The following is a 54,702-nucleotide window of genomic DNA, read 5'->3' on the forward strand; positions in this document are numbered from 1 at the left end:
GAGTTACCTCGCCGGCCTCCACCTACGCGGCGCGATGATCTGGATCAAGGACCTCACCCGGAGTGCCACTTGATCACAACCAAATACGCACCCTAGGAGAGCGCCGCGAAGCCCGTGCAGAGCAGGCGGATGCTCCGGGTGAACTTCTCGTCCTGGCTCAGTCGTGGGATCAACTCGCCCATGACCAGCGGGAACTGCTCGCACAGTTCGGCGTAGAGCTCGGCCGTGACGGTCGGCGGGGCGGCTGGCTGGTTCTGCTCCTGGAGCACGAAGCCGGTGATGTGGCTGAGCAGGGTGTCGGCGGCGATGCCGCAGTGGGGGGCGGGCAGGCCGGCGTCGAGGAGGGTGCGCAGCAGGCGTTCCATCAGGGAGAGACCGCCGGTGCTGAGTACGCCGGGGCTCTCGGCGAGGAGCTGGGCGCCGCCGGGGTGCTGCTTGATTTCGAGGCGCAGGGTGGCGGCCTGGGCCTCGACGCGGTCCTGCCAGGTGGCGGTGGGCGGGAGGGCGGCCAGGGCTTCGGTGCCCGTGTCGTAGGCCCGGCGGCAGACCCGGTCGGCCATCAGGGCGAGCAGCTCGTCCTTGCCGCGTACGTGGTAGTAGAGGCTGCCGGCGTGGGCGTTGAGGCGGTCGGCGACCTGGCGCATGGACAGGTTCTGGTAGCCGACCTCGGCGAAGACGGCCATGCCCGCATCGACGATGCGCTCCTTGGTGAGCTTCATGGGTCCATCGTACAAGATTTTCTAACACTGTTCGAAAGCTGTGCTAGCTTTGCGTCATCAGGTTTCGAACGGCGTTGGAATTGCCGGAGTCCGGGGGGAGTGGCAGTCATGGGGGCGATCGTCTTCAACGTGACCACGGCCGCGCTGATGGTCATGATGATCAACTGCGGGCTCGGCGTGGTCGGCCGCGACACCCTGCGCGGGCGGTCGATCCCGTGGGCGGCGGTCGCCCTGACCACGGTCGCCGTCGGCGGCGTCCTGCTCCAGCTGGTCTGGTCCGGCGCCATGGACGCGCTGGACGCGGACCCCGCCAGGTCCGGCTGGTGGCGTGAGTTCACCTCGGTGTTCATGCAGAACGGCGGCCTCTTCGGCGGCCTGTGGAACCTCGTCACCCTGGCCGTCGTCGCCGCGCTCGCCCAGTGGTACTGGGGTGGCCCGCTCACCCTCGGCTTCTTCCTCGCCGGGATCCTGCTGCCCGGCCGGATCGACACCCTGTTCGGCTTCGGTGACGGCCCCAGCACCGACCCCCGCAACTTCGCCGGCAGCTCCGGCGCCACCTACTTCCTCGGCGCCACCCTCGCCCTCGCCTTCCTCGCCCGCACCCGCCTCCCCAAGGAGCTCGCGCTGGCGGTCGGCGTCCCGGCGCTGGGCCTCGCGATGTGGTTCGCCCAGGAGAACGGCCACGGGCTGGTGTCCGTCTACGGGTTCGCCCTCGGCGGGGCGGTCTGGGCGGTCCGCCGCCAGGTGGCGCAGCGTCGGGTGGCGTGACGGTGGCGTGGGCCCGGGGCAGCGGTTCGCCGTCACGGGGGGACCGGGAGGCGCTCAACCGACCTGCCGTGCCGCCATGCTGAGGATCCCCTTGATGACGGCCGCCGGGTCGTCGGTCGGCAGGGAGTGCCCCGCGCCGGGCACGATCTCGACCCGGGCGGCCGGGACGAGCCGGTGCAGCCGCTCGGAGACGGTCCGGGCGTCGTTCATGGCGCTGCGCTCGCCGAGCAGGAAGAGCGCGGGGGCGCTCAGGCGGCCCAGTTCCTCGTCGGTGAGGGTGGTGGCCAGCGGCAGGCGGCGGCGGAACCCCATCGAGGCGCGCATCAGCGTCATCAGCTCGGTCTCCAGGATGGCGCTGTTGCCGACCGCCCTGGCCAGTCGGGGCCGGAGCGCGCGCGGGGCCAGGGCGGCGAGGCCGCCGAGGATGAGCCAGGTGTAGAAGCGCCGGCCGACGTCGGCGAGGCCCGCCGTGTCGACCAGGGTGAGGTCGGTGGTCCGCCCGGGGTGGCGGATCTGGTGGTGGAGGGCGATCCAGCCGCCGTAGGAGCAGCCGACGACGTGGGCGGCCGGGATGTCGAGGGCGGCGAGCAGTTCCTCCAGCCAGTCGGCGGCGTCGTGGCCGTCCTTGATCGGGGCGGTCTGCACGCTGGCGCCCGGTTCGCCGACGGTGTCCACGGCGATGACTGGGTGCTGCCGGGAGAGCTGGGCGAAGTAGCCGTGCCACATCAGGGCGTTGCCGCCGGAGCCGGGGAGCAGCACGATCGGCTGCCCGTGCGCGGGGCCGGTGCGGTGGACGCGGGTGGTGCCGAAGCCGGTCGGGACGTCGACGGGCGTCCGCTGTCCGGGCCAGAGCTGGGTCAGCGCGCGCTCGTAGGCGGCGCGGAAGCGGTCTTCGGCCTTGCCGTTCTTGAACTCGCTGATTCGCATGATACATGTGTATCACATGCATGATACGGGTGTACCAACAGTGGGAAGAGGAACATTGGAGGCCGCGTCATGACCGGGAAAGCAACCGGGAAGGCGACCGGGAAGGTCGACCACGAGGAACGCCGACGGCAGATCGCCGAGGCCCTGCTGCGCATCGCCGACACCGAGGGGCTGCAGTCGGCCAGCATGCGGGCGGTCGCGACCGAGGCCGGCGTCTCGCTGCGGCTCGTCCAGTACTACTTCACGACCAAGCAGGGCCTGCTGCTGGACGCCCTGGCCAGGCTCGGCACCCAGCTCCAGGCCCGGATGGAACGCTGGATCGGCGAGGCGCGCGCTCCCCGGGAGGTGGTGACGGCGATCCTGTCCTGCATCCTGCCGACGGACGCCGAGAGCCGCCGGATCACCAGGACGTACGCGGCGTACTACGCGCTGGTGCTCAGCGACCCCGAGGTGCTGGAGCAGCAGGCCGCGCAGCCGCCCGTCGTCCTGGAGGGCTTCCTTGTCAAGCAGCTCCGCGCCGCCCAGCAGGCCGGGGGGATCGCGCCGGAGCGGGACGTCGAGATGGCGGCCGCCGGACTGCTGGCGATGGTCAACGGGCTGGGATCGAGCGTCCTCGGCGGCCAGCGGGACGGAGAGCAGGCGCTGGCGATCCTCATCCACCACCTGGACGAACTCTTCCGGTCGTAACCGTTCCGGGTGTCCGTCACGTCCGCCCGCCGCGATCCGTCGGTGAAGCAACGGAGCACCACCGACGGCACGGAGGGACAGGCAGCGAGATGCTGACGGACATCATGTACGTGACGGTCCACGTCACCGACCAGGAGCGCGCCCTGGAGTTCCACACCGACCGGCTCGGCCTGGAGAAGCGCGTCGACCACCCGGGCCCCGACGGCCGCTTCCTGACCGTGGCCGTTCCGGGCGGCCCGCTGGAGATGTCACCCTGTCGGGGTTGCTCGGTTTCTGCGACGAGCTCGACAGGCGTCCCGGTCAGCCCGGCGGGCCGTGGATCGCCGGGGCGTCTCGGCCTGCTGGCGCCCCTCGCGGTGCGGGGGTTAGCACCCGTACGGGACGGGTGCTTTCCCCGTTCTTCGCAGCCGGCCGTCGAACCAGACTCGGGTCATGCCCACACAGCCCGTGACGATGACCAAGGCTCCCGAGGCCCCCGCTCCACAACCGGAGGGCGGCGGCAGCGATTTCGCCCGGTTGAGCCGCCGGATCGCCGCCGAAGGGCTGCTCGACCGGCGCCCCGGCTACTACGCCGTCCGTGCGGGTCTGGTGCTCGCCGCGTTCCTCGGCGGTTGGTGGGCCCTGTTCGCGCTGGGCGACACCTGGTGGCAGCTGGGTCTGGCGGCGGCGATGTCCGTCGTGTTCGCGCAGATCGGCCTGCTCTCACACGACCTGGCGCACCGCCAGGTGTTCAGCCGGCGTCTGCCGAGCGAGATCGGCGGCCGGATCGCCGCCAACCTGCTGATGGGCATGAGCTACGGCTGGTGGATGAACAAGCACACCCGCCACCACGCCAACCCGAACCACGAGGAGCGGGACCCGGACGTCTCTCCCGACCTCGTCGTGTGGTCCCAGCGGCAGGCCCGGCAGGCGAGCGGACTCGCCCGGTTCATCGGCCGCCGACAGGCGTACCTGTTCTTCCCGCTGCTCCTGCTGGAGGGCCTCAACCTCAGCTTCAACAGCTTCCGCGCGCTGCGCGGCCCGGTGGTGAAGCGGCCGTTGCTGGAGGGCGCGCTGCTGGTCGTGCACTTCGCGGCCTACTTCGGCCTGGTCTTCGCGGCTCTCCCGGTCGGCAAGGCGGTCGCCTTCCTCGCCGTGCACCAGGCACTGCTGGGCGTCTACCTCGGCTGCGTCTTCGCCCCGAACCACAAGGGCATGCTGATGGTGACCCCGGAGATGAGGCTCGACTTCCTGCGCCGCCAGGTGCTCACCTCGCGCAACGTCCGCGGCGGCCCGGTCCTCGACTCGGTGATGGGCGGCCTCAACTACCAGGTGGAGCACCACCTCTTCCCCAGCATGCCCACCCCCGCACTCGGGCGGGCGGCCCGGATCACCCGGGAGTTCTGCGCGGATGAGGGCATCCCGTACTACGAGACGGGCCTGCTCCGCTCGTACCGCGAGATCCTCGGCCACCTGCGCCGGACGGGCGAGCCGATCCGCTCCGGCGGCTGAGCGGGCGGTGCGGAGCAGGAAGTCGGCGGGGCCGACCTCCTGCTCCGTGGCATGGCTAGAGGATGTCGGCGACGGCCACCGTGGTCGAGTGGTCGTCGGCCTCGGCGAGGAGGGCACCGCCCGGGGCCCACAGGGCGGCGCCACCGCAGCCGGTCCACGGGCCCGACGGGCCGACGTGGTTGGCGAGGACGACGTGCAGGTTCGAGTCCTTGGCGATGCCCGGGTAGACGGTCGCCCGCTCGTGGATGCCGTTGCCGGTTCCGTAGAGGGAACTGGCCAGGTGCACCTGGCAGCCGTCGGCGGCACCTCGGGCGGTGAGGTCCGGGAAGTGGTTGTCGAAGCAGGTGGCGAGCGCGAAGCGGAGGCCGTTGAGTTCGAAGCGGCCGTCGCGGTCGCCTGCGGTGAAGATGCCCTGTTCGTTCTCGTAGAGGTGCTGCTTGAGGTAGGTGGTGATCAGTTCGCCGTCGCTGCCGTAGACGAATGTGCCGATGGCGGGCCGGGGCCCGTCGGTGGGGACGGCGCAGTTGACGACGGTGGCGATCCCGGTGGACCTGAGGGTGTCCAGGCGGGCGTCGTCCGGGGTCGTCCAGAGGTTGGGATCGGCGGCCATGGCTTCGAGCTCGTACCCGGTCAGGGCGAACTCGGGGAAGACGATCAGCTCGGCGCCCTGCTCGCGTGCCTGCCCGGCGAGGACGACGAGTTGCCGGACGTTGGCGGGTATGTCAGCGGGGGCGCAGGTCAGTTGGGCTGCGGCGATCTTCATGGCGGTCAGGATGGCACGTCACGCGTGGTGGTCGAATTCGCCGGCCTTGATGCCGTGGAGGAGGGCGGCGAGGGCGGTGGGGGTGGTGCGGAGGATGAGGTGGCCTTGGTCGGACTCGCGGAGCTCGATCGTCCCGTCCACGGTACGAATTTCCACACACTCGTTGTTCGCGGCGCTGTAGCTGGACTTCTGCCACTCGGTGTCGGACACGGGGCCTCCCTTTGGCCGGGAAGTTGACCGGTACGGCTCCTCGCGCGGGTGAGCGCGAGGAGCCGCGGGGTGTTAGGCGTGGTGGTCGAATTCGCCGGCCTTGATGCCGTGGAGGAGGGCGGCGAGGGCGGAGGGAGTGGTGCGGATGATGAGGTGGCGTTCGTCGGACTCGCGGAGCTCGATCGCTCCGTTGGCTGTACGGACCTCCACGCACTCGTTAGAAGCCCCGCTGTAGCTGGACTTCTGCCACATGGAGTCACGCATACTTGCCTCGCATTTCATCCCCGATGGATCGAATGAACTCCCGCGACTCGGGCTCGGAGAGCGCAGCGGAGTTCAGGTGCGCGAACACGTCTCGATGGCGGACCAGGCTTGGCTGGGCGTCAAAGTACATGCTGCCCATCGCAGTATCCATCTGGAGTGTGGCGAGTTCAGGCACGGGGCCTTCGATGAACATGATGTTCTCACCACCGCCGGGGAAGGTGTCGAGGTCGAAGGGCACTACACGGACCGAGATTCGACCAGCCAGTGAGTCATCGATGAGATGGTCGAGCTGATCGGCGAGAACCCGGGGTCCTCCGAACTGCATTCGCAGTGCCGCTTCGTGGATGAAGGACGCATACGGCACTCCGCCTTGCCGGACAGCCTCCTTCCGCCGCATACGGAATGACGTCCGGGTATCGAGGTCGTGGCTGGGGATCGAAGGGGCGAACCGGGAGAACACCGCAGCTGCGTAGTCCTCGGTCTGCTGCAGCCCCGGGATGTAAGTCGTGGCCCAGGTCGAGATGCTGTGCGCGTTCGCCTCAAGCTCGGCGATCTCCAGGAAGTCGGTGGAAAGCGTCCCGCGATACTCCTCCCACCAGCCCTTCCCGCGCTCCGAGACCATGTCGGCCAGCGCATTGATCAGCGGCTGGTTGCTGCACAGGCATGTGGCAGCGATGGTCCGCAGTCGCTCGACGCTGATACCGCTCTTCCCGGTCTCCATCTGGGTGACCTGGGCGGCGTGGATGCCGAGTTGGCTTGCCAGCTGGCTGCCGCCGAGGCCAGCCTGCTCCCGCATTCTCCGCAGCTCGGTCCCCACCCGCCGTTGGCGCAGGGTCGGGTTCGGTCGAAGGGCCATGGCGTCCTCTCTGCGGTGGTGAGACCAGTGTGCCCCACGTTAGAGGGAAGTTTTTCGCGAAGGTCTTAAGCAAAAGACCGCGTGCGCTATGGTCGATGTCACATCGATCCGACGGGTCGTCAGTAATGCCTGCTAGCAGGCGCCGCAGAGCAGCCATGCCCATTTGCCTGGCCTGGCTCACGGCGACGTGTGTCCGCCGGATCTTCCTTCCCAACCACGCCCGGGAGATCTCCCATGCGTCACCTCAACACGCCCTCCTTCGCTCTCACCCGCCAGTCCCTCCGCGACGCGATGATCCGCGCCGGCTGGCACCCCTCCGCCACCTTCGACGCCGAACTCGCCCTCCGCGAGCTGCTCGTGAACGCCTGGCGGCACGGCAACACCCCCGCGCCGATCATCGAGATCCTCTTCCTCGGCAAGATCCTGCGGGTCTCCGTCTCCGACGAGAGCCCGGTGCTCCCCGACCAGCGAACCCCCGATCTCCTCTCCGAGTCCGGCCGGGGCCTCCAGCTGGTCGCGGGCCTCACCAGCCGCTGGGGCGTCGACCCCCAGGAGCGCGGCAAGCGCGTCTGGTTCGAGTGCGAGCTGGACGCCGCCTGATGACCATCCGCCGCCACCCCATGAAGCCGACCGACCCCCGGATCCGGCACTACACCGACGACCACATCCGCACCCTCCTCGCCGAAGTCCAGGAGCGCGGAAGGAAGTTCGGCCTCATCTGGCCCTCCGCCGACACCGACCAGACCATCGACGGCCGGGTCCTCGTCCGCTTCAACACGGCCCCGGCCTCCACCCTCCTCAACCTCCTCACCCTGCTCCTCGACGCCGAGCGGGACACCTCGTGCGACTCCTGATCGCGACCGCCTTCGCGGTCCTCCTCGCCCTCGCGATCGCCACGGTCGCCCTGGGTGTCATCACCGCCCTCAGGGTGACCCCGCCCGACGAGGACGCCTGAGCGCGAACAGCCGAAGAGAGCCGTCACCGCCCCCGGCGATCACGGCCCTCCTGCTTCTGCCCGCCCTGCTCAGCTCTTCTTCTCGAAGCCCGCCAGCAGCCCGCGCGGGTCGAAGGTCACCCGGATCCGGGCGATCTTCCCGTTCTCCACGTGCATCCAGTTCACCGTCGGCGCCGGCGGCGCAACCGTGGTGCACAGTTCGAACCAGGTGATCACCTCATCGCCCTCGGCCATCCGCACCTTCACGTCGGTCTTCTCCAGCACCTGTCCGAGGCCCTTCAGCCCGCCCAGCGCCTCCTCGATCCCCGACGCCGTGCCCAGTGCCCCGACGAAGTCGACATCGTCGGCCAGCAGGCCCCGGATGGTGTCGAAGTCGCCCGCCTCCCAGGCGGTGAAGTAGGTCTCGGCCAGCTCGCGCGCAGTCTTCGTCGTCGTCATGCCTCCATCCTCCCGACCACCCCATCCATCCGTCCAACAGATAGATCAGATGCCAGTTATCATTCTGAGATATGGAGATGCACCAGCTGCGCTACTTCGCCGCCGTCGTCGACGAGGGATCCTTCACGGCAGCCGCAGCCCGCCTGCACGTCAGCCAGTCCGGTATCAGTACCCAAGTCGCCAAGCTTGAGCGCGAGTTGGACCAGAAGCTGGTCGACCGCTCCGGCCGGAGGGTCCAGCTCACCCCCGCCGGTGAGGCCGTCCTCCCGCTCGCCAAGAACGCCCTGGCCACCCTCGACGCCATCCAGCACACCGCCGCCGAGTTCGCCGACGCCGTGCGCGGCCGGGTCCGGCTCGGCATGATCATGGGCTGCTCGATTCCGCCCTTCCTGGACACCGTCGCCGACCTCGGCCGTACTCACCCCGGCATCGAGCTGAGCCTGCACGAGGGCCACTCCGAGTCGCTCCAGTCCCAGGTGCTCGCGGGCTCCCTCGACCTGGCGCTGATCGGCTACGCGGGCGAGGTCGCCCCGGGCCTGGAGGTCAGCGTGGTCGTGGACGATCCGATCGCCGCCGTCGTCCCGGCCGGGCACCCCCTCGACCGGGCGGAGCTGAAGCTGTCCGACCTGCGCGGCGAGAAGATCCTCTGCCTCTCCCCGGGCACCGGCCTGCGCGCCGCCTACGATCGCTCCTGCGCGCAGCTGGGCCTCGACCCGCGCGTGGACATCGAAGCCAGCTCCCCGGTGGCCCTGCTCCGCCTTGCCGAGCGCGGCGCCGGGGTCGCCGTGCTCAGCGCCTCCTCGGCCGAGGGCACCGGCCTGCGGGCCGTCCCGCTCGCCGACGCCGCCACGCACGCCAGGCTGGGCCTCGCCGCCCGCCGCGACCAGCAGTCCCCGGCCGTCCGCCTCCTGCGCGCCAAACTGCGGAAGGCGCTGGTGAGTTCCTAGCGCTTCGATCGGCGACAACCGCAGCGAGAAGGGGGATACCGCCGGGGCGGACCCGCGCGCCCGCGTTCGGACCCGCGCAGGCGGCGAGGCGGGCAGCCACGTGGCAGGGTGGCGCATATGAGTGCGAATCCGTCTATTCCGGCCTCGACCCGTACGGTGGGCGCACTGCGGGATGCCGTCCAGCCGGTTCCAGGTGACGGCCACGGTGAGCCGCTGCGCGTGCTGGTGCTGTCCGGGTCCTTCCGGACGGGATCGTTCAACGGGCAGCTGGCCGTGCTGACCGCCAAGCTGCTGACCGAGAACGGCGCCGCCGCCGATCTTGCCCACTTGCGGGACTTCGACATGCCGTCGTACGACGGGGACGTCGAGACCGCCCAGGGGCAGCCGCGGAACTCCGTCGCCCTGCACGATCGCCTTCAGGCGGCGCAGGCGTTCGTGCTCGCCTCGCCGGAGTACAACGCATCGGTCCCCGGCGTGGTGAAGAACGCGATCGACTGGCTGTCACGCTTCCGGCCGCAGCCGTTCAAGGACAAGCACGGCCTGCTGGTCTCGGCTTCGCCCTCCATGGTGGGAGGAAACCGGGGACTGTGGGCGCTCCGCGTTCCGCTGGAACACCTCGGGGCCCGTGTCTACCCGGACATGTTCAGCCTGGCGAGGGCCCACCAGGCGTTCGGCGACAGCGGCGACCTGAACGACGCCGAACTGCAGGATCGGCTCGCTGCCACCGTGAAGGCGTTTCTCAGTCTCGTCGAGGCGGACACGAACTACCCGGCGCTGCAACGCTGCTGGTACGAGTTCCTCGGCGACCGGACCAGTGCCCAGGTCACCCAGCGCGCCGAGACATAGCCCGCCCGCCCTTCCCGGCAGGAGGCCCCTCCCTCACCGCGAGTCCGACGCGATGAGTCACGACGGTTCTCGCGCTAGCCCTTCCAGCGCGGATCGCGCCCGGAGGCGGCCAGCGCGCGCTCCCACGCCGAGGCGTCGTCCGGCACCGGAACCACCTCCGCGAAGCCCGCGTACTGCCGGTACAGCTCGGCGTTCTCCTCGACGATCTCCAGGGCCACCAGAGCGAGTTCCTCGTCGACCGGGATCTCCCCGCCGGTCGCGCGCGCGACGTCCCAGCCGTGCAGCACCAGCTCCAGGATCAGCATCCGGGCGATCCCCACCGCCGGAACCGGCGATCCGCCGAGGTCGACGTCCCCCTCCCAGGCGGCCGGGTCGGCCCAGGCCGCGACCGCGCGCTCCAGCTGCGCCGCGTACGCCGGGCGCCAGTCGGCGTCCGCCGTGAAGTCCCGCGAGCTCAACTCCTCGGGCAGCTCGGTGCGCCGGGCCCGGTGCTCCAGGCCGTGCGAGGTGTAGAGCACCCAGTGGTTGATCAGCGCGCGCGTGTCGAACTCCCCGCAGGGCGTCGGCGCGTCCAGCCGCTGCCCGGCCGGGACGGCGGCGGCGACGCCGGCCGCAGCGGTGGCGGCGCGGGCGAGGAAGGGGTGCATGGGGTGAGCGTTCATGACGCCAAGCCTGCGCCGGGCCGTGCCGCCCGGTCTTGAAGAAACGCGACGGCTAGCCTGGCCGCCATGGATTCTCCCGACCTCGGCCGTGGCGTCCTCCACCCCGCCCGGGCGGCCGAGCTGATCAGCGTGGAGCGGCTGGCGCCCGCGCCCGCCGTGGCGCGTTTCGTGGAGTACTACTGGCTGGTCCGCTGGGATCTGCGCGGCCATGCCCCGTACGAGCAGAAGGTGCTCTCGCACCCCAACGTCCACCTGGTCTTCGAGGCCCCGCGGGCCCGGGTGTACGGGGTGGACCGCTCGCTCTTCGTCCGCCGTCTGGAGGGGGCCGGGCACGTGCTGGGTGTGCGGTTCCGCCCCGGCGCCTTCCGCGCCTTCTCGGGGCACCCCGTGAGCGCCCTGACGGACCGGTTCGTGCCCGCCGCGGAGTACTTCGGCGCCGACGTGGACCGGTTCAACGCCCGGATCCTCGACGCGCCGGACGCCGAGCTGGCCGATGCCTTCCTGCTGCCACGCCTGCCCGCGCCCGACCCGGTGGCCGAGGAGGTCGCCGCCGCGGTGGACCGGATCACCGCCTCGCCGGACCTGTGCCGGGTGGACGAGCTGGCCCGCGAGCTGGGCGTGACCGTCCGCAGCCTCCAGCGGCTGTTCGCCGAGTACGTCGGCGCCTCCCCGAAGTGGGTGCTGCGGCGGGCCCGGCTGCACGAGGCAGCCGAACGCGCCGCAGCGGGAGGACAGTTGGACCTGGCCGCGCTCGCGGCGGAACTCGGCTACGCCGACCAGGCCCACCTCACCCGGGACTTCACCGCGGCGGTCGGCATCTCACCGGCCCGCTACGCGAGTTCCCGCTGAATCAAGCAGCGGCAGCCGCAGCCGCAGCCGCAGCCGCCTCGGCGGCGGCCCGGCCGCGGGCGCTGGAGCGCTTGGCGTAGACCATGGTGAAGTACACCAGCCCGCCGAGCACCACGAACGGGAGGATGTTGTTGATCGCCACCACCGTGCCGTGCGACAGGGTGTAGACGAACACGATCCGCAGCGCGGCCTCCAGGACGAAGGCGATGCCCCACACGACGGTCAGGTTGCGCTGGACCCGGCGGAAGTTCTCGTACTGCCACATCGAGTTCCACCAGGCGACCATCTCCGGCGTGCCGTCCGTGGCGAACTTGCGGCCGAAGTAGAACATGATCGGCTTCGGCGCGGCCAGCGAGGCGAGGTAGAGCACGCCGAGCAGGCCGGAGACGAAGGAATCCTTGGCCAGCAGCATCTTCGGGTCGGTCGGGCCGATCAGCGCGACGATCAGGCTCAGGGCGACGAAGACCAGCGAGACGACGGCGAACTCGTCGATCCGGCGGTGCCAGGCCAGGTAGATCACGGTGTCGACCAGCGGGCCGAGACCGGAGAGCAGGATGGCGGTGGACTCGCTGTAGCCGGCGTCGTGCAGCTGGTTGTAGATCATGATCGGCGCGACCACGTTGAACGCGATGCTGATCAGCCAGCCGAGCGCGGCGGCCTTCCCCTTGCGGGCAGGAGCGGTCGGAGCTACCGCAGTTGACATGGTGTTGTCCCCCGGGACGAATGTTGTGATTGGCGGCCCATTGTGGCGGACTCACCGCTCGACTGCACAACCCTCGGCGAGTCGACAAGTCGTCAGTAGACCGACTACGCCCCGAGGAAGCGCTGCAGCTCGTCCAACATGAAATTGGCGCCGGCGTACCCGATCCCCTGGAACCACAGCTGGTCGTCCACCGGGAACGCCCGGTGCGCCCTGACCGCCCCGAGTGCCTGCCAACCCGGGCTCGCCAGTGCCGCGTCGGTGCCCGCCCGCTCCGGATCGCCGTACGTCGCGTACAGCAGCAGGTCGCCGTCGGCCCGGCCGATCTGGTCCAGCGGGACCTCGAAGTCCGACTGGTCGACGTTCTGCGCGTCCGGCCGCCCCACCTGGGCGTCGGCGAGCACGATCCCGGGGAAGCTCTGCCGCCCGAACAGCCGGATCCCGCCGCCCTCCGTGAACCGCACCAGGCTCACCTTGCGGCCCGACAGCCTCGCCGCCGCCAGCGCCGCGGCCACCTGCCCGGCGTGCTTCTGGTAGGAGGCGACGAAGGCCGCGGCCGCCGCCACCCGGCTCAACGCCTGGGCGTGCAGCTGGAAGTTCGCCTTCCACGGCGCCCCGGTGGTCTGGGTGAGGACGGTCGGGGCGAGCGCGCTCAGCTGGTCGTAGCGGTCGCCGTCGCGGGCCTGGTTGGAGAGGATCAGGTCCGGCCGCAGGGCCCGTACGGCTGCGAGGTCCGGCGCGCCGGGCGGGCCGACCAGCCAGATGCCCGCCGTGCGGGAGGCCGGCCAGTAGTCGGGGAGGCGGGTGTCGGCGGCCGGGAGGGCGGCGCCGACTGGCGTGATGCCGAGGGTCAGCGCGGAGTCGAGCACATCGGTGTCCAGCACGACCACCCGCAGTGGCTCGCCGGGGACGAGCACCGGCCCGGTCGCGGCGTTCACCGTGACCGGCGGCACCGGGGTGGGGGAGGGGCTGGTGCTCGCGGCCAGCCTGTCGGCGGTCGGTGGCGCCGGCTTCCCGGAGGTGCACGCCGTGAGCGCGGCCCCGCCGAGGCCGGCGAGGAACGTACGGCGGGCGATCCGGGGCATCGGCGGGTCCTCCGGCGAAGGCGACGCGGCAACGGGCGAGAGCCCGTCGATTATGTCCGAGATCACACCTGAAGTGTCGTTAGGCGTCCACGGGCGCCGTCAAGCGTCCACCGCTTCCGCCGTCGCGGCCCACGGAGCGCCCGGAACGACCAAACGGGGTGCCCGTCACCGGGTCCGGCACCACCACCGACACCCGAACACCTCCCGCACCAGCTCCGCCGTCACCACCTCCCCGGGCGTGCCCTGCGCCACCACCCGGCCGTCCGGCGACGGGGTGTGCGCCGTGCCCCCGGTGGTGCGGTGGTGTCGGTCATGAGCCCTCTCCGCAGACAACTCAGGTACACCTAAGTTCCGTCTCGAAGCCGGGGCAAATTGCCTCGTCACCCCCGGTGCCCGTTGGATAGCCTGGCGGCATGCCCGCGACCTCACCCGCCCCGCTCACCGTCGGTTTCGACCTCGACATGACGCTGCTGGACACCCGGCCGGGTATCCACGCCACCTACCAGGCGCTCTCTGCCGAGACCGGCACCTACATCGACGCCGACCTGGTGGTCACGCGGCTCGGCCCGCCGCTGGTGAACGAGATCCGCAACTGGTTCCCGGAGGAGGAGGTGGAGCGGGTCATCACCCGCTACCGCGAGCTGTACCGCGACCACGCCTTCGCCCCGACCGTGGCCCTGCCCGGCGCGCACGCCGCCGTCGAGGCGGTCCGCGCCCACGGCGGCCGGGTCGCGGTGATCACCGGCAAGTACGAGCCGAACGCCCACCTCCACCTGGAGCACGCCGGGATGGCGGCGGACATCGTGATCGGCGACCTCTGGGCCGAGACCAAGGGCGAGGCGCTGCGCGAGCACGGCGCGAGCATCTACGTCGGCGACCACCTCGGCGACATCCGGGGCGCCCGGCACGCGGACGCGGTCGCGGTCGGCGTGGCCACCGGCCCGTACGGCGCGCAGGAGCTGCGCGAGGCCGGGGCGGACGTGGTGCTGGCGGACCTCACCGGTTTCCCGGAGTGGCTCGACCGGCACCTCCGGGCGAACTAGGGCGGGCCCTGTGGAGCCTGTGCGGACCCGGCAAAGGTCCGCAAGACACGCTCCAGGGCCGGCGAATCCGCAGGACGGGCCCTACGGCTCCACCCGGCGGCGCTGGGCCCGGGCGTTCAGGAACAGCCCGGTCAGCGCGGACAGGAAGCCGGCCGGCATCAGCATGCTCAGCCAGTACATGGCCGTCGGCAGCGGCGTCAGGTGCAGGAACAGCGGGACGAAGGTGACCACGGTGGCGAGCGCGCCGAGGCCGAAGACGACCGTCCCGGCCTTGACGTACACGTCGCCGGGGTCGGCGCTCTGGCTGCTCACGTCTGCTCACTTCTCCGCTCTGCGCTGGGGTGCCCCCAGTCTGGCAGAAGCGGCCGCCGGAGCCGTCCACCGGAGCGGGTCGGTCACGTTGCGCAGTTTCCCGGCAGCTGAACGTTTTGATCCCTGCTGGGCGGGGGTATGCAGGGGGTGCCGAGGGGCGCTGCAGGTGCGTCCCGTGTCCTCAGACCCGGGGGTGTGAGCCGATGGACTGCGCCGAACCGCGCCCCGGCCGTGCCAGTAGCGGGTCGCTCGTGACCGCGAGATCCCGGCGCTCCCAACGCCCCGGGCGGGCCTTGGAACACGGACCCTTCGTGGAACGCGGATGAGGCAGTGACGGACCGTTAGTCTGCTCCCGACAGCGTACCGACCGTGAGCGCCCACGGGCGCCGAGCCGAGGTCGGCCCGTCTTTTCTCCCACACCACCCAGTGATCCCCGGCCAGGGCCGGGATCCCTCACACCCATTCGAGGACTGTTCGAGATGCCCACCGGCCAGGTCAAGTGGTTCAACGAGACGAAGGGTTTCGGCTTCCTGTCGCGCGACGACGGTGGCGACGTCTTCGTCCACACCAAGGCGCTGCCCGCCGGTGTCACCGTGCTGAAGCCGGGCCAGCGGGTCGAGTTCGGCGTGGTCGCCGGCCACCGCGGGGACCAGGCGATGGCCGTGCAGCTGCTGGACGCGCTGCCGTCGGTGGCCGCCGCCCAGCGCCGGAGCGCCGACGACATGGCGCCGATCGTCCAGGACCTGATCACCACCCTGGACGCGGTGCTGCCCGGCCTCCAGCGCGGCCGCTACCCGGCCAAGCCCACCGGCCAGAAGCTGGCCGGCCTGCTGCGCGCGGTGGCCGACCAGTTCGACGTCTGAGGCGTCCGGGGCGTCCAGGGCGTTCCTGGGCTACCCGAACGCGAGCGCACCCGGGTCGAGCGGGGGTACCAACCCCTCCGCGGCGGCCCGGGTGAGCAGCGCGCGGACGGCCTGGTAGCCCTCCTCGCCCAGGTCGGCGGTGAACTCGTTCACGTACAGCCCGATGTGCTGGTCGGTGACCGCCGGGTCCATCTCCTGGGCGTGCGCCAGCACGTACTCCCGGCTGGCCGCCGGGTCCGCCCAGGCCTGCCGGACGGAGGCGCGGATCGTGCCGGCGAGTTCACGCAGCCGCTCCGCGCCCAGCGAGCGCTTGGCCACGATCGCGCCGAGCGGGATCGGCAGGCCGGTCTCCCGCTCCCAGGCCTCGCCCATGTCGGCCAGGCTGTGCAGGCCGTACTGCCCGTAGGTGAAGCGCGCCTCGTGGATCACCAGGCCGGCGTCCACCCGGCCGTCCCGGACCGCGGGCATGATCTCGTGGAACGGCAGCACCACGATCTCGCCGAAGCCGCCCGGCACCGCCCCGGCCGCCCAGAGCCGGAACAGCAGGTAGGCGGTGGAGCGCTCGGACGGCACCGCCACCGTCTTCCCGGCCAGCTCCGCGGGTGAGCCCACGCCCGGCAGGGTGAGCACCAGCGGGCCGCAGCCGCGGCCGAGCGCGCCGCCGCAGGGCAGCAGGGCGTACTCCTCCAGGACCCAGGGCAGCGCGCCGTAGCTGATCTTCAGCACGTCCAGCTCGCCGCGCTCGGCCAGGCCGTTGGTGATGTCGATGTCGGCGAAGGTCACCTCGGGGGCGTCCGCCCCGGGCACCAGGCCGTGCGCCCAGGCGTGGAAGACGAAGGTGTCGTTCGGGCAGGGCGAGTACGCGATGCTCAGCCGTTCAGCCACGGCCGGCCTCCTCGATCAGTTCGGCGACGGGCAGCGCGGCGAAGGCCCGCTCCAGGGCGGCCAGCGCCTCGCCGATCCGCCAGGCGGCCCGGTCGCGCGGGCCCACCGGATTGGAAACGGTCCGCAGTTCGAAGGCCGGCACGCCGTACCGGGCGGCGGCCTCGGCCACGCCGAAGCCCTCCATCGCCTCGGCGGCGGCGCCCGGGTGGCGGGCGGCCAGCGCGGCGGCCCGTTCGGTGCTGCCGGTCACGGTCGAGACGGTCAGCACCGGGCCGGTCAGGGCGTCCAGTGCCCGGGCGGCCAGCGCCACAGCGGCCGGGGGAGGGGTGTGCCGGGCGGTGCCGAAGCCCAGCTCGGTGACGTCGGCGAAGCCCTCGGGGGTCTCGGCGCCGAGGTCGGCGGCCACGATCGCGTCGGCCACCACGGTCGCGCCGACCGGGGCGTGCGGGGCGAAACCGCCGGCGATCCCGGCCGAGGTGACCAGGCCGTACGGGCGGGCGGCCAGCGCGGCGGAGGTGGCGGCCGCGGCGGCGGCCGGGCCGACCCCGGCGGCCAGCACGTCCACCGGAGCACCCTCCGACCGGTGCAGCACACCGCCCGGCAGCGGCAGGGCGACGGCCCCGCCGGGCAGGCCGCGCAGCACGGCCTCGGCCTCGGCGGGCACCGCGACGACGACGAGCAGCCGAACCCGCCCGGGGCCCGGCTGCTCGGGGTGCGCGTCGGAGACGTGCGCGGTCATCGCAGGACCGTCAGCTGTCCTTGGTGTTCAGCTGGAAGTACCAGATCGCGGTCGGGGTCTCCAGGTCCCGGTCGCCCTCGACCACGGTGACCAGGGTCCGGCCGGAGGCGTTCAGCAGCTGGCTGGCCGCGTGGGAGCCGGAGTAGGTCGAGCCGTTCTTGGACCAGCTGGACACGGTGAACTGGCCACCGCCGCTCAGCGGGCCGCCGTTGCTGAAGGACACCCAGCCCTTCTTGGCCACGTCCGGGGAGACGCCGACGCCGACGCGGTCGCTCAGCACGACGTCGGAGCTCGGCAGGGTCCCGGCCTTCAGCGCGTCCTGGGCCTTCTTCGAGCAGGCCTGCTGCTGCTCGTCCGACAGCGGGCTGCCGTCATCGTTGGCGCAGAACGGGTCCTGGACCTGCGAGGAGTTGCCGACGGTGAGGGTCACGCGGTGGTCGCTGATCTCCGTCTGGCCGGAGGCGTAGGCGATGGACCCGCCGACCGTGCCGGCGCCGACCACGACGACGGCGCCGAGGGCGGCGATGACACGGGAATTGAGGCTCATGCGTCAGAATCTACCGGGCCGGGCCGATCACGCTACGCGGGGGTCGACCACCGCGTGTTGCCGCACGGTCGGAATCAGGCCACCCGGGGCGCGGCCGGGTGCCGCCGCGGGCCGAGCCGCAGCAGCGAGTGGACCGTCCACACCAGCATCAGACCGGCCACCGAAGCCGCGATCGACAGGCCCAGCACCCCGTTCAGCGGCAGCACGATGCCGACCCCGCCGCCCGCCACCCAGCACAGCTGCATCAGGGTCTCCGAACGGGCGAACGCCGAGGTCCGCACCGCCTCCGGGACGTCCCGCTGGATCAGCGCGTCCAGCGCCAGCTTGCCCAGCGAAGCCGCCATCCCGGACACGCCGGCCACCAGAACCACCGTCACCACGCCGTACCAGAGCGCGGCCGCCGCCGTCACGCAGGTCGCCAGCAGCAGCATCGCGGTGACCGTCGCCTCCGGGGCCCGGGTGCGCAGCCAGGAGCCCAGCACCGAACCCAGCGCGTTGCCCGTCCCCGCCGCCAGCGCCACCAGGCCCAGCGCCAGGGTCGGCTCCAGGCCGCCGATCGGTTCGGTGCGCAGCAGGAAGGCCAGGAAGAACACCAGGAAGCCGACCAGCCAGCGCATCGCCGACATCGCCCGCAACGCCAGCACCACTGAGGGGCCGACGGTGCGCAGCGAGGCCTTGACCTTCGGTGGCTTGTGGTGGATCAGGTGCGAGCCCTCGCCGTGCACCTCGGCGTGCAGGACCGCCCGCTGCTCGCCCTTCGCCGAATCGACCTCGTGCGGCAGGTGGAAGGCCATCAGGGTGCCGATCACGAACACCAGGAAGGCGCCGCGCAGCGGCCAGTCCGGCCCGATCAGGTGCAGCAGCCCGCCCACCGCGGCTGCCACGCCGGTGGCCAGCAGCCCGGCCAGGGTGACCCGCGAGTTCGCCTTGACCAGGGACAGCCGGCTCGGCAGCAGCCGGGGCACCACGACGCTGCGCACCACTCCGTACGCCTTGGACGCCACCAGCACGCCCAGTGCCTCCGGGTAGAGCGCGATGCCGCCGCCGGCGACCACCCCGGCCATCGTCCAGGCCAGTACCGCCCGGGTCAGCATCGACATCGCCATGGCCGCCCGGCGGCCGTGCGGGATTCGGTCCAGCAGCGGGCCGATCACCGGGGCCAGCAGGGCGAACGGGGCCATGGTGATCAGCAGGTACAGGGCGACCCGGCCGCGGGCCTGGCCGGTGGGGACGGAGAAGAAGATCGTGGAGGCCAGCGCGATGGTGATCAGCATGTCGCCGAAGGAGTTCAGCGCGTGCAGCTCGATCAGCTTGGCGAGGCCGGACTCGCCCGCGCCCTGGGCGGAGGTGGCCCGGCGGATCCGGCGGCCGGTGCCGTGCACCAGCTTGCCGAGGCGGATGCCGACGGCGGAGACGACGCGCACCAGGACGTTGCGGTGGGGCTCGGGGAACTCCTCCTCCAGGTCCTCGTCGAGCGCGTGGAGGTGACGGGTGTGGGCGTCGTCCGGAACGTCCGGAACGTAGGGAACGTACGGAACGTCCGGCTTCTCCAGGTTGACCCGGGCGGCGGGCGCCTCAAGGTCGTTCCCCGACCGCGGTTCGCCCGCAGCGGGGACGGGAGACTGCGGTCGCGGCGCGGCGGCTGCCTCGTCGGGGCTGCCGGCCTGCGAGGCGCGCAGTGCGTGCTGCGACGGGTTGTCGTCCGCCACAAGCCCATCCTGCCCCAGATTCGTCGTTGCGACGCGGGATTCCGCTTCGCTCGGCGCGGCCGTGGAAGGCTCGGCTCCGCCCCGGACTGTGCCGGGGCGCCGACCGGCGGGTAGCCTGCCCAGGGTCCGCCCGTCGGGCGCCGGGCGCCGGCAGGCCGGTCCAGCGGCGCGGTCGGTACCCGCGACGGCCCCGGGTCGCGCAGAATGGACGAGGGACTACCGAGCCGCGACGGAACAGGCAACACGCCGTGGGTGACAGAAGAACTGGGAGAGAATCGACGCCGTGAGTGCTGCGATGCGAAGCCGTACCCCCGACCGGCTCTGTGCCGAGGCCGTCGAACTCGCCCGTCAGGCTGCCGAGGAGGCCGTCGGACCGGAGGCGGTCGGCCCGCACCTGGGCGTCCAGGCAGATGCCGACCGTGTCGTCACCCACAGCTTCGAGTGCCTGGACGCGGCCTACCGCGGCTGGCACTGGGCGGTCACCGTCGCCCGCGCGCCGCGGGCCAAGAACGTCACCCTGGACGAGGTCGTGCTGCTGCCCGGCCCCGACGCGGTGCTGGCCCCGGAGTGGGTGCCGTGGAGCGAGCGGCTGCGCCCCGGCGACATGGGCCCCGGCGACCTGCTGCCCACCGGCGCCGACGACGCGCGCCTGGAGGCCGGCTGGAGCGGCGAGGACGAGCCCGCGCCGAACTCCGCGGTCGCCCTCGCGGCCGAGGAGGACGTGGTCGTCACCGACCCGCACATCCAGCCCGCCCCGGCCCGCGCCCAGATCAACGCCGTCGCCGAAGAGCTCGGCATGGGCCGCAGCCGGGTGCTCTCCCGGTTCGGCCTGCACCTGGCCGCCGACCGCTGGGAGAAGGCCCACGGCCCGCAGACCGCGATGGCCCAAGCGGCGCCCGCCGCGTGCGGCAGCTGCGGCTTCCTGATCCCGATCGGCGGCTCGCTCGGACAGGCCTTCGGCGTGTGCGGCAACGAGTTCGGCCCGGCCGACGGCCAGATCGTCTCCTTCGCGTACGGCTGTGGCGGGCACTCCGAGGCGGCCGTCATCCCGGCCCCGCCGGCGCCGTCCGAGCTGATCCTGGACGAGCTGGTGGTCGAGCCGCTGCACCTCCACCCGGACCGCGCCTCCGGCTCGGTCGAGCCCGACGCCCCGGCGGAGGAGCTCGGCCACTCCTGAGCCCGCGTCGTCTGACGGCCCGTCCCGCTGAACCGGTGGGGCGGGCCGCGACGTTCATGGGAGTGGGGGCGCCTGATGCGGGACCCCCGCCGCTCCTGTCGCCTGCGGGCATCCCCCGTCCCGCGGGCGACAGGCCTCCTGCCCGCACACCCCACCCCCACCCCCACCCCCGCGCCCCGGCCTGCCTGCCGCCCGCGGGGCGCCCCGGTCGGGGCCGGGCCGGGGCACTCGCGGGTGGGGTGGTCCACAGCGGAGCGCAGAGCGTGGCGGCCCTGGCAGCGGGCTGTCGGGCTCGGGCGTGGCGCTCATGGTGGCGGGGCGTTGGGCGGGGCCGGTCGGCGTCGTCGACCTGCGGATCTTTCGGGTACGGGCGCCGCCGGGCCGGACCGTGGTCGGGAGTAGTCGGTGGGGCAGGGAAGAATGCCCCTACGACGTACAGGGCGGCGGAAGGCGGCAGGTCCAGTGGAACCTCGGATCATCGGCAGCGGCACGGACGAGCACCTCGCGGACTCCTTCGGGAGCGCCGCGTTGCGCCGACGGGTGCTGGACGCCTGGGCCGCCTCGCCAGCCCGGTTCCGGGAGGACGCCAATGCCGAGGAGGAGCTGGCGCTCGGCGGCTACCGGGACCGGCTGGTGGTCGAGTTGGCGCAGAACGCGGCCGACGCGGCGGTGCGGGCCGGGCGCGGCCCCGGGCGGCTGCGGCTGACCCTGGCCGACGGCGTGCTGGCCGCCGCCAACACCGGCGCCCCGCTGGACGCGGCCGCCGTCGAGTCGCTGTCCACCCTGCGCGCCTCCTCCAAGCGCGGTGAGGAGCCCGCCGTGGGCCGCTTCGGCGTCGGCTTCGCCGCCGTCCTCGCCGTCACCGACGAGCCCGCCGTGCTGGGCGCCGCGGGCGGGGTGCGCTGGTCGCTGGGCGAGGCCCGGTCGCTGGCGGCGGCGCAGCCCGCGCTGGCCGACGAACTGCGCCGCCGGGACGGCCACGTGCCGCTGCTGCGGCTGCCGTTCGCGGCCGAGGGCCCGGCCCCCGAGGGCTACGACACCGTGGTGGTGCTGCCGCTGCGGGACGCCGCCGCCGAGGACCTGACCCGCCGCCTGCTGGCCGGGATCGACGACGGGCTGCTGCTCACCCTGCCGGGCCTGGCCGAGGTCGTGGTGGAGACCCCGGAGGGCACCCGGACGCTCACCCGCAGCGCCGCCGAGCCGCGCCCGGACGGCGTCACCGAGGTCACCGTCACCGACGACGCGGGCGGGCTGCCGCGGCGGACGGTCTGGCAGACCGCCGGCGCCTCCGGCCGCCTGGACGCCGGGCTGCTCGCCGACCGGCCCACCGAGGAGCGCGCCCGCCCGTACTGGACGGTCACCTGGGCCGTCCCGGTCGCCGAGGACGGTGCCCCGCAGCGGCCCGCGATCGAGCCGGTGCTGCACGCGCCCACCCCCAGCGACGAGCCGGTCGGCCTGCCCGCGCTGCTGATCGCCTCCTACCCGCTGGACTCCACCCGACGGCACATCGCCCCCGGCCCGCTCGCCGACTTCCTCACCGAGCGCGCCGCCGACAGCTACGCCGAGCTGCTGCGCGCCCGCGGCGCCGACCTGGGCTCGCTCGGCCTCGTCCCCGGGCCGCTCGGGCAGGGCGCGCTGGACAACGCGCTGCGCGCCGCCGTGCTGTCCCGGCTGCCCGGTACGCCGTTCCTGCCGCACCCCGGCGTCGTCGAGGAGGGCACGCCCGCGCTGCGGCCCCGGGACGCGACGCTGCTGGAGGGCGCGGACGGCTCGGTGGTCGAGGCGCTGGCACCGATCTTCCCCGGGCTGCTGCCGGCCGGTCTGGAGCGCCGCACCGAGCTGCGGGTGCTGAACGTGCGCCGGGTGCCGCTGGCCGAGGTGGTCGACCAGCTCGGCGGCCTGGACCGTGACCCGGCCTGGTGGCGCAACCTGTACGCGGCGCTCGGCGCGGCCGACCCGGAGGCGCTCGGCGCGCTGCCCGTGCCGCTCGCCGACGGCCGGACCGTCACCGGGCCCCGGCGGGTGCTGCTGCCCTCCGAGGACGCCGACTGGGCGGCCTTCCCTGGCTACCCCGAGACGCTGGCCGGCGCACTCGCCGCGCTGGACCTGCGGCTGGCCCACCCCGAGGCCGCCCACCCGCTGCTGGCCAAGCTCGGTGCCGGCACCGCCACCCCGGCCGGGGTGCTGGACACACCCGAGGTGCGGGCCGCCGTCGCCCGCTCCTACGAGCTGGCCGAGGACGACCTGGACGCCGCGCTCGAACTGGCCGATGCCGTCCTGGCCCTGGTGAAGGCCGCCGCCCCGGCGCCCGGCGAGCACCCGTGGCTGGCCCGGCTGGCGCTGCTGGACGACGAGGGCGAGCCCGCCCGCGCGGGCGAACTCGTTCTGCCCGGAAGCCCGTTCGCCGCCCTCGCCCGCGAGGAGGACGCCGGCTGGGTGGACGACGAGCTGCTGGAGCGCTGGGGCTCCGAGGTGCTCGCGGCCGTCGGCGTGCTGGCCGATTTCGTGCTGGTGCGCGCCGAGGACGTGGTGCTCGACCCGGACGACCTGGAGCGGCTCGACCCGACCGTCCCGGCCGACCGGGCGGCCGGCGGCCACCCCACCGGCCTGCTGGACGAGGCGCCGGACGGGCTCGCCGACTGGGCCGAGGACGCGCTGGAGGTGCTGCACGCGGACGAGGTGGTCGGCGTGCCGCCGGTGGCCGCCGAACTGCTGGCCGTCCGCGACCTCGACCTGGTGGACGACGACGCCTGGCCCGAGGCGCTGGCCGCGCTCGCCCGTCCGCCGTACCGGGACGCCGTGGTCAACCCCGTCCGCACCCTGCTGCCGAACGGCTCCTACGCCGACCTGCCGCCGTACACCGCCTGGTGGCTGCGCGACCACCCGGTGCTGGCCGGCCGCGAGCCCGCCGGGCTGCGCGCCGCCGGAGCCGACCCGCTGCTGCGCGGCCTGTACGACGAGGCGCGCACCACCCTGGACGAGCAGTTCCTGCACGCGCTCGGGGTGCGCACCACGCTGGCCGCGCTGCTCGCCGAGACGCACGGCCCGGACGAGGTGCTGGACCGGCTCACCGACCCGGCCGCCGAGGTCGGGCACCGCCAACTGCACGGCATCCACAGTGCGTTGGCCCGGGTGGACCGCGAGCGGATCGAACCACTGGACGTGGTGCGGGCGGTGCCGCCGCTGGACCCGGCCACCGGTCGCCGCCCGGACCGCACGGTCGTGGTGGACGCCATCGAGGCGGTCGTCGCCGACGCCCCGGACCTGGTCCAACTGCTGCACCCGTACCCGCTGTTGCCGGTCGCCCCGGCGCTCGCGGCGGACCTCGCCGAGCGGCTGCACGTGTCGCTGGCCAGTGAGGTGGCCGGCGGCCGGGTGCTCTCCGAGGGCGTGCTGCACCGGGTGCCGGCCGTGGTGCGGGAGCTGCTGCCCGGCTGCCCGGTCGCCTACGAGGAGCACGAGGAGCTGCTGGTGGTCGGCCCGGACGGCAGCGAGGCCGCGGTGGACTGGCGTTGGGACCCGGAGGCGGACGCGCCGGAGCCGCCCTACGACCCGGAGCTGGCCGAAGCCGCCGACGAGGACGACGAGTTCGAGGTCCCGCCGGTGCCCGGCCTGCTGCACGCGGCCACCCCGGAGGGCCTGGCGGCCGGGCTCGCCTGGTCGGTCGGGCAGTGGCACCGGCGCTTCGAGGTGCTGGCCGCGCTCAGCGAGCCGGACCGGGCGTACGAGCTGTCCGCGGCCCGGGACTTCGAGGGCTGAGCGGGGTCGAGCGGACCGGGCGGCTTCAGCTGCCGCGCGGTTTGAGCCGCAGGTAGACGGTGGTGGTGACGGTCAGCCAGACCGCGCCGAGCGTCACCATCGCCGCCGCTTTCACCGCGGGCGTCGGCCTGACCGCCAGGCCGACGCCCGCCATCGCCAGCGCCGTCAGCCCGACCGCCAGCAGCCCGCCCAGGAAGGCGATGAACGCCTCCAACTCCCCACCTCTGCGTGCCATTCGGCACCCCCTCGCAGGGGCGTGCTAGGCGGGGGTCATTCGAGCCCGCGGCGCTTCATGAAGCCCCAGGCGATCTCCAGCACGATGCCGCAGATCACCGCGATGGCGACGCCCGTCCACGGGTCGCGCTGGCCGACCAGGGAGAGCTGGAAGAATTCGGACAGCGCCGGGACCACCAGGACCAGGGCGAACGCGCCGCCCATGGTGCCGATCAGCAGCAGCCGCCACCAGTTGTACGGGCGGGCGACGATGGCGAGCACCCAGATGGCGATCAGGAAGAGCGTCAGGGTGGCCACGCTGGTGTCGGCCTTGAGGTCGGTCGCGTGGTCGGTGCGGGCCAGCGCGTAGGCGACGAAGGTGCCGGTGCCGGCGATGACGCCGCCGGGGACCGCCAGCCGCAGGACGCGCTTCACGAAGCCGGTACGGGCCCGCTCGTTGTTGGGGGCGAGGGCCAGGAAGAAGGCCGGCACGCCGATGGTGAGGGTGGACAGCACGGTGGAGTGCCGGGGCAGGAACGGGTACGGCGAGTGGGTGAAGATCACCAGCAGCGCCAGCAGCACCGAGTAGACCGTCTTCACCAGGAACAGCCCGGCCACCCGCTCGATGTTGCCGATCACCCGGCGGCCCTCGGCGACCACCGAGGGCATGGTCGCGAAGGAGTCGTCGAGCAGCACGATCTGGGCGACCGCCTTGGTGGCGTCCGAGCCGGTGCCCATCGCCACGCCGATGTCGGCGTCCTTGAGCGCGAGCACGTCGTTGACGCCGTCGCCGGTCATCGCCACGGTGTGGCCGCGGGACTGCAGAGCCCCGACCAGTCGGCGCTTCTGCTGTGGGGTGACCCGGCCGAAGACGCTGGTCCGGTCGGCGGTCTCGGCGAGCTGCTCCGGGTCCTCGGGCAGGGTGCGGGCGTCCAGCGGGTGGTCCGCGCCGGGCAGGCCGAGGTGGCCGGCCACCGCGCCGACCGAGACCGCCGCGTCCCCGGAGATCACCTTGGCCCGGACGTTCTGGCTCTCGAAGTAGCGCAGGGTGTCGGCGGCGTCCGCGCGCAGCCGCTGCTGGAGCACCACCAGGGCGAGCGGGGTGAGGCCGGCCGCCGGGTCGGGGGAGTCCAGCGGGACGGGCGTGCGGCCGAGCAGCAGCACCCGCAGGCCCTGGGCGCCCAGCTCGTCCACCTCGGCGAGCGCCGGGTGCCCGGCGGGCAGCAGCACGTCGGGGGCGCCGAGCAGCCAGCTGGCCTCGCCGCCCTGCGGCTCCAGCAGCTGCACGCCGCTCCACTTGCGGGCGGAGGAGAAGGGCATCGCCTCGATCACCCGCCAGCCGTTGCCGCCCGGGCCGGCGCCGTCGCCGCGCCCGTACGCGTCGATCACGGCCTGTATGGACGGGTTGGGGCGGGCGTCGGCGCCGGCCATCACGGCGAGCGCGTGCTGGATGGTGTCCGGGTCGACCGGGGCGGGCTCGCCGTCGGAGATCACCCGCAGGTCGATCACGTCCATGCCGCCCTCGGTGAGGGTGCCGGTCTTGTCCAGGCAGACGGTGTCCACCCGGGCCAGGCCCTCGATCGCCGGGAGCTCCTGGACCAGGCACTGCTTGCGGCCGAGCCGGATCACGCCGATCGCGAAGGCCACCGAGGTCAGCAGCACCAGGCCCTCGGGGACCATCGGCACGATGCCGGCCACCATCCGGCGGACGGCCTCGCGCCAGTCCCGGCCCTCGACGGCCAGCTGGCTGATGATCAGGCCGAGCGCGGTGGGGATCAGCAGGTAGGTGATGAACCGCAGGATGCTGTCGATGCCGCTGCGCAGCTCCGACCTCACCAGGGTGAACTTGCTGGCCTCCTCGGCCAGCTGGGCCGCGTAGGCCTCGCGGCCGACCTTGGCGGCGGTGAAGGCGCCCGCGCCGGCCACCACGAAGCTGCCGGACATCACACGGTCGCCGGGCTGCTTGAGGACGGAGTCGGGTTCGCCGGTGAGCAGCGACTCGTCGATCTCCAGGCCGTCCGCCTCGGTGACGTCGCCGTCCACGATCACCTTGTCGCCGCTGCCGAGCAGCACGGTGTCGTCGAGGACGATCTCGGCGACGGTGATCTGCTGGACGGTGCCGTCCCGGCGGACCTGGGGGCGGGCCTCGCCGATCAGTGCCAGGCTGTCCAGGGTCTTCTTGGCGCGCAGTTCCTGGAAGATGCCGATCGCCGTGTTGGCCACGATGACCAGGCCGAACAGGCCGTCCTGGATCGGGCCGACGATCAGGATGATCCCGAACATGACGCCGATGATGGCGTTGAACCGGGTGAAGACGTTGGCCCGGACGATCTCCTTGGCGGACCGGCTGGATCGCACCGGCACGTCGTTGACCTGCCCCTCGGCGACCCGTTCGGCCACCTCTGCGGAGGTCAGGCCGCCGCGCCGCCCAGGCAGCAGCCCGAGGGGGTGCGCTCCGTCGGGGAGGTCTCCGTCGGCCGGATGCTCTTCCTCGGGCTGGGCAGGCTGCGTCATGGCACCGACTCTACGGGCGCCTTATGTCCGATGCGTGCTACTAAAGCACTGTTCAGTCCGACCGGGTGGCCGGGCCCGCGCCGCTGTCGGTGCCGTCGCCGTCGGCCTCGCGCAGGGCGGTCTCGGCGGTGCGGCTGCGGGCGATCGCGTCCCGCCGGGCGCGGCAGTACCAGAGGCCGATCAGGCCGAGCAGGCCGCCGGAGAGGCAGATCCAGGGCCAGGTGCCGTGCCCGTGGTCGGAGAGGGTGCCCTGGAAGGGGAGCAGGGCCAGGAAGGCGACGAACCACAGCACCGTGCCGCCGCCGACGATGGCGACGTCGTTGGCCTCCAGCGGAGGGGGCGAGGGGTGCAGCGGCGTCTTGGGCATGGGGCCTAGCGTACGGTGCGGTGGGGGCCCGGCGGGGCCCCTGGGGTGCTCCGGGACACCCCGCGGGCTCTACGCGCGAAGATAGCGCGTGTGCGATCCGGAAACCATACTTAATGGTCTACGCCCGGCCACCGTCGCTCCGGGCGGTCCCCCCTCTCCTCAGCTCCCCCACAGAGGACGCCCCGCCATGCCTGTGGTCCAGCCGACCACCGAGTCGCCCGAACCCGCCGACGCCGCGCCCCAGCTCCCCGCGGGTGCCCTGGACCGCTACTTCCGGATCAGCGAGCGCGGCTCCACCCTGCCGCGCGAGGTCCGCGGCGGTGTCGCCACCTTCTTCACCATGGCGTACATCCTGGTGCTGAACCCGATCATCCTGGCCAGCGCCACGGACATGACCGGGGCTCACCTGGGCAGCGCCCAGCTGGTCACCGCCACCGCCCTCACCGCGGGTCTCACCACCCTGCTGATGGGCGTGATCGGCAACGTGCCGATCGGCCTGGCGGCCGGCCTCGGCGTCAACACCATCGTGGCGCTGCAGCTCGCGCCCAAGATGACCTGGCCGGACGCCATGGGCATGGTGGTGCTGGCCGGCTTCGCGATCATGCTGCTGGTCGCCACCGGTCTGCGCGAGCGGGTCATGAACGCCGTCCCGCTCGGCCTGCGCAAGGCCATCGCGATCGGCATCGGCCTGTTCATCGCCCTGGTCGGCCTGGTCGACTCCGGCTTCGTCAGCCGCGTCCCGGACGCCGCCCACACCACCGTCCCGCTGCAGCTCGGCGGCAACGGCCACCTGCTCGGCTGGCCGGTGCTGGTCTTCGTGTTCGGCCTGCTGCTCACCCTGGTCCTGGTCATCCGCAAGGTGCCCGGCGCGATCCTGATCAGCATCGCCAGCTCCACCGTGCTCGCGGTGGTGATCGACAAGCTGGTCGACATCCCGGCGCTCAAGTGGGGCCTCACCGTCCCGACCTGGCCCGGCAACCCGGTGGCCGCCCCGGACTTCGGCCTGGTCGGCAAGGTCAGCCTGTTCGGCGGCTTCGGGAAGGTCGGCGTGCTGACCGGCGTGCTGTTCGTCTTCACCGTGCTGATGTCCTGCTTCTTCGACGCGATGGGCACCATCCTCGGTGTCGCCGACGAGGCCCACCTGCTGGACCGGAAGGGCGACCTGCCGGGCATCAACAGGGTCCTGATGGTCGACGGCATCGCCACCGCGGCCGGCGGTGCCACCTCCGCCTCCGCCAACACCTGCTTCGTCGAGTCCACCGCCGGCGTCGGCGAGGGCGCCCGGACCGGCTTCGCCTCGATCGTCACCGGCCTGCTCTTCATGGTGGCGCTCTTCCTCACCCCGCTGGCCACCATGGTCCCGGCCCAGGCCGCCACCCCGGCGCTGGTCACGGTCGGCTTCCTGATCCTGGCGAACTCCGTCAAGGAGATCGACTGGGCCGACTACACCATCGCGATCCCGGCCTTCCTGACCATCGTGATGATGCCGTTCACCTACTCGATCACCAACGGCATCGGCCTCGGCTTCATCGCCTTCTGCATCCTGCGCCTGGCCGCCGGCCGCGGCCGCAGCGTGCCGGCCCCTCTCTACGCGGTGGCGGCGGTGTTCGCCTTCTACTACCTGATGCCCGCGCTCGGTCTGCTCTGAGGCCCCACGGCCGCGCAACGGCCCGGGCTCCACAACGGCCCCGCCCTCCGGTTCCGGAGGGCGGGGCCGCGTCGTTCCCGCGCCCGGTCAGTGGACGCAGGACTCGTTGCCCTCGGGGTCCCGCATGACGGTCCACTCGCCGCCGGGCTCCTTGACGTCGCGCAGCACGGTGGCGCCGAGGGGGGCCTGGCGGTGCGGGTCGGCGCAGTCCATGACGAGTTTCCAGTGCAGCGGCAGGTAACCGTTTGTATCGGTTACCTGAGGGCGGGACAATCACCGGCGGTCGGAAGGTGTCGCGGAAGCTGTCAAAAAGGTGACCGTGTAGGGCAGTTGACGGCGGGCATACTGCCTGGACGGAGACGAGGAGGGGGCTCGACCGATGGTGCAACAGGATCCGCCCGGGGGAGTCGAGGCGCGGCTGCTGCCGGATCTGTTCTGGCAGGCGGACAAGGCCTCGCTGGACGGACAGCGCGAGACGCTGCGCTGGCACCGCGGACTGATCGCGATGCTGGTGATCGCCGCGCTGATCGGGTCGCTGCCGGGCCCCGACCACAAGGGCGACAGCGATATCAAGCCACTGTTCTCGGTGGCCGCCTTCCTGGTGGCCGGCTACTTCTGGTCCCGGCTGCGCCGCAGCAACCCGCAGGGCCGTTGGTACGAGGCGCGGGCGGCGGCCGAGTCGGTCAAGACGCTGGCCTGGAAGTACAGCGTCCGGGCCCGGCCGTTCGACGGCGAGGCCGAGTCGGCGGACGCCGACCGCGGCTACCTGCTCCAGGTCGAGGACGTGCTGCGGGCCTTCGAGGACCCGGAGATCGTGCCGCCCGGCACCGTCCCCGAGATCACCGAGGAGATGCGGCGCGCCCGGGCCGACAGTCTGACCGCCCGGCGCACCCTCTACCTGCGCACCCGGGTCGAGGGCCAGCGCACCTGGTACCGCTCACGGGCCGACTCCTGCGAGTCCCAGGCGGTCTCCTGGGGGCTCGGCATCGCGACGCTGATCATCATCGGTGCGGCGGCGGCGATCGCCCAGGCCACCGGCGCCCTGGAGGTGCACATCTTCGGCGCCAGCTCGGCCGCGGCCGCCGCGATCATCGCCTGGACGCAGCTCAAGCAGCTGCGCCCGCTGGCCGCCGCCTACCAACTGGCCGCGCGCGAGCTGGAGAACGTCGGCAACCAGCTCTCCGACCTCGACCTCAGGGGGCCGGACGCCGAGACGCGCTGGGCGCGGCTGGCCGCCGAGGCGGAGGACGCGGTCTCCCGGGAGCACACCACCTGGCGGGCCCGCCGGGCGTTCCCGCGCTAGGCCGCGCTAGGCCGACTCCGGGAGGCACGCGCCAGGCCAACTCCGGGAAGAGGCTGGGGAGATCCGGCGAAGCGCGGGCCACGCCGGGGTCACAGGTGTGCGGGGTGCGTGAGGGTAGGGCATCGAGGCGCGGAACGTAACCATTACGTGTCCATGCCCTGGTTTCATCGCCTCCGCGCACCCGAAGTCCTGCCCGGAGGCCCCCCTTGCGCATTCTCCTGATCGCGACCGCGTTCAACAGCCTGACCCAGCGCGTCCACACCGAGCTGCGCGAGCGCGGCCACCAGGTCGCCGTCCAACTCGCGCTCGGCGACGACCAGATGCGGGCCGCGGTGGCCGACGTCGACCCCGAGCTGATCATCTGCCCGATGCTCACCAAGGCCGTCCCGGCGGACATCTGGTCCACCCGGACGGTCCTGATCGTGCACCCGGGCCCCAAGGGCGACCGCGGCCCCTCCTCGCTCGACTGGGCGATCACCGAGGGCGCGCAGCGCTGGGGCGTCACCGTGCTGCAGGCCGTCGAGGAGATGGACGCGGGCGACATCTGGGCGTCCGTCGACTTCGCCGTCCCCGACTGCGGCAAGAGCGAGCTGTACCGGGGCGAGGTCGCCGACGCCGCCGTCGAGGCCGTCCTGCTGGCCGTCCAGCGCCACGAGGGCGGGCTGTACACTCCCGAGCCGCTGGACTACGCCCGCCCGGACGTGCGCGGCGAGCTGCGGCCGCTGCTGCGCCAGGAGGCCCGCCGGATCGACTGGGAGCAGGACGACACCGCCACCGTGCTGCGCAAGCTGCGCGCCGCCGACTCCCAGCCCGGCGTGCTGGACGAGTTGTACGGGCGGGAGTTCTTCCTGCACGGCGGACACCCCGAGGACGACCTGCGCGGCCCGCGGCCCGGCGGCGTCATCGCCACCCGGGACGGCGCGATCTGCCGGGCCACCGTGGACGGCGCGGTCTGGATCCCGCAGCTGCGCCCGCGCCGCACCCCCGGTGGGCCAGCCACCTTCAAGCTTCCGGCCGCGACGGTGCTCGCCGACGAGCTGCACCGGGTCCGCGAGGTGCCGGTGACCCCGGTCGAGGCCGCCCGCCGGGACACCTGGTCGGAGCTGCGCTACCGCGAGGACGGCGACGTCGGCTACCTCGAATTCGCCTACGCCGGCGGGGCGATGAGCACCGAGCAGTGCCGCCGGCTGCTCGCCGCCTACCGGATGGCCGCCGACCGGCCCACCTCGGTGCTGGTGCTCGGCGCGCCCCGGGACTTCTACTCCAACGGGATCCACCTCAACGTCATCGAGGGTGCGACCTTCCCGGCGTTGGAGTCCTGGGAGAACATCACCGCGATGGACGACCTGGTCGAGGCGATCCTGACCACGAGCGACAAGCTGACCGTCGCCGCGCTGGCCGGGAACGCGGCGGCCGGCGGCCTGATGCTGGCGCTCGCCGCCGACGAGGTGTGGTGCCGGGAGTCGGCGGTGCTCAACCCGCACTACCGGCTGATGGGCCTGTACGGCTCCGAGTACTGGACGTACACCCTGCCGGCCCGGGTCGGCGCGGAGCAGGCCGAGCGGCTCACCACGGAAGCGCTGCCGGTCGGGGCCGAACACGCCCGCCGGATCGGCCTGGTGGACCGTACGGCCGGCGGGGACGCGGCCGGCTTCCGTCGCTGGGTGGCCCGTGAGGCCGCCCGGCTGGCCGCCTCGCCGGAGCTCACCGGGCGGCTGGTGGACAAGAAGCGCCGCCGCGCCGAGGACGAGGCGGCGAAGCCGCTGGCCGAGTACCGGGCGGAGGAACTGCGCCGGATGCACGCCAACTTCTACCGGGCTGGCGAGTCGTACCACGGGCTGCGGCGGGACTTCGTGCGCAAGGTCTGCCCGGTGGCCACGCCGGAGCACCTGGCCGGGCTGCTCGGACGGCCGGAGTAGCCGGAACGACAGGCGATCGAGGAACGAACGACGTCCGGCCGGGGTGGGGGGCCCGGCCGGACGTCCGCTTTCCGCGGGCGCGTTCAGCGCCGGGCGCCCGCCTTGCCCACCGACCGCCGCTGCTGCGGCGGGACGTGCGGCGTCCGCGTCGGCAGCGGCGCTGCCGGGCCGACCAGCAGCGGCTGCGAGGAGGTCTTGCTCGGCGAGACGGCGAAGGCCAGCGCGCCGAAGAAGATGTAGCAGCCCAGCCCGACCCCGAGCGGGAAGATGAACTGCAGCGCCATCACGCCACCCTGGGTGGACTGCGAGAAGTCCAACCGGACCGACAGCGCAGCCATCCCGGTGTAGTGCATCGCGCAGACGGCCACGCCCATCACCGGCGCCGCCGCCAGCACGGCGAGGGTGCCCCGGATGTTCAGCGCGGCCCAGAGCGCGGCCGTCGCCGCGAACACCGCGATGCCGATCGACAGCCCCACGGTGAGGTGGTCGTAGCCGAGGTGGCCGGGCAGCACCATCGCGGCCATGCCCAGGTAGTGCATCGCGGCGACGCCGAGCCCGGTGGTCAGCCCGCCGATCAGCAGTGACAGGACGGTACGGCTGCGCCAGTACCCGACGGTGAACAGCCCGACGCCGACCACCGCGACGGCGACCAGCAGGCTGAGCACGGTCAGCCCCGGCTGGTAGGTGATCTCGGCGCCGCTGACCGAGAAGCCGAGCATCGCGATGAAGTGCATGGACCAGATGCTGGCACCGAGCGAGGTCGAGGCGAACAGCAGCCAGACGACCCGGCTGCGGCCATTCGAGATGAGCGCCCAGCGGGCGCTGCGCAGGGCGACGAAGGCGCCGAGGCAGGCGACGAAGTACGAGACCGCCGGTGTCACCCAGCCGTGGTCGGCATGATGGATCTCACCCAAGAGAGCTCCCTGGACGGATGCGGGGATGCGGGCGCCAGGGCTCGGGCGGAGGCGGGGGACCGGGTACGGGGAACGGTGGAACACGCGCGGAGACGGGCGCGGAGGGGGCTCCGCCAAGGGGAGACCTGGCCGTGTGGTGCCCCTGACAACGGGGACAGTAGCCACTGCCCGGTGGTCGCACAAGGTTCGCGTTTTTCGTGAAGTCCCAGGTCAGCATTGACCTTTACGCGGTCTGCAAGATCTTGGCACCAAGCCCTGACACCGCCTGCGCACGGCCCCCAGGCGCGTTCGCCGGCCCTACTGCTCCAGCGGAGCTAGCCCGAACGGGTGGCCCGCCGGGTCGATCAGCACCCTGAGTGTGCGGCCGTGCTGGTAGCTGGGCTCGGTCGCGCCGAGTGCGAGGGCCTTGGCGGTCGCCTCGTCCAGGTCGTCGACGTAGAAGTCGAGGTGGAAGTGCTTGCTGCCGTCCGGCTCGGTCCACGGCTCCGGCCGGTAGTCCGCCACCCGTCCGAAGCCCAGCGGGCTGCCGCCCTCCGGGTTGTCCAGGATCGCGAAGTGCTCGTCCGCGTGCCGGGTCTCCCAGCCCAGCAGCTCGCCGTAGAACGAGGCCAGCGCGACCGGGTCGGCGCAGTCGATGGTGACCATGGCGAGCCGGGCGAAGCCGGTGTCGTCCTGCCCGAACTGCCCGGACTGCCCGGACTGCCCGGACTGCCCGGACGTGGCGGACTGCTCGTACGGCGCGGGCGGCGCATACGGCACGTACAGCGCGGGCTGCTCGGCGGCGAGATCGGACATGGCTGGTCGACCCTTCCTGGAGTCGGGAGCGGTGACCCCATGACCAATATGGCACCGGGTCGATCTTCCGGCGCGGCGGGAACCCGTTTTTCCTTAGCGAGAGTAATGACGTAGGCTAAAGAGATGCCCGAGATGTCCGAGCAGGACCTCGCAGCGATCTCTCAGCTGCGGTCGTCCACGATGCGCCTCTCCCGACGACTCAAACACCAGCGGGTGGAGGAGTCGTTGAGTCCCACCGAGATGGGAGTGCTGGGCACCCTCGCCCGGTGCGGGAAGGCGACGCCGGGTGAGCTCGCCCGGAAGGAGCACGTGCAGCCTCCTTCGATGACCAGGATCGTCGCGATGCTGGAGGAGAAGGGGCTGGTGCGGCGCGAGCCGCACCCCGAGGACCGCCGCCAGGTGGTCGTCAGCAGCACCGAGCAGGCCGAGGCGATCCTCGCGGAGAGCCGTCGGCGCCGAAACGTCTGGCTCGCCGAGCTCGCCCAAGGGCTCGACGAGGAGGAGTGGGCCGTCCTCCGGGAGGCCGCGCCCGTGCTCTACAAGCTCGCACACCTCTAGGCACACCGAACCCGGCCAGCAGCGCCGGGAGGGGCCCCGCGGAGAAGGGAAGCCGCATCACCGCAGGACCGACCACCGACACCAGGAGCGCGACGGCCACCGCCAAGGCCGTCGCGCCACGAGGGGAGACCACCGTGACACCGCCGGCCGCAGCCAGCGCCGCCGCCATCCGTACCGACGACCCGACCACCGACCCCGCCGCGGACCGTGCCGCGGCCGCCGACGCCCAGGCCCCCGCCCCCAGCGGACTGCCCGGCAGCGGCGACGACGACCCCGACGAACGCACCGCGGCGGACTCCGCCGCTCAGGGCCGCGCGGCCACCCTTTCGGCGACGATCCCCCAGCCTCCGGCCGGGGGGACCCCCACCGCTCGGCCCCTCCCATCTCCCGCAGGAGCCCGTTTCACGAGGCCCGGGGGGATGTTCTCCTCCCTGCGCGTTCGCAACTACCGCTACTACTTCGCCGGCCAGGTGGTGTCCAACACCGGCACCTGGATGCAGCGGATCGCCCAGGACTGGCTGGTGCTGAGCCTCACGGGCAGCCCGCTCGCGGTCGGCATCACCACCGCCATGCAGTTCCTGCCGATGCTGCTGCTCGGCCTGTTCGGCGGCGTACTCGCCGACCGCATGCCCAAGCGCCGGCTGCTGATCCACACCCAGGGCGCGATGGGCCTGCTCGCCGTGGGTCTGGCCGTGCTGACCGTCGGCGGCGTGGTGACGCCGTACTACGTGTACGCCTTCGCGCTGCTGCTCGGCCTGGTCACCGTGGTGGACAACCCGACCCGACAGGCCTTCGTCGCCGAGATGGTCGGGCCCAAGGACCTCGCCAACGCGGTCAGCCTGAACGCCGCCAACTTCCAGACCGCCCGCCTGGTCGGCCCCGCCGTCGCGGGTCTGCTGATCGCCGCGGTCGGCAGCGGCTGGGCCTTCGCCGTCAACGCGCTGTCCTTCGCCGCCGTGATCGGCGGGCTGCTCGCGATGCGGGAGAGCGAACTGCGCCCGACCGAGCCGATCGCCCGCGAGAAGGGCCAGCTGCGCGAGGGCCTGCGGTACGTGAAGGAGCGGCCCGAGCTGCTCTGGCCGATGGTGCTGGCCGGATTCATCGGCACCTTCGGCTTCAACTTCCCGACGCTGCTCTCCGGTTTCGCGTACGACACCTTCAAGGTGGGCGCCGGGCAGTACGGCCTGCTGAACACCGCGATGGCGGTCGGCTCGCTGGCCGGTGCGCTGCTCGCGGCCCGTCGGGGCGCGCCCCGGCTGCGCCGGCTGGTCGGCGCGGCGCTGGCCTTCGGCACGCTGGAGGTGGTCGCGGCCTTCGCGCCCGACTACTGGACCTTCGCGCTGCTGCTGATGCTGATCGGGGTGTTCGGGCTGAGCTTCAACACCGCGGTCAACTCCTCGCTGCAGCTGGCCACCGACCCCGAGATGCGCGGTCGGGTGATGGGCCTGCTGGTGCTGGTCTTCACCGGCGGCACGCCGATCGGCGCCCCGGTCGTCGGCTGGGTCACCGCCTCGTACGGGCCCCGGCTCGGCCTGCTGGCCTGCGGAGTGGTGTCCGCGCTGGCGGCCGCCGCGGTCGGCCTGGTGCTGGCCCGCAGCGCGGACCTGCGGGTGCGCTTCGACCTGCACCCGGGCCGTGGCGGCCGGGTGGTGGCCGTCGTGCCGCGGACCGTTCCGGCGCGCAGGACCGCGCTGGCCACCGCCTGCTGATCGAACGCCAGGAACCCCCGGAGTCGGGACTCCGGGGGTTTCGACGTCGCGTCAGAGGCGGATGGCCAGCACCTGGCCCGGCCAGACGCCGGTCGGCTGCTCGACCTCGAAGCTCTCGGTCTCGGTGAAGCCGAGCGCCCGGTACTGGGCGACCAGCTTGCGGTCCGCGCCGCCGTAGCAGTCCACCCGCAGCAGGCCGATGCCGCGCCGACGGGTCTCCTCGATCGCGTCGGCGATCAGCGCCGCGCCGATGCCCGAGCCCTTGCGGCTGCGGTCGGTGACCAGGTTGCGGACGTACAGCTCGCGCTCGTCCACGGCGGGGATCCACCGGCCGCGGTCCTCGGAGAGCACGCAGCAGCCGACCGTGCGGCCGTCGTCGTCCACGGCGAGGCGGATCAGGAAGGGCTCGGCGGCGTACGACGAGACCTGGTCGACCCGGGCCTGGTTGGTGCTGAACGGCTGGTCGCCCCACTGGCCGGTCCGGTCCTGGCCGGCCAGCCAGGACACGGCGCCGTCGAGCAGGGCCAGGATGTCGGGGACGTCCGCGGGCCCCCCGTTGCGGATCTTCATGGATAAACGTTCTACTCCAAACGGCCGATCGAGGGAAGATTGGCCCATGAGGCTGTTCGTGGCGGTCATCCCGCCGGTCACGGCACTGCAGGGGCTCGCCGACGCGGTCGCGCCGGTGCGCGGGCTGCCCGGGGCGGACCGGCTGCGCTGGACCACCGTCGAGGACTGGCACCTCACCCTGGTCTTCCTCGGTGAGGTGCCGGCCGAGCGGCTGCCGGGGCTGGAGGCGGGCCTGGCCGACGTCGCGGAGGTCCACCCGGTGCACCGGCTGCGGATCGCGGGCGCCGGCCGGTTCGGCGACCGGGTGTTGTGGGCCGGGCTGGAGGGGCAGACCTGGGCGCTGCGCCGACTGGCCGGGGCCGCCAACGAGGCCACCGAGGAGGTGGTCGGCGAGGTCGACGCCTTCCAGTTCCACCCGCACCTGACCCTCGCCCGGGCCGGCACCCACCGGGGCCACCGGCGGGCCGTCCAGCGGGTCGCGGCGGCCGAGCTGGACGCGCTGGCGGCGGCGCTGGCGGAGTACCGGGGGCCGGAGTGGGAGGCGAGCGAACTGCACCTGATGCGCAGCGAGCAGGACGGCGGCCGTACGCGCTACACCTCGCTGGGCGCCTGGCCGCTGGCCGACTGGAGCTGACTCCCGGGGCCGCCCTCGGTCGGGGCCCGGTGTGAGCCGGAGGTACGCTCGTTGACCGTGGATCCCAAGACTCGTATGCGCATCGTCTCCGGCACCCTGGTGCTGCTGCTGGTCGTCGTGCTGATCAGCTCACTGGTCAACCGGTAGACGGACAAAAGCGAAGGGCCACCGCCCGCAGGCGGTGGCCCTCAGCCGTGTCCTCGGGGACGCGGGGTCAGAGCTGCTCGACCACGTAGTCGATGCACCGGGTGAGCGCCTCGACGTCCGCCGGGTCGATCGCCGGGAACATCGCGATGCGCAGCTGGTTGCGGCCCAGCTTGCGGTACGGCTCGGTGTCCACGATGCCGTTGGCACGCAGTGCCTTGGCGACCGCGGCGGCATCCACCGACTCGTCGAAGTCGATGGTGCCGACCACCTGGGAGCGCTCGGCCGGGTTCGCCACGAACGGGTTGGCGAAGGAGGACTTCTCGGCCCAGGCGTACAGCCGGGACGAGGAATCAGCCGTACGGGCGACCGCCCAGTCCAGTCCGCCGTTGCCGTTCAGCCACTCCAGCTGGTCGGCCAGCAGGAACAGGGTGGCGATCGATGGGGTGTTGTACGTCTGGTCCTTCGACGAGTTGTCGATGGCCGTCGGCAGCGAGAAGAACGGCGGGATGTAGCGGCCGGAACCGGCGATCTCGGCGGCGCGCTCCAGGGCGGCCGGGGAGAAGGTGGCCAGCCACAGGCCGCCCTCGGAGGCGAAGGACTTCTGCGGGGCGAAGTAGTAGACGTCGGTCTCGGTGATGTCGACCGGCAGGCCGCCGGCGCCCGAGGTGGCGTCCACCAGCACCAGCGAGCCCTCGTCCGCGCCCACCGGGCGCCTGATCGGCATCGCGACGCCGGTCGAGGTCTCGTTGTGGGTGAGGCCGTAGACGTCCACGCCGGCCTCGGCGACCGGCAGCGGGTGGGTGCCCGGGGCGGTCTTGATCACGGTCGGCTCGGCCAGCCACGGGGCGGCCTTGACCGAGGAGGCGAACTTCGAGGAGAACTCGCCGAAGTCCAGGTGCTGGGACTTCTCCCGTACCAGGCCGAAGGCGGCGATGTCCCAGAAGGCGGTCGAACCGCCGTTGCCGAGCACGACCTGGTAGTCGTCCGGCAGCGAGAAGAGGCTGCTCACGCCCTCGCGTACGCGCTTGACCAGGTTCTTGACCGGGGCCTGGCGGTGCGAGGTGCCGAGCAGGGAGGTCTGGGTGGCGGCGAGGGCACTCAGGGCCTCGGGGCGCACCTTGGACGGTCCGCAGCCGAAACGGCCGTCTGCGGGCTTGATGTCAGCGGGGATCTGGATCTGAGCCACGCGCGCAGCCTACCGGCCGGGGACTCGCCGGGGGTACGGTCGTCCGCCCGCTGAGACTGTGATCTTCGCTGCTCGGAGAAGCCGACAGCGGGCCCGGCCGAGGCCGGACCCGCTGGTCAGAGGCGGTGCGGAGCCCGAGGCTCAGCGCGCTCAGTGGGCGATGGCGTCCCAGCCCTCGACCTCCTCGGGGCGGCGCGGACCGGGGCCGATGTAGCGCGCGGAGGGGCGCACGAGGCGACCGGTGCGCTTCTGCTCCAGGATGTGCGCCGACCAGCCCGCCGTGCGCGCGCAGGTGAACATCGAGGTGAACATGTGCGCCGGCACCTCGGCGAAGTCCAGCATGATGGCGGCCCAGAACTCGACGTTGGTGGCCAGCACGCGGTCGGGGCGGCGGTTGTGCAGCTCCTCCAGCGCGGCCTTCTCCAGTGCCTCGGCGACCTCGAAGCGCGGCGCGCCGAGCTCCTTGGCGGTGCGGCGCAGCACGCGGGCGCGCGGGTCCTCGGCGCGGTAGACGCGGTGGCCGAAGCCCATCAGGCGCTCGCCCTTGTCCAGCGCGTTCTTGACCCACGCGGTGGCGTCGCCGGTGCGCTCGATCTCCTCGATCATGCCGAGCACGCGGGAGGGCGCGCCGCCGTGCAGCGGGCCGGACATCGCGCCGACCGCGCCGGAGAGCGCGGCCGCGACGTCGGCGCCGGTGGAGGCGATGACCCGGGCGGTGAAGGTGGAGGCGTTCATGCCGTGCTCGGCGGCCGAGGTCCAGTAGGCGTCGACGGCCTTGACGTGCTTCGGGTCCGGCTCGCCGCGCCAGCGGATCATGAACCGCTCGACGACCGTCTCGGCCTTGTCGATCTCGCTCTGCGGGACCATCGGCAGGCCCTGGCCGCGGGCGGACTGGGCGACGTAGGACAGCGCCATCACGGCGGCGCGGGCCAGGTCGTCGCGGGCCTGCTCGGCGGAGATGTCGAGCAGCGGCTTGAGGCCCCAGACCGGGGCGAGCATGGCGAGCGCGGACTGGACGTCGACCCGGATGTCGCCGGAGTGCACCGGGATCGGGAAGGGTTCGGCGGCCGGGAGGCCGGGGTTGAACTTGCCGTCGACCAGCAGGCCCCACACGTGGCCGAAGGAGACGTGGCCGACCAGGTCGTCGATGTCGACACCGCGGTACCGCAGGGCGCCGCCTTCACGGTCGGGTTCGGCGATCTCGCTCTCGAACGCGACGACTCCCTCAAGCCCGGGTACGAAGTCGGACATACGACGGCTCCTTCAGTTCTGCGATCGGTGCTCCGCCGTGGTGGGGCGGCGCGCCAGTGACCGAATCGTGGTTGGCACTCGGTGCCAGAGTGACAGGCACGGGGTGCATTGCGCCATACACCACCGTGGTGATGTTTCCTGCGGGCCCGCTTGACCTTCCGCCGAGGGTCGGTCGTGCCCGGGGGACACCCGGAACCAAACGCCCGGTTCCGGACAATTCCCCGTACGGCGGACGGCCAAGCGGTGGCGAGTCACCATATCTCCGACCGGGGTTTGTTCGGAGGTAGCGGTCCTGGTTGCTTGTCGTACGGGATGATGTCGGCGTGCAGACCCCGGAACGCGCCCAGTCGACGCCCCTGAGCCCCGCCAACCGGACCCTGGCCGACGAGCCCCGCCCCGGTCCGGACCTCACCGTGATGCGCAAGCACTACACCCACGAGGGCCTGACCGAGGAGCAGCTCGCGCCCGAGCCGATCGGCCAGTTCACCCGCTGGTTCCACGAGGCGGACGACGCCGGGGCGGTCGAGCCCAACGCCATGGTGCTCTCCACCGCCGACGCCGAGGGGCGGCCCAGCTCGCGCACCGTCCTGCTCAAGGGCTACGACGCGCGCGGCTTCGTCTTCTACACCAACTACGGGTCCCGAAAGGGCTCGGAGCTCGCCGAGAACCCGCACGCCGCGCTGCTCTTCCCGTGGATCGCGCTGGCCCGCCAGGTGATCGTCCAGGGGCGGGTCGAGAAGGTCGGCCGGGACGAGACCGCCGCCTACTTCCGCACCCGCCCGCACGGCTCCCAGCTCGGCGCCTGGGCCAGCGAGCAGTCCAGCCCGGTCAGCGGCCGCGACGTCCTGGAGCAGCGCTACGCCGAACTGGAGCGCCGCTACCCCGAGGGCGAGGGCGTCCCCGTCCCGCCGTTCTGGGGCGGCTACCGGGTGGTCCCGGAGAGCGTCGAGTTCTGGCAGGGGCGTGAGAACCGCCTGCACGACCGCCTCCGCTACCTCGCCGACCCGTCCCGCCCGACCGGGTGGCGGGTGGAGCGGCTCTGTCCGTGACGACGGGGCGGCTCCGGCCGTCCGCCACCCGGCCACTTCCCGTGCCGCGGTGACGCGCAACTGACGGTCAGTCAGGTAGGATGACGCCCGCGCGGACCAGGGTCGAGTTTCTCTGACCGGCAACCTGCTGTGCCGGCACGATCGAGTGAGGGACTGATGGGCGTCACCGGCGTCGAAACCACCGCTGGACTCGGCTCCGACCTGGTCGACGTCGCCGCCCTGCCGCTCGACGAACTCGATTCCCTGCCCGATACCGTGCTCGGCGACCTGCTGCGCCGGGTCGTCGCGGACGCCCTGACCCCCGGCGCGGAACCGCTCGCCGCCTTCCAGTCGGCGCTCGAACGCCAGGGCCTGCGCTAGGGCCCGACCCCGCTCCGCGGTGTCCGGCCGCTGACCGCCGGTTAAACCCCCGAGCCGACCGAATTTCACCCAACTTTGCAGTTTCCCGGTGGAGTTCACGACATGCTGGGTATGACACCAGCGCCGTCGCGGCACCGTCTGGCTCGGGGGGAATCAGGTGATCGAACGGGAACAGCGCCCGTACTTCTTCTTCAGCTACGCGCGTCGAGACTTCATCGAAGACGCCTTCGTCGACCAGTTCTTCAACGACCTGCGGGACGAACTCGGACGCATCCTCGGGCCGGCCGTCCAGGCCGACGAACTCGCCTTCCGCGACACCGAGCAGCTGCGGCTCGGCGACGAGTGGGCCGACAAGCTGGCGCTGATGCTCGGCCGCAGCCGGACCATGGTCGCGCTCTACTCCCCGGCCTACTTCGCCAGCCTGTACTGCGGCAAGGAGTGGACCGCCTTCCGCGGCCGGGTCCGGCGCCACCACGAGGAGGCCGGGGAACTCGTCTCGGCGCTGATCCCCGTGCTCTGGGAGCCCGTCACGCCGGGAGAACTGGCCAGCGAGGTCAACAAGATCCAGTGGGCCCAGCCGGACATGGGCGACGCCTACGCCCGCCACGGCCTGCGCGCCCTGCTGCGCACCGCCCAGCAGGAGGCCTACCGGCAGGTCGTCCGGGTGGTCGCCGGGCGGATCCGGGACGCGGCGGTGCGGCGGCTCGGCGAACTGCCCGAGTTCGACCTCGACGCCGTCCGCGGCTACTTCCCCGGGCCGGCCACGCCGACGCCGGCCGAGCCCGGCATGGTGCGGCTGTTCATCGCGGCCGGCCGGGCGTCGGAGGCCGCCGTCGCGGCCGACACCTGGACCGGCGGCCTGTACGGGGCCAAACCCTGGCACTGGGCGCCCTACCACCCGCCCGTGCAGCCGTCGCTGGCCTCGCGCGCCCAGCGGGTGATCACCAACGCGGGGCACACCACCACGCTGGAGGAGATCGGCCCGGGCCTCGGCGAGAAGCTCGACCAGGCCCGGGAGGACAGCCAGGTCAGCGTCCTGCTGGTGGACCCGTGGGTGACCGACAACGAGCGCTACCGGGCCGCGCTGCGCGAGTACGACGACCAGAACCACCCGGTCACCGGAGTGGTCGTCCCGATGGGCAGCAGGGACCCAGGCGCGGAGCGCGAAGCACCGTGGACCGGCGTGCGCGGCGTGTTCCGCCGCAACTGGTTGCGCCGGAGCGACCTGGAGCACTTGTTCCGGGTGAAAGTGAATCAGGAGAGCTTCGATCGCGACCTCACCATCATGGTGACGGTTGCTCAGAACAAGCTGATGGACGACAACTTGGATTGGCGGGACGATGGCGACGGCGCCTTCGGCCTGGGGTCCGGCGGCGACGCCTTCGGCTTCGGCGGCGGGCCGGACATGCCCGGGCTGTCCATCCCGGCCGGCCCGCCGCCCGGTCCGCGTCAGGGCCCGCCCGCGCGACGCGAGCCGGACCGGGAACCGAGGGAGATGCCCGGCCAGCGCCGGGGCGGCCACGACGGGTCCGTCCCGCTGAGGGGAGATGAGGACGATGACCATTGAGCCCGGCGCAGAGCCGGAGCGCGGCGGACCGGGTTCGGTCGTCACGTTCTACTCGTTCAAGGGCGGCACCGGCCGGACCATGGCACTCGCCAACGTCGGCTGGATCCTCGCCAGCCGGGGCCTGCGCGTCCTGGTGGTCGACTGGGACCTGGAGGCGCCCGGCCTCCACCGCTACTACCACCCGCTCCTGGTCGACCCCGAACTGCACGCCACCGACGGCCTGATCGACCTGCTGCGCGCCTACGTCCGGCAGGCACTGCCGTCCGCCTCCGGGCCGACCGGCCAGTCCCCGGCCGACTGGCTGGACGAACCCGGCCGGCTGGACGGCTACATCTGCGGCCTCGCCCTCGACCTGCCGCCCGGCGGCCGGCTCGACTTCCTGCCCGCCGGCCGGCAGAACGCCGCCTACGCCGCTGCGGTCACCAGCTTCAACTGGCGCAGCTTCTACCACGGCCGGGACATCCGCGGCGGCGAGTTCCTCCGCGGGCTGCGCGAACGCTGGGCCCGCGGCTACGACTACGTGCTCATCGACAGCCGCACCGGGGTCAGCGACACCTCCGGCATCTGCACCGTCCTGATGCCCGACACCGTGGTCGACTGCTTCACCTTCAGCGCCCAGAACATCCGCGGCGGCGTCGACGCCGCCCGGGCCATCGCCGAGGCCGAGGAGCGGGCCATCCGCGTCCTGCCGGTGCCGATGCGGGTCGAGGACGCCGAGCAGGAGCGACTGGAGGCCGGCCGGGACTTCGCCCGCGAGGCCTTCGCCCCCTACCTCGGCCGCTGGCTGCCCGGGGACCGCCGGGCCGCCTACTGGGCCGACGTCGAGGTGCCGTACAAGCCGTTCTACGCCTACGAGGAGGTGCCGGCCACCGTCGCCGACCGGCCGCAGGAGGCGCGCAGCCTGCTCAACGCCTTCGAGCGGCTGGCCGAGTGGATCACCGACGGCCGGGTCCGCTCCCTGCGTCCGCTCAGCTCCGAGTCCCGCCGCCGGCTGTACGGCGCCTACCTGCGCTCCGCCCGCGCGGTGCCCCGCCAGGTCTTCGTCAGCTACGCGCCCGAGGACCGGATGTGGGCCGAGTGGGCCGCCGGCACCCTCACCCGATTCGGGTACCAGACCTCGCTGCACAACGCCGCCGAGCCCTACGGCGGCCAGCGGCCCCCGGAGGTCACCGGACCGCTCGACGGCCAGGGCCGACTGCTCGCGCTGCTCTCGCCCGAGTACACCGCGCTGCCCCGCGCCGCCGAGGTCTGGCAGCTCCTGCAGGGGCGCGAACTCGCCTCCGGCGCATCGGCGTTGGTCGGCCTACGGCTGCAGGACTCGGACGAGCCGGTGCCCCGCCCGTTCGTCGGCCAGGCGGTGCCCGACCTGGTCCGGGCCTCCGCGACCGGTGCCGAGGCCCAGCTGTACGCCGAACTCGGCCCGCCGCCCGGAAGCAACCGGCAACTCGACACCGACAGCGGCGAGTTCGCCGCCCCGGCACGCTTCCCCGGTACTGCCCCGCAGGTCCAGGACGCGCCCTCGCGCAACGCCGCCTTCATCGGCCGCGGCAAGCTGCTCGAACTGCTCCGCAACCGCTTCACCGGCGGCCCCGCCGCCGTCCTCAGCCAGGTCCTCTACGGCTTCGGTGGCGCCGGCAAGTCGCAGATCGCCGCCGAGTACGCGCACCGCTTCAAGTCCGCCTACGACGTCATCTGGTGGGTGCCCGCCGAGGAGCCCGCCAACATCCCGCAGAAGCTCGCCGAACTCGCCCCCCGGCTCGGCGTGCCCACCAGCGACGACGTCGCGCACACCGCCGCCGCCGTGCTCGACGCGCTGCGCCGCGGCCACCCGTACCGCCGCTGGCTGCTGGTCTTCGACAACGCCGGCACCCCCGAGGAACTCGCCCCCTGGCAGCCCGGCGGCTCCTCCGGCGGGCACGTGCTGATCACCTCCCGCAACCAGGGCTGGGCCCGACACGCCGGCCTGGTCGAGGTCGACGTCTTCCTGCGCGAGGAGAGCGTCCGGCTGCTGCGCCGCTTCAACAGCGGCCTCTCCCCGGAGGACGCCGACCAGGTCGCGCACCGCCTCGGCGACCTGCCGCTGGCCGTCGGCCAGGCCGCCGTCTGGCTCCAGGAGACGTCGATGCCGATCGCCACCTACCTCGAACTGCTCGACGACGAGCTCACCGAGATGCTGGAGCGCACCAGGCTGCGCCCCACCGACTACCCGCACTCCGCCGCCGCCACCTGGCGCATCTCGGTCGAGGAACTGCGCCGGATGAACGCCCCGGCCGCCCAGATCCTGGAGATCTGCGCCTTCTTCGGCCCCGACGCGATCCCGATGCGACTGCTCTACAGCCGGGCCGTCACCCGCGCCCTGCGGCTGCCCCCGCGGGCGCCCCGCGACAAGCTCGCGATCGGCGAGTTCCTGCGCGCCATCAACCGGTTCGGACTCGCCCGCACCGACCAGGGCAGCGAGACCATCACCGTGCACCGGCTCGTCCAGGCGGTGCTCCGGGACCAGGTCGAGGAGGACCGGCGGGCCGAGCTGCGCGGCGTCGTCCACGCGGCCCTCGCCACCGCCAACCCCGGCGACCCGGACATCCCCGCCAACTGGGCCGAGTACGCCGAACTCCTGCCCCACCTCTGGCCGTCCGGCGCCGTCGACAGCGCCGACGAGGACGTCCGGGAGTGGATCATCGACTCGGTCCGCTACCAGTGGAAGCGCAGCCTGCACGAATCCGGCCGCGAGCTGGCCGAACGGACCCTGGAGCACTGGCGCCAGGACGACTACGGCGGATCCGACTTCGACGTCGACAACGACGCCCAGACGCTCATGCTGCGCACCCAGCTGAGCAACATCCGCCGCTCCCAGGGCGCCCTCCAGGAGGCGTACGAGATGGACCGGGACATCCTGGACCGCTTCACCGCGACCCTGGGCCCGGAGCACTCGCACACCCTCGCCGTGGCCAACAGCCTCGGCGCCGACCTGCGCTTCCTCGGCCGCTACGACGAGGCCCGGACGCTCGACCGCAGGACCCTGGACGCGGCCCGGCGCACCCTCGGCCCGGACCACCCGCGCACCCTGATGATCACCAACAACCTGGCCGTCTCCGACTACCTGGCCGGCGACCGCTACGCCGCCCTGGAACGGCACCGCAGCAACTACCTCCAGCAGCGCGACGCCCTCGGCGCGCACAGCCTGTACGCGTTGTCCTCCGCCTCCAACTACGCCCGCGACCTGCGCGAGACCGGGCGACTGCGGGAGGCGCTGGACCTGCTGGAGGAGACCGTCCGGACGTACCAGCAGACCATCGGCGACAACCACACCGACACCCTGCGCGCCCGCAAGAACCTCGCCGTGGCGCTGCGCCGGGCCGGGCGGTACACCGAGGCCCTGGAGATCGACGAGGACATCTACCAGCGCTACCTGGACATCAACGGCCCGGAGCACCCGGACACCCTGGCCGCCGCCACCAACCTGGCCAGCGACTACAACGCGCTCGGCGACACCGACCGGGCCATCCCGCTCGCCGAACGGGCCCTCGCCCGCTACCGCGACTACCTGGGCGAGGACCACCCGGTCACGCTGGCCGGCGCCAACAACCTCTCGGTCTACCTGCGGCTGGCCGGCCGCCTGGCGGAGGCCCGGGAACTGTCCGGGCGGACCCTCGCCCAGTTCCGGACCGTGCTCGGCTCGCACCACCTCTACATCCCGATCGCGATGATGAACCACGCGAACGACCTGGCGCTGGGCGGGGAGATCCGGGCCGCGCTCGCCCTGGACCAGGAGGCGGCGCCGCTGATGACCGAGGCGCTCGGCCCGGACCACTACGACTCCATCGGCATCACCTCCAACCTCGCGCTGTCGCTCGCGGCGATCGGGGAGACCGAGCGGGCCGCCGAACTCCGGGCGGACTGCATCCGCCGGGCCAGGGTGACGCTGGGGGAGGAACATCCGACCACCGTCGCCGTGAAGGCCGGGACGCGGCTCGACTCGGATGTGGAGCCGCCGCACGTGTGACGGACGGTCAGCGATCCCGCCAGCCGCTGCTAAGGTTCACGCGCATGGTGCCGTTCCGGCAGTTCCTGCTGAAGATCCACAGCCGGTGCAACCTGGCCTGCGACTACTGCTACATGTACGAGAGCGCCGACCAGAGCTGGCGCGACCGGCCGCGGCGGATGGAGTCGGCGACCGTCCGCCGGACCGCCCGGCGGATCGCCGAACACGCGGCCGAGCAGGGGCTCGACGAGGTTTCCGTGGTGCTGCACGGCGGCGAGCCGCTGCTCGTCGGTGCGGCCCATCTCGACGCGCTGCTAGCCGAGTTGGCGGCCGCCGGGCCGCGGGTGCGGTTCAGCCTGCAGACCAACGGGCTGCGGCTGCTGGACGAACCCGCGCTGCTCGACGTACTGCACCGGTACCGGGTCGGTGTGGGGGTGTCGCTGGACGGCACCCCGACCGATCACGACCGGCACAGGCGGTTGCCCTCCGGCGCGGGCAGCTGGGCCCGGACCGCGGCGGCGGTGCGGCTGCTCGGCTCGGACCGGCACCGCGAGCTGTTCGCCGGGTTGCTCTGCGTGGTCGACCTGGCGGCGGACCCGGTGAGCACCTACGAGGCGCTGCTGGAGTTCGCGCCGCCCCGGGTCGACCTGCTGCTGCCGCACGCGACCTGGCACGCGCAGCCGGCGGGGGTCCACCGGGCGCTGCCGGTCGCCCCGCCGTACGGCTCGACCGAGCAGCCCGCGCCGTACGGGGAATGGCTGATCGCGGCCTTCGACCGCTGGTACGACGCCCCGTACCGGGAGACCGGCGTCCGGCTCTTCGAGGAGCTGTCCGTGCTGCTGCTGGGCGGCCGGGCGGCCAGCGAGGCGGTGGGGCTGGCGCCGGTCGACCTGGTCGTGGTCGAGGCGGACGGCACCATCGAGCAGGCGGACAGCCTCAAGGTGGCGTACGACGGCGCCGCCGGGACGGGCCTGGACGTGTGGCGGCACGGCTTCGCGGACGCCGCCAGGCACCCGGCGTTCCGGGCCCGCCAGCGTGGCTTCGCCGGGCTCGGGCCGGTCTGCGCGGCCTGCCCGCTGGCCCGGGTCTGCGGCGGCGGCCTCTACGCGCACCGGTACGCGGGTGACGGGTTCGCTCACCCGTCCGTGTACTGCGCGGACATGGACCGGCTGATCCGGCACATCGCCGGCAGGCTTCAAGCCGGGGTGGCGGAGCTGGCCGGGGCCGGGCTCGGGAGATAGCGGGGCGGGCGCAAGACACTCCCTAGGCCGTTCGGGTCATGCGCGGGCCCGGACCGGCTGAGCCGCCGCCTCGTGGGGAGACTGCGGGCGGACCCGGCCGGCCGTGCGCTGTTCGCGACCGGGTCGGTCCTGAAGCGGGTTGTTCACGAGCGGGTTGTTCACGAGCCGGCTGTTCACGGGCCGGCTGTTCACGAGAGGACGAACCGATGGCGGGTGCGGGCGAGGCGGTGGCGGCCGGGGTACCGGGCGCGCGGGGGGCGGACGGGCTGCCCAGGCACGGCATGGACCGGGCGACCTTCCGGGCGATCGCCGGAGCGCGCGGCGGCCCGGAGGCCGTCCGGCTGCTGCGGGCCGGGCAGTTGAGCAAGCGGGCGCTGCTGCTGCTCGCACTGCGCCGGGCGGCCCCGCAGGACGAGGGCTACCGCGCGGCGTACGGGCAGGTGCGCGCCTTGCAGCGGGACGACCTTCCGCGCTGGGAGGAGGTGCTGCTGCGGCCGGAGTTGGACGCCTGGGCGGCCGACTGCCTGCGGGCGTTGTCGGACGGCTCGGCGGTATCGCTGGACGGGCTGGGCGAGTTCGTCCGGGCCGGGGCGGGCCCGGCGCTCGCGCTGGAGTGCGACGGGCTGCGTTGGGCGCCGCTGATCGACCACGTCGGGCCGCGCCGGGTGGGCTACGGACGGCCCCCGACCGGACCGCTGTCGCCCGGCGAGCTCGCACGGTGGGAAGACCGGTTGGCCGAGGCCTGGCGGATCCTGGTGCGCAGGCACCGCCGGCATGCGGAGGCCGTCGCGGCCTGTGTCAGCACCATCGTGCCGCTGCGGCCAGCGCCCGGCGGGGAGGGGGTCAGTGCTGCCGCCCGGCGGGCGTACGGCGCGGTGGCGGTCTCGCTGCCGGGCGAACCGGTGCTGCTCGCGCTGGCCCTGGTGCACGAGTTCCTGCACATCCAACTCGGCGCCCTGCTGGACCTGGTGCCGCTGCACCGCCCCAACGGTCCGGCGATCTACCACGCGCCCTGGCGGCCCGATCTGCGCCCGGTCGGCGCGCTGCTGCAGGGGGCGTACGCGCATCTGGGCGTCGCGTCCTTCTGGTGTGCCGAGGCGGCTGCGGGCGCGAGTGAACGGGGCCGAGCGGAAGGGGAGTCCACGCGCTGGCGGGGGCACACCCTGGCTGCCGCCGAAACCCTGCTGGGGTGCGGTGAACTCACATGGCAGGGAAGGGAGTTCACTGAGGAGTTGGCTCGTTCCGTCCGCGAACTGGGGGAACCGGGCCAGTGCGCTTGAGGGTATTGGGCCGTTCGGGCGCCGAGCCGGCATCCCGGGGCCGAGGCCGCCCCCTGCGCGTGTCCTCGCCGGGGCGGGTCGACGGGCTCGAACGCCTGCTCAGGTAGACGCGCTTCGGCGCGCGCAACGGCGAAGTGCGCGACCGCTGAACGGGTGAATTCTTGGGGATTTGTGCGCCGTGGTATGGCGTCGACCGGCTGGGCAGACCAACTTGAGGAGGCAAGGTGCCGCGCGGAGTCCGCGCGGGCACTACATTGGTCGCAACCGGGTGACCTACCCGGACTCGGCAGGTCCTAACCGCGCCTAAGGAAACGAACATGACTCCGGTAACCAGCACCAGGCCCGCCGGCAACCTCACTGACACTCAGGAGACGCCGGAACGCCCGTCCCTCGCCGAACTCGCCGCCCTGGGCGCCGAGGAACTGGCCGCCCGACTGCGGCGCGCACTCCCCGGCGCGGAATCCGGCCTCGTGCCGGTAGCGGCCTTCAACTCCTCCATCTGACCCGGCCCGGAACACCGGACGGACTCCAGGCCGAGCTGAACCTGCCACGCCCATGACGACGCGAATTCCGGTGCCACTGACGCAATTCGTGGTCAAGATGCACAGCCGGTGCGATCTCGCCTGCGACCACTGCTACGTCTACGAGCACGCCGACAGCAGCTGGCGCTCCCGCCCCAAGGTCATCGGGGACGAGATCCTGGCCAAGGCCGCCGAGCGGATCGGCGAGCACGCGGCCGCCCATCGGCTGTCCGCCGTCCGGGTCGTCCTGCACGGGGGAGAACCCCTGCTCGCCGGCCCGGACCGGTTGCGCCGCGCCGCCGAAGCGCTCCGGGCGGTGCTCCCGCCCGGCTGCGCCCTCGACCTGCGCATCCACACCAACGGCGTGCTGCTGAGCCGCGCCTTCCTCTCGCTGTTCGCGGAGCTGGACGTCAAGGTCGGCGTCTCGCTGGACGGTGACCGCGCATCCAACGACCGCCACAGGCGCTTCGCCGACGGGCGCAGCAGTCACCCCCAGGTCCTGCGGGCGGTCGCGCTGCTGAACGAGCCCGAGTACCGGCACCTGTTCGCCGGGCTGCTGTGCACCATCGACATCGAGAACGACCCGGTCGCCGTCTACCGGGCGCTCGCTGAACTCCGCCCCCCGGCCGTTGACTTCCTGCTTCCGCACGCCACCTGGGACGAGCCGCCGAAGCGGATCCCGGGCGGCGGCGACACCCCCTACGCCGACTGGCTGCTCGCCGTCCACAGGCTGTGGGAAGCGGACCGGCGACCGTTCGCCGTGCGCACCTTCGAGTCCGTGCACCGGACCCGGCGCGGGCTCTCCAGCCTCACCGAGTCACTGGGCCTGGAACCCTCGGACCTGGCGGTGCTGGAGACGGACGGGACCTTCGAGCAGGCCGACAGCCTGAAGACCGCGTACGACGGCGCGCCCGCCACCGGGATGAACGTCTTCGAGCACAGCCTCGACGACCTCGCCCTCCACCCCGGCATCGCCGCCCGCCAGTCCGGCCTGGCCGGACTGAGCGCCGACTGCCGGGCCTGCCCCGTGGTCCGCTCGTGCGGTGGCGGGCTGTACGCCCACCGCTACCGGGCGGACACTGGTTTCGACAATCCTTCTGTCTACTGCGGTGACCTCATGGCGCTCATCAACGACATTGCAGGGGGCGGCAGTTCGTCCTCTGGTTCGTCATCCGTCCCGGCACAGGGGGGAGAACCGCTGCTGCCTGCCGTGCTCACCGCTGCGCAACTGGACGAACTGGCCAGGGGATACGGAGGCGCGGACACCGTCGCCGCCCTCGGCCGCTCGCAGCTGGCGCTGACCCGGGCGATGCTGGCCGCCGCCTGGGACGCCTCCGGGCAGGGGCGGGCCGAGGCGTGGGGGCTGCTGTCCTCGCTCGACGAGGCAGCGCCAGGAGTGGTGGACGCCGTGCTGGCGCATCCGTACGCGCGGGCCTGGGCGGCGCGCCGACTCGGCGGGGATCTGACCGTCGGGCTGGGGGAGTTGGCGGCGATGGCGGCCGCGGCGGCGGTGCGGGCCGGTCGGGGGGACGCGGTCGCGGTGCCGGTGCGGGGCGGGTGGCTGCACCTGCCGACGCTGGGGCGGATCGCCGTACCGGACGGGGAGGCGGTGGTCACCGGGCTGGCGGACGGCTTCTCGGTGCGGGCCTCGGACGGGTCGGTGTTCACTTCGTACGACCAGCCGCTGCGGCGGGTCCGGCTGGCGGGCGGGTGGACGGTCGCGCTGGAGGACGTCGACCCGCTGCGGGACAGCCACGACCACCCGGTGGCCGGACGGCTCCCGGACGGTGAACTGCTCGGCTGGACCGGAGCGTTGCGGGAGGCCTGGGAGCTGCTCGGGCGGGACCTGCCCGGGTACGCGGAGGGCATCCGGGCCGGACTGACGACGGTCACCCCGCTGCGGCCCGGGCCAAAGGGCCGGGACGTCAGCTCGGCGGCCCGGCAGGCGTACGGCGCGGTGGGCATCGCCCGGCCCGCGACGGCGCCGACCCTGGCGCTGCTGCTCGCGCACGAGTTCCAGCACGTGAAGCTGGGGGGCGTGCTGGACCTGTTCGACCTCTACGACCGGGCCGACGACCAGCTGTACTTCGCGCCCTGGCGGCCCGATCCGCGCCCGCTGGAGGGGCTGCTCCAGGGCACGTACGCGCACCTCGCGGTGACCGAGTACTGGGGCACGCGTACGGCCGCGTACGACGGGCTGCCGGGCGAGGCCGCCGACCGGACGCGGGCGCAGTTCGCGCTCTGGCGGCGCTACACGGCGGAGGCGGTCGAGCGCCTGGCCGGGTCGGGGGCGCTGACGGCGCTCGGCCGGCGTTTCGCGGACGGGATGCGGGAGAGCATCTCCCCGTGGCTCGCGGTGTCGCTGCCGGCCGCGGCGGAGCGGGACGCCGAGCGGGCGCGTCAGGAGCGCCTGGCCAAGGTCTGACCCTGAAGGAGCGGTCGTGTTGTCTTCTGCCACTCTCGCCGCCCGGTTCGCCGAACTCGGCGTCCGGGCAGGCATGGTGCTGCACGTCCAGGCGTCGCTGCGGGCGCTCGGGCCGGTCGAGGGCGGGGCGGACGGCGTGGTCGGCGCCCTGCGCGAAGTCCTTGGTGACGACGGGACGTTGGTGGCCTACACCGCCACGCCCGAGAACTCCTCCACCTCGCGGATCTACCAGGCGGCCGTCGCCGGGCTCTCCCCGGCCGAGGCCGGCGCCTACCGGGCGCGGATGCCGCGCTTCGACCCGGCGACCACCCCGGCGTCCCCGACGATGGGCGCGCTCTCGGAGGCCGTCCGCACCTGCCCCGGTGCCCTGCGCAGCGGCCACCCGCAGACCTCCTGGGCGGCGGTCGGCCCGCTGGCGGGCGCGATCACCGGGCGCCACCCGCTCACCTCCCACCTCGGGCCGGACTCCCCGCTGGGGCGTCTCTACGACCTCGACGCCCGGGTGCTGATGCTCGGCGTGCCGATGGCTCGATTCACCGCCTTCCACCTTGCGGACCTCCGCCAGCCGGGCGTGCGGGTACGGGAGTACCGCTGCGTCGCCTCGGACGGCTGGACCGCGTTCGAGGCCCCGGACTTGGACGACGTGCACTTCGCCGACCTCGGCACCCGCGTCCTCGCCGCCGCCACCGGCGTCACCACCGCCCGCATCGGCACCGCCGACTGCCGCCTCGTCCCGGTGCGGGAGGCCGTCGACCTCGCCGACCGGGTCCTCCGCTCCCGCACCACCTACACCTGATCCCGCCGCTTCGGCCTCGCCGAAGCGGCGACGTTGCTCTGGGCTACTGGTCCGGCGTGGGAGATGCCGACTGTCGCTGCTGCCAGTCGGATCGGGTGAGCTCGTACTCGACTTCGCCGTGTTCGGAACCGGGGATCGCGTCCGGCCAGCCGCCGGTGAAGTTCCGGAGGAACGACAGGCCGGACTTCTCCATCACGCGTCGGGAACGGGTGTTGACGGCCATGGTGTTCGCGGTGACCCGTTCCACTCCGAGGTCGGTGAAGCCCTTGTCGATCAGGTCCCGCGATCCCTCGGTGGCGTAACCCTTGCCCCAGGACGCCTGGTTCAGCCGGTATCCGAGTTCCAAGACGGCCGGGCTGTGCTCGTCGAGGGGGCGGAAGTCGAACCAACCCAGGAAAGTCCCGGTGGCCTTCTCCTCGGCGGCCCAGAAGCCACGGGTGCCGAGGCAGGGGTAGTCGTGGAGGAGCCGCGGCAGGACCCTCGTCTCGACCGTCTCCCGGCTGGCTGGCTTACCGCCGTTGATGAACCGCATCACCTCGGGGTCATTGTCCAGGGCGAAGAGGTGATCGGCGTCGGCCTCGGCGAACGGGCGCAGCACGAGCCGCTCGGTCTCAAGGAAGGCGTGCATGCCGTGATCTTGTCTGCCTGTCATCAGGCATGCCACCCAATATCCGCGACCGCTCGCGGGGCTGTCGCACCGGGGATCAGCGGCCGGGGTTGTAGTCGCGGTTTCCGCCGACGACGGCGCCGAAGGACTTCCCCACCCACTGGGCGCAGTTCTTGCAGGGCGGTGCGATCCGCTCGTTGACGTCGTAGGTCGTAAGCCGGTAGTGCTTGGGGTTGAGTCCCTTGCCGACCATCTTCATGTAGAGGTGCGCCTCCGCGCAGTTGTGCGGCGGCCAGCCCTCCAACTGCTCGATGTCCGCCCACGGCGGTCGCCACCCCTCGCCGACGGCAGTCTGCTGGCGCTCCCCGGAGAGTTCTTTGGCCTCATGAGTGCCCCGCTGTCCCCGCGAGAAGCTTTCGTAACCGCTGGCCGCCGAGATCAGCTTGTCGTCGCGCTTCTTCCCGCCCCGGCCGGTCCTCTGCTTCAGCGGGGTCGCCGTCGCGATCTTCGTTGAGGGCTTCTGCGCGGCGACCTTGTCCATCTGGGCACCGAGGGTCTTCTCGCGCCCGGCACGCTGGATCGCGTGGCCCACCGCGAGGTTGCCCACGGAGCGTTGGAGGGCGGCAGCCGTGGCGGGTGTGATGTGTGCGCCGGCCCGCATCGGAGGGGCTTCGGCCGAGGACGTCGCACGATTGCGCGGCTGCGGCCGGACTTTGAGGTGCTCGGACTTCCTGTCGTAGTCGCGCGCGCCCACACGAGCCCCTTCCGATCGTCCGACTTCCCGGGGACACCAGCGTCATGGTTGGGCCACGAGCATGGGAAGGCCCGCGAGGGCAGCGTTCGCTGCCCCGGCGCGGCGGGGGGGAGGGGGGCGAGGGGTGGGGATAAGAGCGCCTGGGGGCTGTTGTCCATTCTGTGTTCTTTGTGGGGGGGGGGGGGGCTGGG

The 54,702-nt window shown here is 72.7% G+C and carries 53 protein-coding genes; 27 read left to right on the forward strand and 26 right to left on the reverse strand.

The window, feature by feature from the left end:
- Positions 1 to 92: 92 nt before the first annotated feature.
- On the reverse strand, positions 93 to 719 hold the full coding sequence (locus tag ACWC9T_RS26140; RefSeq protein ID WP_449823485.1) for a TetR/AcrR family transcriptional regulator: 627 nt from the start codon (positions 717 to 719) through the stop codon (positions 93 to 95).
- A 108-nt stretch (positions 720 to 827) separates the two neighbouring features.
- Here ACWC9T_RS26140 and ACWC9T_RS26145 point away from each other — a divergent pair, with 108 nt between their 5' ends.
- The gene (locus tag ACWC9T_RS26145) at positions 828 to 1,487 is read left to right on the forward strand and encodes a hypothetical protein (RefSeq protein ID WP_449823486.1); all 660 of its coding nucleotides are present in this window, start codon (positions 828 to 830) and stop codon (positions 1,485 to 1,487) included.
- Between the two features lie 54 nt (positions 1,488 to 1,541).
- On the opposite strand, the gene ACWC9T_RS26150 is transcribed toward ACWC9T_RS26145, so the two are convergent.
- Positions 1,542 to 2,414, reverse strand: coding sequence for an alpha/beta fold hydrolase (locus ACWC9T_RS26150; RefSeq protein ID WP_449823487.1), 873 nt, complete (start codon positions 2,412 to 2,414; stop codon positions 1,542 to 1,544).
- Positions 2,415 to 2,483: 69 nt separating this feature from the next.
- Between ACWC9T_RS26150 and ACWC9T_RS26155 the strand changes: the two genes are divergently transcribed.
- Both ACWC9T_RS26155 and ACWC9T_RS26160 read left to right on the forward strand, forming a co-directional pair.
- Positions 2,484 to 3,101 carry a TetR/AcrR family transcriptional regulator gene (locus tag ACWC9T_RS26155; RefSeq protein ID WP_449823488.1) on the forward strand — a complete coding sequence of 206 codons (618 nt, stop codon included), beginning with the start codon at positions 2,484 to 2,486 and terminating at the stop codon, positions 3,099 to 3,101.
- Positions 3,102 to 3,554: 453 nt separating this feature from the next.
- Positions 3,555 to 4,592 carry a fatty acid desaturase family protein gene (locus ACWC9T_RS26160; RefSeq protein ID WP_449823530.1) on the forward strand — a complete coding sequence of 346 codons (1,038 nt, stop codon included), beginning with the start codon at positions 3,555 to 3,557 and terminating at the stop codon, positions 4,590 to 4,592.
- Between the two features lie 55 nt (positions 4,593 to 4,647).
- Here ACWC9T_RS26160 and ACWC9T_RS26165 read toward each other — a convergent pair whose 3' ends face one another.
- From ACWC9T_RS26165 to ACWC9T_RS26180, 4 genes are all read right to left on the reverse strand, one after another.
- Positions 4,648 to 5,355, reverse strand: a complete 708-nt coding sequence (locus ACWC9T_RS26165) for a carbon-nitrogen hydrolase family protein (protein WP_449823489.1) — start codon at positions 5,353 to 5,355, stop codon at positions 4,648 to 4,650.
- A gap of 18 nt (positions 5,356 to 5,373) precedes the next feature.
- A complete protein-coding gene (locus ACWC9T_RS26170; protein WP_449823490.1) occupies positions 5,374 to 5,565 on the reverse strand; it encodes a DUF397 domain-containing protein in 192 nt (63 codons plus the stop codon).
- A gap of 72 nt (positions 5,566 to 5,637) precedes the next feature.
- Positions 5,638 to 5,847, reverse strand: coding sequence for a DUF397 domain-containing protein (locus tag ACWC9T_RS26175; protein ID WP_449823491.1), 210 nt, complete (start codon positions 5,845 to 5,847; stop codon positions 5,638 to 5,640).
- The gene (locus ACWC9T_RS26180) at positions 5,822 to 6,685 is read right to left on the reverse strand and encodes a helix-turn-helix domain-containing protein (RefSeq protein ID WP_449823492.1); all 864 of its coding nucleotides are present in this window, start codon (positions 6,683 to 6,685) and stop codon (positions 5,822 to 5,824) included. Before ACWC9T_RS26180 ends, ACWC9T_RS26175 begins: the two co-directional genes overlap by 26 nt.
- A gap of 234 nt (positions 6,686 to 6,919) precedes the next feature.
- On the opposite strand from ACWC9T_RS26180, the gene ACWC9T_RS26185 reads away from it, so the two are divergent.
- Both ACWC9T_RS26185 and ACWC9T_RS26190 read left to right on the forward strand, forming a co-directional pair.
- Positions 6,920 to 7,285: an ATP-binding protein gene (locus ACWC9T_RS26185; protein ID WP_449823493.1), complete on the forward strand. Its 366-nt coding sequence runs from the start codon at positions 6,920 to 6,922 to the stop codon at positions 7,283 to 7,285.
- On the forward strand, positions 7,285 to 7,539 hold the full coding sequence (locus ACWC9T_RS26190; RefSeq protein ID WP_449823494.1) for a hypothetical protein: 255 nt from the start codon (positions 7,285 to 7,287) through the stop codon (positions 7,537 to 7,539). The genes ACWC9T_RS26185 and ACWC9T_RS26190 overlap by 1 nt, the downstream gene beginning before the upstream one ends.
- A 170-nt stretch (positions 7,540 to 7,709) precedes the next feature.
- Here the strand turns inward: ACWC9T_RS26190 and ACWC9T_RS26195 are convergent, their stop codons facing one another.
- Positions 7,710 to 8,078 (reverse strand): nuclear transport factor 2 family protein, encoded by a 369-nt coding sequence (locus ACWC9T_RS26195; RefSeq protein ID WP_449823495.1) that lies wholly within the window; start codon positions 8,076 to 8,078, stop codon positions 7,710 to 7,712.
- A 71-nt stretch (positions 8,079 to 8,149) separates the two neighbouring features.
- Between ACWC9T_RS26195 and ACWC9T_RS26200 the strand changes: the two genes are divergently transcribed.
- Together ACWC9T_RS26200 and ACWC9T_RS26205 are read left to right on the forward strand one after the other, a co-directional pair.
- Positions 8,150 to 9,025, forward strand: a complete 876-nt coding sequence (locus tag ACWC9T_RS26200) for a LysR family transcriptional regulator (protein WP_449823496.1) — start codon at positions 8,150 to 8,152, stop codon at positions 9,023 to 9,025.
- Positions 9,026 to 9,250: 225 nt separating this feature from the next.
- A complete protein-coding gene (locus ACWC9T_RS26205) occupies positions 9,251 to 9,871 on the forward strand; it encodes an NADPH-dependent FMN reductase (protein ID WP_449823531.1) in 621 nt (206 codons plus the stop codon).
- 74 nt (positions 9,872 to 9,945) lie between these two features.
- On the opposite strand, the gene ACWC9T_RS26210 is transcribed toward ACWC9T_RS26205, so the two are convergent.
- On the reverse strand, positions 9,946 to 10,533 hold the full coding sequence (locus ACWC9T_RS26210) for a TIGR03086 family metal-binding protein (protein ID WP_449823497.1): 588 nt from the start codon (positions 10,531 to 10,533) through the stop codon (positions 9,946 to 9,948).
- A 66-nt stretch (positions 10,534 to 10,599) separates the two neighbouring features.
- Between ACWC9T_RS26210 and ACWC9T_RS26215 the strand changes: the two genes are divergently transcribed.
- On the forward strand, positions 10,600 to 11,382 hold the full coding sequence (locus ACWC9T_RS26215; RefSeq protein WP_449823498.1) for an AraC family transcriptional regulator: 783 nt from the start codon (positions 10,600 to 10,602) through the stop codon (positions 11,380 to 11,382).
- A 1-nt stretch (position 11,383) separates the two neighbouring features.
- On the opposite strand, the gene ACWC9T_RS26220 is transcribed toward ACWC9T_RS26215, so the two are convergent.
- Together ACWC9T_RS26220 and ACWC9T_RS26225 are read right to left on the reverse strand one after the other, a co-directional pair.
- A complete protein-coding gene (locus ACWC9T_RS26220) occupies positions 11,384 to 12,085 on the reverse strand; it encodes a VC0807 family protein (protein WP_449823499.1) in 702 nt (233 codons plus the stop codon).
- Positions 12,086 to 12,189: 104 nt separating this feature from the next.
- Complete coding sequence (locus tag ACWC9T_RS26225; protein ID WP_449823500.1) at positions 12,190 to 13,233, reverse strand: ABC transporter substrate-binding protein; 1,044 nt, start codon at positions 13,231 to 13,233, stop codon at positions 12,190 to 12,192.
- 347 nt (positions 13,234 to 13,580) lie between these two features.
- On the opposite strand from ACWC9T_RS26225, the gene ACWC9T_RS26230 reads away from it, so the two are divergent.
- Entirely contained in the window at positions 13,581 to 14,210 is a 630-nt protein-coding gene (locus tag ACWC9T_RS26230) for an HAD family hydrolase (protein ID WP_449823501.1), read from the forward strand.
- 81 nt (positions 14,211 to 14,291) lie between these two features.
- Here the strand turns inward: ACWC9T_RS26230 and ACWC9T_RS26235 are convergent, their stop codons facing one another.
- Positions 14,292 to 14,522 (reverse strand): hypothetical protein, encoded by a 231-nt coding sequence (locus ACWC9T_RS26235; RefSeq protein ID WP_449823502.1) that lies wholly within the window; start codon positions 14,520 to 14,522, stop codon positions 14,292 to 14,294.
- A gap of 479 nt (positions 14,523 to 15,001) precedes the next feature.
- Between ACWC9T_RS26235 and ACWC9T_RS26240 the strand changes: the two genes are divergently transcribed.
- On the forward strand, positions 15,002 to 15,385 hold the full coding sequence (locus ACWC9T_RS26240; protein WP_030289703.1) for a cold-shock protein: 384 nt from the start codon (positions 15,002 to 15,004) through the stop codon (positions 15,383 to 15,385).
- 30 nt (positions 15,386 to 15,415) lie between these two features.
- Here ACWC9T_RS26240 and ACWC9T_RS26245 read toward each other — a convergent pair whose 3' ends face one another.
- The 4 genes from ACWC9T_RS26245 to ACWC9T_RS26260 all read right to left on the reverse strand — a co-directional run bounded on the left by ACWC9T_RS26245 (position 15,416) and on the right by ACWC9T_RS26260 (position 18,980).
- Positions 15,416 to 16,270, reverse strand: a complete 855-nt coding sequence (locus tag ACWC9T_RS26245; protein ID WP_449823503.1) for a 1,4-dihydroxy-6-naphthoate synthase — start codon at positions 16,268 to 16,270, stop codon at positions 15,416 to 15,418.
- Positions 16,263 to 17,009, reverse strand: a complete 747-nt coding sequence (locus tag ACWC9T_RS26250; protein WP_449823504.1) for a futalosine hydrolase — start codon at positions 17,007 to 17,009, stop codon at positions 16,263 to 16,265. The genes ACWC9T_RS26245 and ACWC9T_RS26250 overlap by 8 nt, the downstream gene beginning before the upstream one ends.
- 10 nt (positions 17,010 to 17,019) lie before the next feature.
- The gene (locus ACWC9T_RS26255) at positions 17,020 to 17,556 is read right to left on the reverse strand and encodes a hypothetical protein (protein WP_449823505.1); all 537 of its coding nucleotides are present in this window, start codon (positions 17,554 to 17,556) and stop codon (positions 17,020 to 17,022) included.
- A gap of 74 nt (positions 17,557 to 17,630) precedes the next feature.
- Positions 17,631 to 18,980 (reverse strand): MFS transporter, encoded by a 1,350-nt coding sequence (locus ACWC9T_RS26260; RefSeq protein ID WP_449823532.1) that lies wholly within the window; start codon positions 18,978 to 18,980, stop codon positions 17,631 to 17,633.
- A gap of 580 nt (positions 18,981 to 19,560) precedes the next feature.
- Between ACWC9T_RS26260 and ACWC9T_RS26265 the strand changes: the two genes are divergently transcribed.
- Together ACWC9T_RS26265 and ACWC9T_RS26270 are read left to right on the forward strand one after the other, a co-directional pair.
- Entirely contained in the window at positions 19,561 to 20,442 is an 882-nt protein-coding gene (locus tag ACWC9T_RS26265) for a DUF3027 domain-containing protein (protein WP_449823533.1), read from the forward strand.
- A gap of 462 nt (positions 20,443 to 20,904) precedes the next feature.
- A complete protein-coding gene (locus ACWC9T_RS26270; RefSeq protein WP_449823506.1) occupies positions 20,905 to 24,201 on the forward strand; it encodes a sacsin N-terminal ATP-binding-like domain-containing protein in 3,297 nt (1,098 codons plus the stop codon).
- 25 nt (positions 24,202 to 24,226) lie between these two features.
- On the opposite strand, the gene ACWC9T_RS26275 is transcribed toward ACWC9T_RS26270, so the two are convergent.
- From ACWC9T_RS26275 to ACWC9T_RS26285, 3 genes are read right to left on the reverse strand one after another with little or no spacing between them, the layout of a single operon-like run.
- Entirely contained in the window at positions 24,227 to 24,436 is a 210-nt protein-coding gene (locus tag ACWC9T_RS26275; protein ID WP_449823507.1) for a hypothetical protein, read from the reverse strand.
- Between the two features lie 35 nt (positions 24,437 to 24,471).
- Positions 24,472 to 26,928 (reverse strand): HAD-IC family P-type ATPase, encoded by a 2,457-nt coding sequence (locus tag ACWC9T_RS26280; RefSeq protein ID WP_449823508.1) that lies wholly within the window; start codon positions 26,926 to 26,928, stop codon positions 24,472 to 24,474.
- 52 nt (positions 26,929 to 26,980) lie between these two features.
- The gene (locus tag ACWC9T_RS26285) at positions 26,981 to 27,295 is read right to left on the reverse strand and encodes a DUF2530 domain-containing protein (protein ID WP_449823509.1); all 315 of its coding nucleotides are present in this window, start codon (positions 27,293 to 27,295) and stop codon (positions 26,981 to 26,983) included.
- 187 nt (positions 27,296 to 27,482) lie between these two features.
- Here ACWC9T_RS26285 and ACWC9T_RS26290 point away from each other — a divergent pair, with 187 nt between their 5' ends.
- Positions 27,483 to 28,943, forward strand: a complete 1,461-nt coding sequence (locus ACWC9T_RS26290) for an NCS2 family permease (protein WP_449823510.1) — start codon at positions 27,483 to 27,485, stop codon at positions 28,941 to 28,943.
- Between the two features lie 87 nt (positions 28,944 to 29,030).
- On the opposite strand, the gene ACWC9T_RS26295 is transcribed toward ACWC9T_RS26290, so the two are convergent.
- Positions 29,031 to 29,216, reverse strand: a complete 186-nt coding sequence (locus ACWC9T_RS26295; protein ID WP_449823511.1) for a VOC family protein — start codon at positions 29,214 to 29,216, stop codon at positions 29,031 to 29,033.
- 106 nt (positions 29,217 to 29,322) lie between these two features.
- Between ACWC9T_RS26295 and ACWC9T_RS26300 the strand changes: the two genes are divergently transcribed.
- Both ACWC9T_RS26300 and ACWC9T_RS26305 read left to right on the forward strand, forming a co-directional pair.
- Positions 29,323 to 30,246 (forward strand): DUF4231 domain-containing protein, encoded by a 924-nt coding sequence (locus tag ACWC9T_RS26300; RefSeq protein WP_449823512.1) that lies wholly within the window; start codon positions 29,323 to 29,325, stop codon positions 30,244 to 30,246.
- A gap of 206 nt (positions 30,247 to 30,452) precedes the next feature.
- A complete protein-coding gene (locus tag ACWC9T_RS26305) occupies positions 30,453 to 32,165 on the forward strand; it encodes a hydrogenase maturation protein (protein WP_449823513.1) in 1,713 nt (570 codons plus the stop codon).
- An 83-nt stretch (positions 32,166 to 32,248) separates the two neighbouring features.
- Here ACWC9T_RS26305 and ACWC9T_RS26310 read toward each other — a convergent pair whose 3' ends face one another.
- Entirely contained in the window at positions 32,249 to 33,079 is an 831-nt protein-coding gene (locus tag ACWC9T_RS26310) for an MHYT domain-containing protein (protein ID WP_449823514.1), read from the reverse strand.
- A gap of 297 nt (positions 33,080 to 33,376) precedes the next feature.
- A complete protein-coding gene (locus tag ACWC9T_RS26315) occupies positions 33,377 to 33,874 on the reverse strand; it encodes a VOC family protein (protein ID WP_449823515.1) in 498 nt (165 codons plus the stop codon).
- A gap of 123 nt (positions 33,875 to 33,997) precedes the next feature.
- Between ACWC9T_RS26315 and ACWC9T_RS26320 the strand changes: the two genes are divergently transcribed.
- Together ACWC9T_RS26320 and ACWC9T_RS26325 are read left to right on the forward strand one after the other, a co-directional pair.
- On the forward strand, positions 33,998 to 34,432 hold the full coding sequence (locus ACWC9T_RS26320; RefSeq protein WP_045692358.1) for a MarR family winged helix-turn-helix transcriptional regulator: 435 nt from the start codon (positions 33,998 to 34,000) through the stop codon (positions 34,430 to 34,432).
- Positions 34,433 to 34,488: 56 nt separating this feature from the next.
- Positions 34,489 to 36,141 (forward strand): MFS transporter, encoded by a 1,653-nt coding sequence (locus tag ACWC9T_RS26325; RefSeq protein ID WP_449823534.1) that lies wholly within the window; start codon positions 34,489 to 34,491, stop codon positions 36,139 to 36,141.
- A 51-nt stretch (positions 36,142 to 36,192) separates the two neighbouring features.
- On the opposite strand, the gene ACWC9T_RS26330 is transcribed toward ACWC9T_RS26325, so the two are convergent.
- Entirely contained in the window at positions 36,193 to 36,711 is a 519-nt protein-coding gene (locus ACWC9T_RS26330) for a GNAT family N-acetyltransferase (protein ID WP_449823516.1), read from the reverse strand.
- A 46-nt stretch (positions 36,712 to 36,757) separates the two neighbouring features.
- On the opposite strand from ACWC9T_RS26330, the gene thpR reads away from it, so the two are divergent.
- Positions 36,758 to 37,345 carry an RNA 2',3'-cyclic phosphodiesterase gene (thpR, locus tag ACWC9T_RS26335; RefSeq protein WP_449823517.1) on the forward strand — a complete coding sequence of 196 codons (588 nt, stop codon included), beginning with the start codon at positions 36,758 to 36,760 and terminating at the stop codon, positions 37,343 to 37,345.
- A gap of 214 nt (positions 37,346 to 37,559) precedes the next feature.
- Here thpR and serC read toward each other — a convergent pair whose 3' ends face one another.
- Complete coding sequence (serC, locus tag ACWC9T_RS26340; protein ID WP_449823518.1) at positions 37,560 to 38,678, reverse strand: phosphoserine transaminase; 1,119 nt, start codon at positions 38,676 to 38,678, stop codon at positions 37,560 to 37,562.
- A 150-nt stretch (positions 38,679 to 38,828) separates the two neighbouring features.
- Positions 38,829 to 39,929, reverse strand: a complete 1,101-nt coding sequence (locus tag ACWC9T_RS26345; RefSeq protein WP_449823519.1) for a citrate synthase 2 — start codon at positions 39,927 to 39,929, stop codon at positions 38,829 to 38,831.
- Positions 39,930 to 40,345: 416 nt separating this feature from the next.
- Here ACWC9T_RS26345 and pdxH point away from each other — a divergent pair, with 416 nt between their 5' ends.
- From pdxH to ACWC9T_RS26390, 9 genes are all read left to right on the forward strand, one after another.
- Entirely contained in the window at positions 40,346 to 40,978 is a 633-nt protein-coding gene (gene pdxH, locus ACWC9T_RS26350) for a pyridoxamine 5'-phosphate oxidase (RefSeq protein WP_449823535.1), read from the forward strand.
- Between the two features lie 156 nt (positions 40,979 to 41,134).
- Positions 41,135 to 41,338 carry an FxSxx-COOH cyclophane-containing RiPP peptide gene (gene fxsA / locus ACWC9T_RS26355; protein WP_449823520.1) on the forward strand — a complete coding sequence of 68 codons (204 nt, stop codon included), beginning with the start codon at positions 41,135 to 41,137 and terminating at the stop codon, positions 41,336 to 41,338.
- Positions 41,339 to 41,495: 157 nt separating this feature from the next.
- On the forward strand, positions 41,496 to 42,905 hold the full coding sequence (locus tag ACWC9T_RS26360; protein WP_449823521.1) for a TIR-like protein FxsC: 1,410 nt from the start codon (positions 41,496 to 41,498) through the stop codon (positions 42,903 to 42,905).
- The gene (gene fxsT, locus ACWC9T_RS26365) at positions 42,895 to 46,908 is read left to right on the forward strand and encodes an FxSxx-COOH system tetratricopeptide repeat protein (RefSeq protein ID WP_449823522.1); all 4,014 of its coding nucleotides are present in this window, start codon (positions 42,895 to 42,897) and stop codon (positions 46,906 to 46,908) included. The genes ACWC9T_RS26360 and fxsT overlap by 11 nt, the downstream gene beginning before the upstream one ends.
- Positions 46,909 to 46,952: 44 nt before the next feature.
- Complete coding sequence (locus tag ACWC9T_RS26370) at positions 46,953 to 48,128, forward strand: FxsB family cyclophane-forming radical SAM/SPASM peptide maturase (RefSeq protein ID WP_449823523.1); 1,176 nt, start codon at positions 46,953 to 46,955, stop codon at positions 48,126 to 48,128.
- A gap of 206 nt (positions 48,129 to 48,334) precedes the next feature.
- Positions 48,335 to 49,408 (forward strand): aKG-HExxH-type peptide beta-hydroxylase, encoded by a 1,074-nt coding sequence (locus tag ACWC9T_RS26375; RefSeq protein WP_449823524.1) that lies wholly within the window; start codon positions 48,335 to 48,337, stop codon positions 49,406 to 49,408.
- 317 nt (positions 49,409 to 49,725) lie between these two features.
- On the forward strand, positions 49,726 to 49,911 hold the full coding sequence (gene fxsA, locus ACWC9T_RS26380; RefSeq protein ID WP_449823525.1) for an FxSxx-COOH cyclophane-containing RiPP peptide: 186 nt from the start codon (positions 49,726 to 49,728) through the stop codon (positions 49,909 to 49,911).
- Between the two features lie 52 nt (positions 49,912 to 49,963).
- Positions 49,964 to 52,354 (forward strand): FxsB family cyclophane-forming radical SAM/SPASM peptide maturase, encoded by a 2,391-nt coding sequence (locus ACWC9T_RS26385; RefSeq protein WP_449823526.1) that lies wholly within the window; start codon positions 49,964 to 49,966, stop codon positions 52,352 to 52,354.
- A 19-nt stretch (positions 52,355 to 52,373) separates the two neighbouring features.
- On the forward strand, positions 52,374 to 53,150 hold the full coding sequence (locus tag ACWC9T_RS26390; protein ID WP_449823527.1) for an aminoglycoside N(3)-acetyltransferase: 777 nt from the start codon (positions 52,374 to 52,376) through the stop codon (positions 53,148 to 53,150).
- 43 nt (positions 53,151 to 53,193) lie between these two features.
- On the opposite strand, the gene ACWC9T_RS26395 is transcribed toward ACWC9T_RS26390, so the two are convergent.
- The gene (locus tag ACWC9T_RS26395; protein ID WP_449823528.1) at positions 53,194 to 53,778 is read right to left on the reverse strand and encodes a GNAT family N-acetyltransferase; all 585 of its coding nucleotides are present in this window, start codon (positions 53,776 to 53,778) and stop codon (positions 53,194 to 53,196) included.
- A 76-nt stretch (positions 53,779 to 53,854) separates the two neighbouring features.
- Positions 53,855 to 54,418 carry a hypothetical protein gene (locus ACWC9T_RS26400; protein ID WP_449823529.1) on the reverse strand — a complete coding sequence of 188 codons (564 nt, stop codon included), beginning with the start codon at positions 54,416 to 54,418 and terminating at the stop codon, positions 53,855 to 53,857.
- Positions 54,419 to 54,702 lie beyond the last annotated feature (284 nt).

Source organism: Kitasatospora sp. NPDC001159 (genome assembly GCF_053598235.1).

Excerpts from the sequence above, each read along its gene's own strand:
- ACWC9T_RS26140 (WP_449823485.1), bottom strand. The coding sequence starts at position 719 with ATGAAGCTCACCAAGGAGCGCATCGTCGATGCGGGCATGGCCGTCTTC.
- ACWC9T_RS26145 (WP_449823486.1), top strand. The coding sequence starts at position 828 with ATGGGGGCGATCGTCTTCAACGTGACCACGGCCGCGCTGATGGTCATG.
- ACWC9T_RS26150 (WP_449823487.1), bottom strand. The coding sequence starts at position 2,414 with ATGCGAATCAGCGAGTTCAAGAACGGCAAGGCCGAAGACCGCTTCCGC.
- ACWC9T_RS26155 (WP_449823488.1), top strand. The coding sequence starts at position 2,484 with ATGACCGGGAAAGCAACCGGGAAGGCGACCGGGAAGGTCGACCACGAG.
- ACWC9T_RS26160 (WP_449823530.1), top strand. The coding sequence starts at position 3,555 with ATGACCAAGGCTCCCGAGGCCCCCGCTCCACAACCGGAGGGCGGCGGC.
- ACWC9T_RS26165 (WP_449823489.1), bottom strand. The coding sequence starts at position 5,355 with ATGAAGATCGCCGCAGCCCAACTGACCTGCGCCCCCGCTGACATACCC.
- ACWC9T_RS26175 (WP_449823491.1), bottom strand. The coding sequence starts at position 5,847 with ATGAAATGCGAGGCAAGTATGCGTGACTCCATGTGGCAGAAGTCCAGC.
- ACWC9T_RS26180 (WP_449823492.1), bottom strand. The coding sequence starts at position 6,685 with ATGGCCCTTCGACCGAACCCGACCCTGCGCCAACGGCGGGTGGGGACC.
- ACWC9T_RS26185 (WP_449823493.1), top strand. The coding sequence starts at position 6,920 with ATGCGTCACCTCAACACGCCCTCCTTCGCTCTCACCCGCCAGTCCCTC.
- ACWC9T_RS26190 (WP_449823494.1), top strand. The coding sequence starts at position 7,285 with ATGACCATCCGCCGCCACCCCATGAAGCCGACCGACCCCCGGATCCGG.
- ACWC9T_RS26195 (WP_449823495.1), bottom strand. The coding sequence starts at position 8,078 with ATGACGACGACGAAGACTGCGCGCGAGCTGGCCGAGACCTACTTCACC.
- ACWC9T_RS26200 (WP_449823496.1), top strand. The coding sequence starts at position 8,150 with ATGGAGATGCACCAGCTGCGCTACTTCGCCGCCGTCGTCGACGAGGGA.
- ACWC9T_RS26210 (WP_449823497.1), bottom strand. The coding sequence starts at position 10,533 with ATGAACGCTCACCCCATGCACCCCTTCCTCGCCCGCGCCGCCACCGCT.
- ACWC9T_RS26215 (WP_449823498.1), top strand. The coding sequence starts at position 10,600 with ATGGATTCTCCCGACCTCGGCCGTGGCGTCCTCCACCCCGCCCGGGCG.
- ACWC9T_RS26220 (WP_449823499.1), bottom strand. The coding sequence starts at position 12,085 with ATGTCAACTGCGGTAGCTCCGACCGCTCCTGCCCGCAAGGGGAAGGCC.
- ACWC9T_RS26230 (WP_449823501.1), top strand. The coding sequence starts at position 13,581 with ATGCCCGCGACCTCACCCGCCCCGCTCACCGTCGGTTTCGACCTCGAC.
- ACWC9T_RS26240 (WP_030289703.1), top strand. The coding sequence starts at position 15,002 with ATGCCCACCGGCCAGGTCAAGTGGTTCAACGAGACGAAGGGTTTCGGC.
- ACWC9T_RS26250 (WP_449823504.1), bottom strand. The coding sequence starts at position 17,009 with ATGACCGCGCACGTCTCCGACGCGCACCCCGAGCAGCCGGGCCCCGGG.
- ACWC9T_RS26255 (WP_449823505.1), bottom strand. The coding sequence starts at position 17,556 with ATGAGCCTCAATTCCCGTGTCATCGCCGCCCTCGGCGCCGTCGTCGTG.
- ACWC9T_RS26265 (WP_449823533.1), top strand. The coding sequence starts at position 19,561 with ATGCGAAGCCGTACCCCCGACCGGCTCTGTGCCGAGGCCGTCGAACTC.
- ACWC9T_RS26275 (WP_449823507.1), bottom strand. The coding sequence starts at position 24,436 with ATGGCACGCAGAGGTGGGGAGTTGGAGGCGTTCATCGCCTTCCTGGGC.
- ACWC9T_RS26280 (WP_449823508.1), bottom strand. The coding sequence starts at position 26,928 with ATGACGCAGCCTGCCCAGCCCGAGGAAGAGCATCCGGCCGACGGAGAC.
- ACWC9T_RS26285 (WP_449823509.1), bottom strand. The coding sequence starts at position 27,295 with ATGCCCAAGACGCCGCTGCACCCCTCGCCCCCTCCGCTGGAGGCCAAC.
- ACWC9T_RS26290 (WP_449823510.1), top strand. The coding sequence starts at position 27,483 with ATGCCTGTGGTCCAGCCGACCACCGAGTCGCCCGAACCCGCCGACGCC.
- ACWC9T_RS26300 (WP_449823512.1), top strand. The coding sequence starts at position 29,323 with ATGGTGCAACAGGATCCGCCCGGGGGAGTCGAGGCGCGGCTGCTGCCG.
- ACWC9T_RS26315 (WP_449823515.1), bottom strand. The coding sequence starts at position 33,874 with ATGTCCGATCTCGCCGCCGAGCAGCCCGCGCTGTACGTGCCGTATGCG.
- ACWC9T_RS26320 (WP_045692358.1), top strand. The coding sequence starts at position 33,998 with ATGCCCGAGATGTCCGAGCAGGACCTCGCAGCGATCTCTCAGCTGCGG.
- ACWC9T_RS26330 (WP_449823516.1), bottom strand. The coding sequence starts at position 36,711 with ATGAAGATCCGCAACGGGGGGCCCGCGGACGTCCCCGACATCCTGGCC.
- thpR (WP_449823517.1), top strand. The coding sequence starts at position 36,758 with ATGAGGCTGTTCGTGGCGGTCATCCCGCCGGTCACGGCACTGCAGGGG.
- ACWC9T_RS26345 (WP_449823519.1), bottom strand. The coding sequence starts at position 39,929 with ATGTCCGACTTCGTACCCGGGCTTGAGGGAGTCGTCGCGTTCGAGAGC.
- pdxH (WP_449823535.1), top strand. The coding sequence starts at position 40,346 with ATGCGCAAGCACTACACCCACGAGGGCCTGACCGAGGAGCAGCTCGCG.
- fxsA (WP_449823520.1), top strand. The coding sequence starts at position 41,135 with ATGGGCGTCACCGGCGTCGAAACCACCGCTGGACTCGGCTCCGACCTG.
- fxsT (WP_449823522.1), top strand. The coding sequence starts at position 42,895 with ATGACCATTGAGCCCGGCGCAGAGCCGGAGCGCGGCGGACCGGGTTCG.
- ACWC9T_RS26370 (WP_449823523.1), top strand. The coding sequence starts at position 46,953 with ATGGTGCCGTTCCGGCAGTTCCTGCTGAAGATCCACAGCCGGTGCAAC.
- ACWC9T_RS26375 (WP_449823524.1), top strand. The coding sequence starts at position 48,335 with ATGGCGGGTGCGGGCGAGGCGGTGGCGGCCGGGGTACCGGGCGCGCGG.
- fxsA (WP_449823525.1), top strand. The coding sequence starts at position 49,726 with ATGACTCCGGTAACCAGCACCAGGCCCGCCGGCAACCTCACTGACACT.
- ACWC9T_RS26385 (WP_449823526.1), top strand. The coding sequence starts at position 49,964 with ATGACGACGCGAATTCCGGTGCCACTGACGCAATTCGTGGTCAAGATG.
- ACWC9T_RS26395 (WP_449823528.1), bottom strand. The coding sequence starts at position 53,778 with ATGCACGCCTTCCTTGAGACCGAGCGGCTCGTGCTGCGCCCGTTCGCC.
- ACWC9T_RS26400 (WP_449823529.1), bottom strand. The coding sequence starts at position 54,418 with ATGCGGGCCGGCGCACACATCACACCCGCCACGGCTGCCGCCCTCCAA.